Genomic DNA, 57,671 nt, shown 5'->3' on the forward strand with positions numbered 1-57,671 from the left:
CCATTGACGATACACTCGATATTCAGAGCAATATCGGAGCGGCAAACGCTGCGGTGGGCGACTTCAATGGAAACGGGCGTACCAATATGGTAGTGGGTACCCGCTATGGGCACTGGATCATGTACGAAATCTCACCGGGAAAACCCGCTCCTGGGCCCATCTGGAGCTACGCCTCTAACCGCTTTGATGCCGGACGTCGCTTTGGGGCCGGCGACCTGACAGGCGATGGGGTTGATAACTTTGTCACGTTCACGCAGTTCTTCCCGAACACCCTGCCCGACGACACACGCATGCCGCCGCGTAGCACCTACACCGTGTGGCAAGCATCGAACGATGGGTTTGATCCCGTGTACACGCTTCCCATTGCCGGATCCCCCGGTGCAAACGGAGCCATCACCACAGCCAACCTCACCAACGACGATCGGGACGAGGTAGTCATCGCGCATGCTCCGTACCTTATCGTACTGCGCAACGACCCCAGCTTGGGGTGGCACGTAGCCTACCTCGACGATCGTGATGGCATCGAATCGGTGCAAAGTGCGTCGCTGCTAGCCGGCGATGTGACAGGCAGCGGCTACGCCGAAATTTTTGCGAACACACGTAAAGACCATCTCGTCCAGTTTTCGGTGCGCGACCAGGCCGTGGCGCTATCTCCGCCGCAGTGGCGTATCGCGCAGGCCGTATCCGATTCATCCGTTCAACTGAGCTGGCGCGCCCCCGATGTAGACTCGGTTGCCGTCTACCAGCGCACCGCAGATGCGCCCTTCGAGCGTATGACCACACAGCACGACTCTAGCCTGACTGTAGACACGGATGCCGAAGCTACGTATGCGCTACGGGCCTGGCGTGGCAACGACACCTCTCCGCTTAGCGAAGCGCGCACAGTACGACCCCGTGCCCCAGCTACAATTGAAGAGGTGGCCTATCCGGCGCCCTATGAGGTAGACCTACGCTTTACTGAACCGCTTACCGAAGGGTTGCGCCCTGAGCAATTTACATATGAAGGCACGCCCCCCGAACGAGTCGTGGGCACTTCGAATCGGGAAGGACTCCGTGTAACTTTTTCAGATGCGGTTCCACTCACGGGCACGCTCACCTGGACTGGAGTGACTGACCGCGATGGCACGCCTGTTGGGCAAACAAGCGTTGCCTTAGAATTGCTCGCTGCCGATGACGCCCCGTTCTTTGTCGAAGACTGGACACGCACAAGCGATCAGTCGATCGAGTTGCTCTTTAACGCAGCGGTTGACGCGGAACAGGCCGCCGACACCAACACGTACCGCGTTAGCTCGCCGGGCTCGGTGCGCCAGGCCACGGTAACAAGCAACGACCCGAAGCGCGTGCGACTTGACCTGGCAGGCATTGTCGTAGGAGCAAGTGGGCAAATCACCACCCTCCAGATCGACGAGTTAGCTAGTGCAAGCGGTCACCGCTTAGACGACCGCAGCCGCGCCATTCAACTTACCGGCCCCGCCGATGACCTTGACGATGTGTTCGTCTATCCGAATCCGTTTCGGGGGGCTGAGCATAGTCAACACGTCACTGTGGCCGGGCTGCCCACCGAAGCCACAGTCCGTATCGTAAGCGTAGATGGACGCATGGTGCGCACTCTCCGTACCGACCGAGCGTTTGAGGGCGGTCTTGAGTGGGACCTGGAAGACGAAACGGGGCAGCGAGTGCCGTCGGGCGTATATTACCTGCGCGTAGAAGCACCGGGCGAAGACCCAGTCATGGAAAAGGCAGCGGTAATCTGGTAGACTGGAGCGTGGTTGTGTGGCGCGGCTGAAAGTTTGAGGCGTTTAAGATGCTGGAATCTCTCCCCCTAAACCCTCCTCTGAGCTACGGTTTATACACAACGAAGTCGGAGAAGACCCGGAGTGGGTGCCGACGACTCGGTTTGGGGACGCTGGAGCGTCCGACCCCGCGTGGCGACGCGGAGCATCGCCACGAGAGACGAGATGGTGTCGCGTTTCCAGGTCATCCTGACGCCGCCAGGCGGAAGGATCTCAGCGCCATCCCTCCAGGCGTTCGGCACACCCAGTGCGCGCGGAAACTATCCCGTGGGCATTGAGCAGCACGGCGTTGAGATGCTTCACTGCGTTCAGCATGACTTGTTTAGCTGGCTTCACTGACCGCCCGAGATCTCCCCTGCCAACGTAGTGGACTACTGCTCACACAATTCCAGACTTTGACGTGTAACGACACGTAGCAGCACATCTCGTTTTGACAGCCTTACACCATGAATCTGCGCTCCACGGCCCCGTTTGCTTGCACGCTGCTCGTGCTTACTGCAATACCGTGGTTTGCCGCTGATCCGACACGATGGGGCGGAATGATTGTGCTAAGCATCATCGCAACGGCAGGACTCGCGTGGTGCTGGCGTAAGAACCAGCTCACAATGCCTATCGTGCTTGGGGGCGCAGTGCTGCTGCGGCTTGCATACCTCCCGCTGGAGCCCGTGCTGAGCGACGACGTATATCGCTACCTGTGGGATGCGCGCATCTGGCTAGAGGCCGGCGCGAATCCGTATGCGCATCCCCCTGACACAGAATCACTTCGTGCTTGGCGTGAGAACTGGCTCTACCCAAACCTCAACTCGCACGAATACCACAGCGTTTACCCGCCGCTGTCGCAATTCTTTTTTGCTATCGCCTATGCTATCGGAGGCGCATCGGCAACAAGCTACTATGTGCTCAAAGGGCTGTTCGTAGCCGTAGAGTTGGGCGGACTCTGGGCGCTGCGCCATCACGTAGCCCCGCGTCATCTCATGTTGTATGCGTGGCACCCGCTGGCGCTCATCGAGGTCGCCGGTCAGGGACACACCGAAGCCCTGGCGGTAGGAGCCGTGGGCGTGGCCTTCTGGGCTGCATGGACCCACCGCGCGCATCTTTCAGCGGCCACCATTGCATTTGCCGGACTCGCCAAGCTATATCCGTGGATCGCCCTCGCCTGGATCCTGCGCCGCTTTGGATGGAAGCCCCTACTCACCGCACTCGCCATCATCGGATTGGCTTTTGCGCCGTTCTGGTATCCCGCCCTGCTAACCGATGTCTCGCAATCGCTTCGCCTCTACGTCCAACTCTTCGAATTTAACGCCGGCCCCTACTACGCGGTCAAAGAATCGCTCTATGCACTCACCGGCTCCGACTGGAGCAAAATCATTGGGCCGGTCTTTGGAACGCTCACATTGCTGGGACTGGCCGCATGGACCCTCCGTGATTGGTGGCGGCCTGTGTCGCTCCCCGTCTTTTTGGCCGGCGGACTCGCCATCTATCTGGGGCTAGCCACCACCGTCCACCCATGGTACTGGCTGGTTATCGGGCTCGCCGCCGTCCTCCACCCCGTCTCGCGCTGGGCCTGGGTCTGGATTGCCACCTTCAGCTTGGGCACGTACCTGTTCTATATAGACGGCCCCTACTGGATCTGGGTTGCTTTGGGGTGGGGCGGCGCGTTGGTGTTATTGGGAATTGGATGGATCCAGCAGGGAGGTCTTGCTGTGCCACGGGCCCGGCAAAAAGCACGCTGCTTTGCTGATCCGCTCCGTCGTCTGGCCCGCACGGAAAACCCAACCCTGCTTGACATTGGTTGCGCCGAGGGGGCACTGGGCGCGCATATCCAGCGAAAGTACGGCATTCAGGTCACGCTCACCGACCTCTCCGACGCCCGGCATGCCGACATCGATCTTCCGTTTCAGCGCTGCACCTCTCATCGTCTACCCTTCGATGACAATGCATTCGATGCTGCCCTGCTCACCTTCGTCCTGCACCATGCCGACGATCCCGAACGCACCCTGCGTGAAGCCCTCCGCGTGAGCCGTTCCCGTGTGCTGATTCTGGAGTCCGTGGCCTATCACCCGCTGCAGCGACGCCTACTCGGCTGGGCCGACGCCCTCGTGAATGCGCTCCGCTCGGGCGGTAGCATGTCCGCGCCTCATCCCGAAGTGTATCGCTCGACCACCGACTGGGCCGAATGGATCAACGCCCACGGGGGTACGGTGATGAGTGCGAGTACCGTTGATGGAATACTTCATCCGTGGGCGGTGCTGGTGGTTGAGCCGGCCTCCATCCAGCGTGAGAGTGCCGCCTCCGACACCTCCTCTGGATGACGCCACACGTAATCATCGTAGCGCCGAAACCAGGTCAGTTGCCGTTTCGCATACCGCCGCGTATTGCGTTTTATCAGGCGCACCATCTCGTCATAATCGTACGCGTTCTGCAGAAACTGTATCGGTTCGCGGTAGCCAATGGTACTAAGCGGCGGCTCGTCCAGGTTGGCGGGGCCGTCCATGACTGCACGCACTTCGTCGAGCAGCCCTGCATCCAGCATCTGATCGACGCGTCGGTTGATGCGATCGTACAGCCGCTTCCGATCGCGGTTTAACACCAGCGTCTGATAGGTGAACGGCGGCTCCGGCTGGTTCTCGTAGTACGAGGTCAACGTACGACCCGTACCGTGATACACCTCCAGCGCTCGCATCACGCGGTGGGTCTTCGTCGGATCGTTTTTAGCAGCCTGCTTCGGGTCGATCTCTTCCAGCTCGGCATAGAGTGCCTCAGCACCTTCTTCTTCGAGCCGTTCCTCCAGGGTGGCACGTACGGCATCGTCCACATCCGGAATATCGGCCAGCCCTTCTTGCAAGGCGTGGATGTAAAGCGTAGACCCGCCCACAACAATAGGCACGCGACCGCGCGCCAATATCTTGCGGATGCGTGCGTTGGCATCGCTCGCAAACGCGCCCGCCGAGTAGGGGCCGTCCGACAGCGATCGCTCGTCGATGAAGTGATGCGGAATGCCCTGCTGCTCCTCCGGCGTAGGCTTGGCCGTCCCAATCGTCAACTCCCGATAGATCTGCCGGCTATCCGCCGAAATGATTTCGGCTTCCCATTGCTGGGCAAGTGCAAGGCTCAATGCGGTTTTTCCAACTGCTGTGGGGCCGACAATGCAGAGAAATGGACCAGGACGCGGTGCAGACATAAGCACAAAACAACCAGTGAACGTGACAAACGTACCCGCCTGCACGCACAATAGATGGGGGTTGTTCGATCAACCAGAAAACTGTGTCTAATCCAGGCTTATCCTTTAATCAAAAGTGCAACGTCATCGCTTCTGAAACCGTAGAAATCTCGTTAATGTATTTAAAATAGAGCAGTCAGCACTACACGTATGCCCATCAATGCAAACAAACCGCACCTCTGGAAAGATGACATAGCCCGATCGGTAGACTTCTATAATGACTGGTTCATGGAGTTTGCCCCGAAGGCATATCGCGACCAACGAGAAGAGCAAACTGACCTCGTTGAAGAGACGATGTCAGCAACGAATGACTTGCGCGATGTTACGCCTCGTTTTCTAATCGAACAGCCTCTTTCCATTCAGATGCTTCGAATGGCGACGGCCCCTCCGCTCGCACGAGATCGTCTGATTGGTCTGGCTCATGTCAAAAAGAACCTTGTGTACAGCATGGAAGAGACAAAAAAGCATGAACCTCGCGTTCCGCCACGTATGGATGAGGACATGCTCCACGATCAACTCGAACGGATTTGCGAAGTTGTCGAAACCATGATTGACCGTGATATTTGTCCTTGGCTGAACAAAGACAACGAACCTACCCCAAAGGAAAGGCGCCGTGCAGCTAGTGTCTTTGCTGATCGTCTTTGTGGAATGGCTGCAGATCCTATCATCAGAAACGCGCAAGAACGTGAGCAGCAAAACGCAATTCGTGGTTGGCTCCAAAATCAAGAATATGAAGAGGTAAAGTCATCAACATTGGACGATGTCCGCAACATGGAGCGTGGTACATTTACATTCGGATGTACAGTACAAGTCCCCTCGGGCAACGACACGAGAAATCTCCCCATCGACTGCATTATACAACCCCATCACGCAGTGGCAGGGCAACCACCGATTTTTGTTGAGATGAAGTCCGCCGGAGATTACACAAATCCAAACAAGCGTCAAAAAGAGGAAGCCCAAAAAGCGCGTCAGCTTCGAGATGAGTTTGGGGAGGATGTAGACTTCATTCTCTTTCTAAGGGGTTATTTTAACTCGCAATATCTTGGCTATGAAGCTGCAGAAAATATAGACTGGGTATGGGAGCACCGTATCGAAGATTTGTCTCACCTAAAGTTGGACAAACCAGATAACACCGGTTCCTCTGGTGGGCTCGTTCAAGAACCAACGCCGCCTTCATCAGGTGGTAGCGAAGCTTCTTCTCCAATCAGTTCCGGAGAGCAGAAACGACTGACTCTTCAAGATAAGCTGGATGCAGAAAAAAGCAAATCATCGCGGAATAAGTTGGGCCAATTTGCAACGCCCACTGTGCTGGCCCAGAACATTATCCGTCTAGCAAGTCAGCATCTATCCACATCAAGCATTGATATGCTTGATCCAGCCTTTGGAACAGGGGCCTTCTTTACAGCTGCACGAAAAGTGTTGGGACCTGCGGCTATAAACCAGTGCCGGGCTTTTGAAGTCGATCCCCATTATGCAGATCCAACACGCCAGTTGTGGAGCGATACTTGTCTGGCATTAGAAACAGAGGACTTTACAGCACAACAACCGCCGAACCACGAAAGCAAACGGTTTGACTTTGTTGTTGCGAACCCTCCTTATGTACGACACCACCATATCCCGTCGCAGATGAAAAACCGACTTCAAGAGCAAACACTTCATCTGCATGGTATGGAGCCAAGCGGTCTGTCGGGGCTCTACACCTACTTTATCTATTTAGCGCACGGGTGGATGAGGCAGGGCGGTCTGGCTGCATGGCTCATTCCCAGTGAGTTCATGTACGTGAACTATGGCAGGGCGCTACGTCGTTATTTAACCAGGGATGTTACGCTGCTTCGGGTTCACCGATTTGACCCCCAAGAAGTGCAATTTGCGGATGCGCTTGTATCTTCTGCAGTCGTTATTTTTCGCAACAAAAAACCGTCGGATGAGCAAACGGCCTTCTTTTCTTATGGAGGAGATGTGGCTAATCCAGCACGATATCGGGATGTCCCGGTTCAGGAATTAGCCACCCTCTCGAAGTGGAATAACATGTATCGGAAGCCGACGTCAGAAGATAATTCCGAAGATACCGTTCGCGTTGGAGAGTTATTCTCTACCAAGCGAGGCATTGCAACAGGAGCCAACTCCTTCTTTATTATGTCTCCTGAAGAAGCTACCCACCGGGAAATCCCTGCTCAGTTCTTAACTCCCATTCTACCAAGTCCACGCTATCTTGAAGACGACTTGGTGGAATCGAAGGATGGTTATATGCCAGATATTGAAAAGAAGCAACTGCTCTTATCTTGCGACATTGCTGAAAAAAAGGTTCAAGCTGAGTATCCTTCACTTTGGATGTATCTACAGCAAGGTGAAGAGCAGAAGATCCACGAGCGCTATTTGTGCAGTCGGCGTTCGCCCTGGTATAGCCAGGAATCAAGAGATCCAGCTCCAATTCTTGTCTCATACATGGGCCGGTCTTCCAAAGGAGACTCCCCATTCCGATTTATACTCAACCGTTCTCAGGCAATAGCTGCCAATGCATATTTAAATTTGTATCCTTCTCCACCGCTCAACAAAAAGATGAAAGAAGAGTCCGATCTTATCATTGCCATCTGGAAGGCGTTAAACGCTATTTCAGCTTCCGATCTTATCGCTGAGGGACGCACTTACGGTGGTGGACTTCATAAAATGGAGCCCAGCGAACTTGAAAATGCCCGCATTCATATTGATGCATTGACCGATTTGCACCACCTATCGGCCACACAGGCCGAACTGTTTTGATAGTCAACAAAACACGGCTTCCCGTACCGTAATACGTTAAGCCGCCTGTGGATCATCCGTGCGTTTAGGAACCGTGATGTGCGGAGCCGGACCAACAGGCATTGTGTCGCCCGAAGGAGGCAGTCCGCCTCCTTCGCTGTCATCATCGGATGGATCGGTACCCTCGGGATAGCTCCGATGAATCCATAGCATCACCGCAAGCCCTAGGATGCACGAAAGCATGAAGAGCACCTCTAAGAAAAGCATAGCGATGGACAATGAAGGTTTTTAGAACGCGCTGTACTCATTCATAGTCTTTGGAATGAATTCCGTTTCCCGTATGTGCAGGACGATTCCATTTGTAACATTCAGCGGTTATGCTGGCTCATTCAAAGTTACTGGATCGCGGTCAGATAGAAGCTTTGGCGCATCATCCAAAAAGAGGAGGATGCCCTGCACAACCATAATGTTCGTTACCAAAAAGAATGTTGCTTCTTCAACAGGCAACCCAAACGGTTCGATGCCAATGGTGTAGTCGGGGGAGATTGTCCAGATGCCATTATTGATGGCAATAGCATCGGCCACCCAAAGGTAGACGGTTGGAAGCCCAATCGTCCAGGCAAGCGTACGGCGATATTGCCAGAGCTGAGGGCCGTCGTAGAACCATTTAAACGCAACAATGGGGCCGGCCCAGCCCAGAATGAGCCCCATGTAGAGCACCGAGTCGATGCCCGAAAGGATCATCCACCAGCCCGCCAGCGAGATAACCGTCCATAGCACCCCTCCAATCCAGCGAGCATTGGGATTCTGGGGACGCCGCTCCTCGGTGCGATCCAGATAATGGTACAAAAACAGACCTGTAAGAATAGGCTGTAGAATAAAAAAGGCATACTCTTCGATGGGCACATATCCAATTGTGAAGAGCACCCGATCGGGCCCGTACCACCACACCTCGTTTGCCACAAGGTAGTTATCCCAGGGGGTTGTGTATACAAATGCAATTAAACAAAGCAGCGGGATAGCGAGCAAGCCGCGACGTCCCCCAACGCCTCCCAATGGACGGGGGGCCGTAGCTGCCATAAGGAGGATGGGGGGAATCGTAAAGATAAGGTGGAATTGCAGGTACGAAAGTTCCATAGTAGTAGCAGAGGCTGCAGGGAGGGCAAAGCTATATGCGGTGGCGGTCGAGGTCCTTCAGCAAAATGCGGGCAGCATTGCGTCCAGAGGCTCCCATGATACCGCCGCCGGGGTGCGTGCTGGCGCCGGTGAGATACAATCCGTCGAGCGGCGCTTTATATTGCGACCAGCCCATAGCCGGACGATTTCCAAACATCTGGTCAATGCTCATTTCAACATGCATCACATTGCCGCGGTAGAGCCCCAGGTTGCGCTCTAACCACTCTGGATGTTGAAACAGTTGGCCCTCAATTGTATCTCGAATGCCGGGTGCATACGTCTCAAACGTGTCAATGAGCCGGTTGGCGATCGTATCCGCAATATCGTTCCAGGTTTTTCCGTTTGCGAGATCATACGGAAAGTACTGTCCCCAAAGCCAGAGCACCTCATGTCCTTCGGGAGCCAGTGTAGGGTCGGCAGCACTGAACGTCATAGCCACAAGCGGCGGATCGGATGAGGGCGCCCCCCCCAGGTATTCGCCATACGCACGGCTCAACTGTTCGGGCGATCGACACAGGAGCTGCAGCCCGGTGCGGGCTTTGGCGGTGGGATCGGCAGTGTAGGAAACAGGCTCGTTCAGGGCGAGACGCAGCATCGCGCCGAATCCATTTCCTACACGCACCTGCTTGGCAAAGTTGGCGGGTTGGTGTTCGGGGGGGAGGAGCTTGGTGGTCGTTTCCAGAATATGAGCTCCCGATGCCACAGCGCGCGCTGTGGCCGTACCAATAGCTGTTCGGACTCCAACAGCCGCTCCGTTCTCAACAAGAATCTCTTCGACGGGGGCCTCTGTGAATACCGATCCCCCGTGATGTTCAATGTGTGTGCGCAGGGCCTGAGTGAGCATACCCGACCCGCCCCGCGGACGCGCTACCCCGCCTTCGTGATACAACGGATGCCACAATACAAAGGGGCCCGTCATCGGCTCGGTGGGCGGCGGCCCTGACTGGGCGGCCATCCACGATAGCATGGCCTGCAATTCGGGCGTATCGAAATACTCTTGCACCACATGGCCGTACGGACGCATGATGGTACGCAATTCGTCTTGCCACTGTAGCTTCGACGACTCGCCCAGCACCAGGCTTTTGCCCAGTTGAAACGGGCTGGGTGTCCGCAAGAACATATCGCGCATGGTGCGGGCAAACCCCGACCAGTCATCGATGAACCGGCGGTAGTTGTCGCCCTCTCCCGGAAACGTCTGGTTCAGTTCGTGTACGGTCCGCTCCACATCGCGGTAAATGTAGACAGGGGTATCTCCAAACGGCGCAAAGAACAAGGGATCCAGATCAATGTACTCCAGCCCAAACCGATTCAGTTCCAGCTCATCAACAATGGGTGTAAGCCGTATCAATATGTGTGCACTGCCCCCCAGATCAAACTGATAGCCCGGCACAATTTCTTTGGTGGATACAGCACCTCCTACAATATCGCGACGCTCAAATACGCCTACGGTGTATCCGGCCTGTACCAGATACGCACTACAGATGAGGGCATTATGCCCCGCCCCAACCATTACTACATCAAAATCCACGAGTCGCTACGAGATAAGTGCAACGTCTAAACGATCAGTGACTAAAGTATGCAACACATAACGCTAAGATAGAAGGAGAAGATGTTCGTATTTTGACAAACAACGAAACCGAAAGGCAACGTTTCGCGTGATTACTACTCCCTGTCAAGGAGGTGTGAATGGAGTTTCCGTGCCGTCTGTGCCGACCAACCTTGTGTTGATATGAATTGGATCTATCAGGTTCTTGGCTTTTTTGCTGCATTTGGGCCACTTTTGGTTCTCTTTGCGCTGTGGCATCTTATCTGGAACGGCGGCGATGGCTCCGATGGAGGGGGCGGTAACGATCCCGGATGGCGTCCTGGCCCTCCCCCTCCAACCAATGGCCGTGACCGGGTGCCGGTAGAGCGTCAGGAGCCGGCCGATCCGGTTTCGGAAACGTGGAGCCGTTCTGCCTAGTATTCTGCATCCACACGCCACTATTCACCCACCTCGTATCCTTTATAGTATGGGGGCTTGGATTGACATTTCGCGACGCCTTTCCCCTGCCACGCCTCCGTGGCCGGGCGACGTTCCGTTCTCGCAGACCTGGACCCAACGAACAGACCACGGCGATTCGGTAAACTGTTCTGCGTTTCGGCAAAGCGCCCACGTTGGCACCCATGCCGATGCCCCGCACCACATAACAACCAATGGAGCAACCACCGATGCGTGGGGCCTCTCTCCTTTCATGGGCCCTGCCGATGTCGTCGTCGTTCCCCCAGATACCCGGTACGTTACCCCCGAACATTTGCACGAGACAACAACCCCGCGCATCCTCCTAAAAACAGAGTGCAGTAGCCGCCCCTCCGAACAATGGACAGCGTCGTTTCCTGCACTTTCCGTGGACGCTGTGCAGTGGATGCAGAATCACGATGTTGTGTTGATGGGTACGGATGCGCCATCGGTGGATCCTGCTAACAGCACCACGCTCGATGCCCACCACGCCTTGAACAACGCCGGCATTGTTAATCTCGAAAACCTACGCCTCGGATCGGTAGTTGCAGGCACCTACACGCTTATTGCTCTTCCCATGCCGTTGGCCCAGAGCGATGCCGCCCCGGTGCGGGCTGTGTTACATCCTGCTGCCGATCTCCTCAACGCCTCAACTTTATAGCCCTGTGGCTCGACATTCTACCCTCCCAGTACTTAACTTACACATAACGCAAAAACGCAACGCGGTTTGTTGCGTTTAGATATTTGCATTCCGAGTTGAGCGGCTCCAACCCCAACAATAGGCGAGCCGTTCAACCCTCCACTATTTTCCCGGACGTATCACCTAACGACTATGGATACCTTTGATCGTGCAGACCTTCGTGAGTTGGCCGAATACGAAGGCGATGTGTGCATCAGCCTGTTTATGGAAACGATGCGCAATGAATCCGACTGGTCGCAAAACACCATCCGGTACAAAAACCTGCTTCGGGATGCGCGGAATCTGCTGCGGGACCATGGCCATCGCGACGATGCCATTGATCGCATTCTGGAGCCGGCCCAGCAATTAGCCGATGATACCACGTTCTGGCGACAAATCAGTGACGGCGTAGCTCTTTTTCTTACGCCCGATAGCATGCGTGCATATCGTTTGCCGCTTCAATTTGAGGAGCTTGCTACCGCTGGGGCCCACTTTCACCTAAAGCCCCTCTTTCCGCTACTTGCCTCGAACAATCGTTTCTTCGTGTTGGCCCTTAGTCAAAACGAAGTCAAGCTCTTTCAGGGGACCCACCAGTCCATTGGCGAGATGGATGCTCGCGCCCTTCCCGAAAGTCTGCGCGATGCCGCTCCCATTGATGACTCGGAGCGCCAGATCCAAAACCGGACGGCCAACCGCACCCCCGGTGGACGTACCGATCAAATGTATCACGGACATCCTCAAGACAAAGACGACAACAGCCGAACGGTAAAACCTGAGTTGCAACAGTTCTTCCGCTCGATCAATGAGGGTTTGATGGAAGATCTCGCTGATGAGGATGCGCCCCTCGTCATTGCGGGGGTCTCGGAGTACCTTCCGATTTATCGTTCGGTCAACAGCTATCCGCATCTGGTTGACGATGCGCTGGTGGCGGGGAACCCAGAAGCCCTTCGCCCTACCGAACTACACAAAAAGGCATGGGACGTTGTCGCGCCCATTTTTGAGAAAAGCCAGCAGGATGCGCTGGCCTATTTCGATCAGCAGTACCATCAGCATGAAAACATGGCTTCGGGCGACCTGCACGAAATTGTGCCGGCGTGTGCCTATGGTCGTGTCGATACGCTGTTCGTACCGGTTGGCGAACATCAGTGGGGGCAATTCGATCCGGCCACGAATAAGGTGACCACTTTAGACCAGGGTGCGCCGGAAGGGTACGACTTGTTGAATTACGCTGCAGTACGGGCTCACCTTAATGGCGCAACGATTCACGCGCTGCGCCCGGAAAATATGCCGAACGGCCAGTTTGTAGCAGCTACCTTCCGCTACCCGGCTGATGTGTCGGCCACCGAGAAGGACTAACACTTCCTTCACACAAGACAAAACATAGAGAAAGGCGACCCTCCAATTTTGGGAGGGTCGTCTTTTTGAATTCATGAGAGTCCTCTTGATTTTGTTATTCCCGATAAATAGTATTATCAGGAATTGAGATTAGATGTCTTCAGGAGCGCCCTCCTTCACACCAACCACACAGTTTCATGGAGCACTCGACAGATCGGGATAATTCAGCACCTACACCGGAGTCGCCCTCAGATCTGACCCCGTCAGAGACGGCCCAACCGTCCCCTAATACGGAAAGGCCCTCAAAAAAGCCGCCTACGAGCACCGGCTCTGAGCCCAATGCGCTAGTTTCGGTCGATTCGAGCTCTGAAACCGGCGCCCAGGACCCGCTGGTGCACACTTCAGTCGATGAAAGCACGAATCTGCTCGATATGTACTTGCGCCGTTACGAGCGCGATTCCACGCGGCGTGCCTATCGCACCGACCTGAAGCAGTTCTTTGGCACCACCGCAGTCCGGCTCCCCCTGGCACACAAAGCGACGTTCATGCATGTGAACCGACACATCCGTGAACTGGAGTCCAAGAACCGAAAGGCATCTACCATTCAGCGCCGTGTGTCTGCAGTCCGCGGTTTTTTTGACTGGCTGGTGGCGCTGGAGCTCGTCGAACGCAATCCAGCCGACGCCGCCCTGATTCGGAAAACACGTACGGCCAACAACACCGATCGGGCCATTACCTACCTCTCACGGGATCAGGCCAATCAACTGCTTCGCGCCACCGAAGAGGCCGGAGAGGCGGCAAAACGCGATCACGCTTTGATTCTCGTGCTATTGCATTGTGTGCTGCGCCGCTCGGAGGCCGCTGCCATGGATGTTGATCATATTCGTCCCCTGGGTCATTACTGGGTGCTCGACCTTCCCGATACGAAAGGCGGCTCCGATCAGTATGTAAAGATCCCGGCCCACGTGGTACAGGCCGTCGATGAAATGAAAGAGCACTATGGCATTGAAGAGGGTCCACTCTGGCGGTCGTTCAGTAATCGTAACCGTGGGGCACGCATTACTGGCGACGCGATCTATCGCATGGTCAAGCGTACCGCCGCTCGAGCAGACCTCGGCGACATTGGCGCTCATGCCTTACGCCATACAGGGTGTACGCTTGCGCTGGAATCGGGAGCGTCGATTCAGCAGGTGAAGACCCATGCGCGTCACAAAGACATCGATACCACGATGGCCTACATCCATCAGCGTGACAAACTCCGCGACAGCGCTGCCGACCGGATCAATTTGTAAGACTCAATGGATGGTGTGAACAGCGGGGGACGGTTTCGGGACGCTGGAGCATCCCCGCAGGCGTGGCGACGCAGAGGGGCCGTAAGGTCATGCCTGTTGTGCATCGCCACGAGAGTCACTCTGCGTAAAAGACGATAACCAGACGGCATGTTCGCAATGTCATCACTTGGGCTGCTCGCCAATAAGCACGTCAAACTGATTTGCCGTGTATATTAGTCGAGCGTTGTGCACCATCTGATGACGGGCGTCCCACCAGGCATCCAACTGGCTCTGCGACACACAGTCCGCTCCCTGAGCTTCGTCATACATAAATGCCAGAATAGATTCAAGCACGTACTGCTCATCGTTCTTGTATCCTTGTTTTACTGGACTAATAACCCAATCAGATGCTTTCATGGTTGCATTCATGGTCTGGTCGACGGCCCAACTTAGTATTTTATGTGCAGTATAATATGATTTTTTAATGTTTGTTTTTTGTCGTGATACTTGATGATAGCTTTTTGTAATACGGTGCTCTATACCAGACAAGGAATCAGGTAGTGCAGGAGCAAACCGTGTTACAAGTGAAAACGTAAGTGGTGTATATATAAGTGGGAATTCTGATGTGAGTTTAGCAATGGCAGATAGCGCCTTATCCAGGTCCATCAGATCCAGCACAGAGCGTGCCAACACCACATCATACGCCCCAGACGGAGCACGGGCAGCGAAATCAAAGAACGGGACTCCGTGCACAGAAACATCCGCATCGATTTGCCCGTGGTGGGTTGCCTTTTCCTGGATGATCGCACGGTTTTCGGCGTGCGGCTCTATCGCGTGGTACTGTACCGAAATGCCTTGCTCATGCGCAACGTTAAGCACCCACTCCATTTGATCGCCCCGTCCCGCCCCAATTTCAAGCACCTGAAGGGGACGCTTGATCGATGTTGCATGCTTTTCCAGAGCGTCTAAGAACCGTGCTTTAAGTGTCGGATGTTGCGCTCTTGCACTCACCGGCTTCAAGGCCTGCAGGTAACGTGGGTAATCGAACGTATGATCGGCACGCTGAAATGTAGTCATTGTGCATCTAGAGATGTTGTGTACTGAGCGGCCGCTTCGTCATCCTCCCAGATGCGCACTTGCAGCTCATGGCATCGTGTGCAGGTTTCATCGTCAAGAGTGGACTGGATATGCTCTGCAGCAATGCGAGCAAAATGCTCAACACTCGGATTCAGTCCAGTAAACGCATCGAGTTCGTTCAATGTCTGATCGGCAAATCGATCATTGAGACTGGAAAGCGAATCTTTTATGTCTGTAATATCACATACATACCCCCACTTATTAAGGTCATCAGATTTAAGAATAACCTCTATCTCAAACTGATGAGAATGCCATTCATTTTCAGGTCCGCAATTCGGTACGGTAAGATAGTGCTGAGCGATAAATGTATCTTTGACTGTGAGAGTATACATTAATTTCTGTATGTGAATATTTGAGTTTGGTTGTTTTCATTGTTGGCCATCGACGCATAAACTGATGGTGCTTTTCGGAAAGGGGTGTGTTGGGCGTTGGCTGCCGGATCGAGATTGGCAGCCAGCTGCATCGCCGTGCGGAGTTGACGCGATTTCGACCAGCGCGTTTTCCGGCGCGCCGGAAGCGTGCTCACCGGCGTGGAAGCCATCGTAAGGCGCTTGCGGTGAAAGTCGGACCCCAGATCGAGCGATACCGGTTTGCTGCCGTACCAGGAGCCCAGCACTACGCGCGTCTCTGGTCCAGACACATCGAGGGCGCGCTGCAGCATAGCCGGGACGCTGCTTAACTCGATCACTACATCCGGACCGTTGGCCCAGGTATCGGGAAGCGCGCAAGCATCAAACGCGTCGGTTGGGAAGCGGTGTACCGTCTCGGCCAATCGCGTGTGGCTTGAAAGCGTAGATGCCGTATCCACAACCGCAAGATCGAGGGCAGGCACGCGCTGAAGAAGCTGTGCAACCAGCGTGCCTATCCCTCCGACTCCAATGAGGACGACGCGAGAGCCGGGGCCGACCTGTGCATCCCACACGATACTCAGCGCCGTTTCCACATTCGGAATGAACGTAGCATCGTACACATCCAATGTATCCGGCAGCACGTAGAGCGCTTCGGGATTTGTTACGTGGTGGGTGGCATGCGGAAGAAACCCGAACACGCGTTGTCCGCTCAAACCGCCAGACACATCGCCCCCCATCTGCACGACGCGTCCCACACAGCAGTACCCATACGGGCGCGGATAGGTGAAGCCGGCTCCCTCGGCGGTGGTATCGGCAAGCGAGTCATCAACATTGCCATTCAACACAAGCCGCTCTGTGCCACCACTGACAAGCGTAGCGATGGTCTCGACGATTACTTCATCCGGTGAAAGGGCTGGAAGTGGCTCTTCGGTGAGTCTCGTTGTCCCATCACCGTTGAACAGAAGAACGGTTCTATGCATGAGTCCACACCGGATCTGCAAACAGCACAATATCTTCGCCTGCCCACTGATACGTAACGTTCGTCAGTTCGGCTGCATCTAACGACTGATGCAGCGCCTGCGACGGCGATGCATTGGTAGATGGCCCAAATGGCCCGATTCCAGCAATATACATCGGTGCAAGCGTAACGATCAGCTTTTGCACTTGCTGTTCTTGAAGCATGTATCGGATGACCGTGGCTCCGCCTTCGACCATGATAGAGGGAATGCCCTGCTGATACGCATCGCGGCGCACGGCTTCAATTGAAACGCCGCCTGGCCCCGTAGCAATTTGCCGCACGGTGGCTCCCGCTGTTTCGAGCGAGGCGATGCGCTCTGTGTCATCCGACACGGTATAGATAAGAGGATTCGTACCCGAAGTAAGTAGTTGCGCGTCGGGGGGGCACCGCAGATCCGTATCCAAAATGATAGGACGCGGGTTGTCTCCCTGAACGCGGCGCACGGTCAGTCGCGGATCATCGGCCAGCACCGTGCCAATGCCAACGAGAATACCGTCGTGAACGGCCCGGACTTGATGGGTTAGATCCATTGAGGCGGTATCGCTGATGCGCTTTGGTTCGCGAGCGGCTCCAGCAATCGACCCATCCAGACTTTGTGCGTAGCTGAGCGTGATGAAAGCGCGGTCATGTGCTTCGGCGTACTGCCGAGCCCGCTGGCGTAGCCCGTGCAAATCGCTACTATGTGGATTCGCGTAACCATCGCCTCCTACCGGAGCCGTGTCGATACTCAGCATGTGTCGCATCCGCTTTACCTTTGTATGCAGATACGATGAGTTGTGTTGATTTAAGTGGGGCTCAATACCCACCCGAGCAGATACGGTGATGTCTTCTTCACGTAGGCTTTCAATTTTGGCCGGGTTGTTTGTAATAAGCCGCACCGATTGGATGCCCAGATCATCAAGCATGCGTGCCCCCACGGTGTAGTCGCGCTCATCGGGGCCGTGGCCAAGCATCAGATTGGCCTCCACCGTGTCATATCCCTTATCTTGCAGGTTATACGCTTTGAGCTTTTCGTGTAACCCGATTCCGCGACCTTCTTGTCGCAGATACAAGATCACGCCTTGCTCCTCTTCTGCGATCAGCCGCATTGCCGTGTTAAGCTGCTCGCCGCAATCGCAACGAAGCGAACCCAGCACATCGCCGGTAAAGCACTCCGAGTGAATGCGAACGAGCACATCGTCTTGCTCATCCACATCGCCATATACCACGGCTAAGTGGTCTTTATCGTCATAATCATTGGTATAAAGCATGAGCGAGAACGTCCCATCCACGGTGGGAATACGAGCCGTAGTGAGGCGCTCGACCGAGGCAGCGTCCATATTGATGTTCAGTGCAGTTTGCGTCAGGGGGCAATCAGGCAACGGGCCCCGCGAATCAAAGATGCGGGGCATGACTATGAATAGTACATCATAGCTACCCGCCTGTGCCCTTGGATGTTACGTGCGTTGAGGCAGCGTGGGCCAACTATGTTGTAACGCACTGATGGTTTGTTTTTCCTGGCTTTCCCTTGTTACGCTGTGGAACCTATTCCCGAGTCGCCTGATTCGTCGCCCCCTTTCACTCCGCTTCTTCTGAACGCATTATACACCGGTACCGCACGCGGTCTTAATGCAGACATTCGAGCCACGCAGGCCGTGGGAGGCACGCCGCTTCCCGTGTGCACAGCTCACATTGTAGCCAGCCACAACGTGGTGACCGATGTGCTGAACGTGCCCTCCGACAGTGTACATGCCCAAATCGAGCATCTGCTTTCATCGGATACTCCGGAATCGGTCGTGCCGAATGCGGCCAAGATCGGCATTGTTGGCTCCACCCCATCAGTGGGCGCCGTTGACCAACTGCTTGACGCCGATTCGTTTAGCGGTCCGATTATTCTGGATATCACGCTAAGTGGCAACAGCGGTGAAGATGTAGCGGAGCAGTCCACCGTGCAGGCCCTTACCGACCGTATGCCCCGTGTGGATGTGGTCACCGTACGCCTGCGCGACGCCGAGTTGCTTGCTGGCATGGAAATTCCTACGCTCGATGATGCACAAGTTGCCGTGCAGCGTATCAGCCAACAGGGCGCCCAGGCCGTACTCCTACGGTGTGGACGCCTGCCGACGCACTTCTTTGAGCGAGAAGGCGAACCTCCAAACTTCGCGCTCGACCTGCTATGGCACGACGGTGAAATGGCGCTGTTTGAGGCTCCATTTGTATCAACCGAGGCCGCTATACGAGGCCGCTCCAGTGCCTACCTAATCGACCTGCTCCAGCGGCTTCATGAGGCGGTACCGCTCACCGAGGCCATTCAGGCTAGCAAGCGCCGTATGGCCGACACGCTTCACACAGTGCGAAACACCCCGGTCGAGCACGCTTCTCCGCGCTTCTTTGCGACATTTGCCGCGCACCAAGAAGCTCCTGTTGCCTCCCCCTGAACGGATTGAAATGACCTGGCAGGCCACGACCTCATTACGAAACGAAAGCTTTCGAAACGGAATGCCCGGTTGTTAGTTACGAACCTCGATTGCACAAAGGGCAAGCCCGTCGTATGTTGTGTCGTATGTGTGCCCTGAATGATGTCCGGATTTTTTCTATGGTGATGTGTTTCTACGCTCATGGCTTCTTCTGCTGACTCCGAAAAAACCACTATTTACGACGTAGCCGCGAAAGCGGGCGTCGCCATCTCCACCGTATCGCGTGTGCTAAACAACTCGCGAGACGTGTCTGACGCCACTCGTGAGCGTGTTCTGCGGGCGATTGATGAACTGAAGTTTCGCCCAAACCGCACCGCGAAAGCGCTTGCGCAGCAAGGCACCAGCACCATTGCGGTAGCTGTGCCCACGTTTACTACTCCGTTCCACAACGAACTCCTTAAAGGGGTACGCAGTCGCTTAGACATTGGCGAATTCGACTTGCTACTGTGTGATCTCGCCTGGTCGGATCCGCGGGTGACGCTGCGCAACTTTCTGGCGCGCGGAGCCATGGACGGTCTGCTCTTGGCTGGCCTGCGTGTCGATGAGAAAATGGCGCTCGAACTGAAGACGCTTGGGGCTCCCGTTGTTCTCATTGGAAGCCAATGGAAGGATATGGATTCCTTCTATTGGGAAGAGGCGCTCGGCGTAGAGCTTGCAATTGAACACCTGATTGAAAAGGGGCACAAACGCATTGGCGTAGTGACAACCCCGCACGACAATTACGTGCGCAATGCCCGGGTGCAGGGATATAAAAACGTACTGGAGCGCGAAGGTATTCCGTTCGATGAGGATCTGATTGCCTGGGGACACACCTCAAAGCATGACGGCTTTAGCGAGGAGTCGGGCTACGAGGCGATGCAAAAGCTTCTGAAGAATCAGCCTGACATTACTGCTGTGTTTGCCAGCAGCGATGTACAAGCGGTAGGGGCGTGGCAGGCCATCCGCGAATCGGAGCATTCGGTTCCCAACGATTTTGCACTTGTCGGATATGACGACATTAAGATCAGCCGGTTCATTGGACTCTCCAGTGTGGCACAAAACATGCACCAAGTTGGCGAAGACGCAGCGGAGGCGCTCCTTCGTCGTCTGAAAGGCGAAGAATTCCCGTTCATCAGTGAGCGCGTACAACCTGAACTCCATGTTCGTAAGTCCAGCAACTACACTCGCTCAACCGCCTAATGGACCGCTCTACCATTGCCGATCAACTCCCCCATTGCCTCACCCGCACCGACTTTACCAAATGGGGCACCCGCTACGAAGGGAAAGTCCGCGACACCTATCAATGGTCTGACGATACTCTTCTTTTAGTCACGACCGATCGCATTTCGGCCTTTGACCACGTCCTTCCGCAACCTATTCCGTTTAAAGGACAGGTCTTGAACCAGTTGGCGGCGTTTTTCTTTGACGCTACTGCCGATGTGTTTCCCAATCACGTACAGGGAGTGCCTGACCCTAATGTGACGGTAGCTACCGCGTGCACCCCTATTCCCCTCGAAATGGTGGTGCGAGGCTACCTTGCCGGACATGCCGCTCGCGTCTACAAGCAAGGCCAGCGCACGCTGTGTGGAGCCGAACTTCCTGACGGATTGCACGAGGGGGAGCGCCTCCCTGAACCCATTGTAACACCGGCGACCAAAGCCAAAACCGGACACGATGAAGACATTGCACCGCAGGAGGCGATTGCCCGTGGCATTGTAGATCAAGAGTCGTTTGAAATGCTCCGCCAGGCGTCGCTCGCTCTGTTTGAGCGGGGCACTACCATTGCTGCCAAACGCGGACTCCGTCTTGTCGATACCAAGTACGAATTTGGCCGACGTTCTGATGGCTCGCTTTGTCTCATTGACGAGGTGCACACGCCCGATAGCTCGCGCTATTACGAAGACGAGGGCTATGAAAAACGCCTCCGCAATGGCGAATCGCAGGTGCAGCTCTCGAAAGAGTTTGTGCGCGAGTGGCTGATGGATCAGGGCTTTCAAGGACGTGCGGGCGACACCATGCCCGATATGCCCAACGACTTTCGGGTTGACATTGCCTGCCGGTATATCGACCTGTATGAACGCCTCACCGGATCACAGTTCGATGCAGCGGTGCAGCCCGACCCTGCCGCACGCATCGCGGAAAACGTAGCCGCCTATCAGCGGGCAGGTTGAGTGAGGTATGGAAGGATGGAGGTTTCTTCCACCCGTCCACACCTCCACCCCTACACCTAGTCTATGCACACAACCTGAGATGGTGATAATCGCTGATGATCGCTTGCCTGTCCTGAACTTGATTCAGGATCCACTCGCCCGAGCAGACATCCAGGTGGGTTCTTTTTGTGGGGGCCAACAGTCTCTCATTGAACAGACGGTGGAGGAAACCAACGTTAAATAAACAACATAGCAAAGAAAAAGTTATGTGCAAGGACTAGCCCCTACACACGTAAATCAGCGGGTCCAGGCGTCGTAGTCGGCTTCGCTTTCGGGGCCGATGGCTCCTCGCGCAGGAGCAAGCAGCGCCTCGGGGTCGTACAGGCGTCCGTCTTTCATCACGAGTTGAACGTTCCGGGTGTTGGTGATGTCATCCAGCGGATTGCCTTGCACCACAAACAGATCAGCGAAGCGGCCGGGCTCCAGTACGCCCAGACGGTCGCCCATTCCAATGGCCTCGGCCCCGTTTTTGGTGGCGATACGCAGTACGCTGGCTTCCGGGATGCCCGCCATCACCATGGCATGCATCTCACGGTGGACGGAGAAGCCCGGTAAGAAATCGCCCCATGCGGGTTTGTCGGTGCCCAGCACAATTAGATCATCTCCACCTGCATCATAAAATGCTTTGGTAGAGCGCTGCATGGCCGCGTAGAGGCTTTCCATCAGATCGCTTCCTGTCACGTCATCCTGCCGCTCAGCCCAGCGCTCTTGCACGTAGGGCGTAAAAAAGCCCCGTTCATCGGCCCAATCGTCGAATCCTTCTACCCCCTCGGTGCCAGCAAAATAGACCGGGGCCGTCATGGTGGCGCTAAAGTGCACGCGATGGTCCAAGAACATGTCCACGATGGACTGAAACTCGGCTGAGGTCGTATCTACCTCGTTCCAGACGGGATAGGCCGCCTGCTCACGATCGAGTACGTGTCCACCCAGAATGTGCTCAACGCGATCGATGCCCATGCGGATGGCATCCTTCGAGTTGGTACTGCCTCGCCACCCTGAATCCAGATGCCCTGTGACCGTAAGTCCGTGCTGATGGGCACGTTCGATAGCCGGTTCGAGGTGCTCGGGGGAGGCGCCTTTCGCTTTGAACCCGACCACTCCGCGTTCAGCCCACTCATCCACCAGCGCGTAGATATCCTCGGACGTGAAGTCGGCGTCCCAATCGGGATTGGAGCGCCCGATGTATGGACCAGCCGTCAGGATACGCGGGCCAACTTGATCGCCTCGGTTAATGCGATTACGCGCGGCCTCAACCACCTCGGGATCGTACTCGCCTCCCGTGAAGGTGCTAGTGGCTCCATTGGCCAGATAGACCAGCGGATTGTACACGACCTCCTCCACGCGTCCATCGCCGACCAAGTCCATGTTGTAGTGCGCATGTAGATCCACAATACCTGGGAGCACATAGTCATCATCTTCTAACGCAACCACGTGTGCCTCGTCCATCGTGGCATCGTCGAGCGTGGTGTTCACGCGAAGGAGGCGTCCATTCGAAATGAGCGTTGCCTCATGGGACTGTGCTGTTCCGGTTTGTACGTCAATCAATTGACCGCCCGTTAGCACGGTAAGCGATGCATCCGGGTAGCCCGTGTCGATATCGGGCAGGTCGGGATCAACAGGCTGCTGAGCAACGGCCCAGGGCCCTGTCATAAGAACGAGGAGGCCAACAAAAAGGAACGTGCGCATGCGGTTGGGGGAGCGTATGGTATGGGGACAAAGCGTGCTACTCAGTCAAAGTCGGAGCATGACATAAAGTAGAAGCACGAAGGGCACCGGTACTTGCAGCCCTGGTTGTGCAGGCGTGACCCGCAGTTCGGGCAGAAGTCCCAGTAGTTTTGTGGAGACGCGTTGGTCGTCTCGGGAGGTGCGTCAGATGTCGCTGCGTCGGACGCTGTTCGATCAGAAGACGGTGTTGTTGGGGCAGAACGCGGGTCCATGAGACGAGGAGGTTGGCGAGAGGGTATCGTGCAAGCGGTTGTACTCGGGCCAGTCGACACGGTGCAGGCGAAATGTATAATCGCCGGTGTACACATGCAAGCCATCCCGCTGTTGTTGGGCACTGAACAGCGGTTGCCAGTGGAGGGGGCGATCCAGCACCACATCCAGCACAGAGCGTACCGCAATGCGCTGCCCCCGCACGTGTAGTTCGACCAGTGTGTTGCGCAGTTGAAAGTGTGTCCACAGACTCGCTACGGCTAAAGCACCGCCGGCGGCAAAAAACATAGACGGAAAGACCGAATCGCCCAGTAGCACCTGTACCAGCGTGACGATCATAACCGGCAGCATTAGAGCCCCTACCGGACGCGCCAGCGCCCGACTGTAGATTAGTCCCAGTCCTTTGCTGCCGGGATGCGCTACGCTCCGAAAGACAGCCGCATTATCCATCGTAGCCTGATACGTCATTCACGTCAATAGACGGATCCCACGGGGCCGCCAACTGCTTCAGCTCCTCGCCAACGGCAGCATTGTCGGTGCGGTGTGCCCAAACCAACAGATTCCGTACCATACGCAAAAGCACATCGGTGGGGGTAGCTGCATCAAAGTACCCCTGCAGGGGCTGTACTTCAGCACGCAGCAAAAACCGTATGCAGTCGGTGCGGCTCATAGGCTGCCCATCATTGAACATATCAATGAACAGCTCCTCATCGTCTGTCATGTACTTCGCCACAAAATGCTTGGGCATGTTCACCCCATAGAGGGGCAGATCCAACCGGTTTCCCAGCAAGATGTATACGACCGACAGACTGATTGGGATACCGGTGCGACGTTTGAGTACCCGATTCAAGAAGCTGTTGTTGGGATCCTGATAGTCATCGCGATTGCCGGTAAAGTGCAGATCATATACCATGTATTCCGCCAGTTTCAGCGCGGCATCTACACCGGTCACATGCGGATGGCGCTCACGAAACGAACGAGCCATGTCATCCAGCAGCTCTTGCTGAGCCGGAATGTCGAGATCCGGATAGCGGTACCACGCTAGCACAAAAGCACCTTGCTCCAAGTCAGGATTCGGACTGCCCATGATGGCGTGCCAGGCACGCTTCACCATGCGAAAGTGCAGGGGGCGCAAGCGCTTGTACAGACGCTCTTTCTTGGGCGCTGGTAGCGTACGGATGTGCGCCCGCAAGGCATCCAACTCATTAGGGCCATAGGTAGCCAGTTCGTCTTGAACTGCCGACTGCACATCGGCATCAGGATCGTCAAGGAGCGTGACAAGCGCTTCGAGCGTGGCGGCAGAAGGCATGACAACACAACGGAATAAATGATAGAAGCATGTTCTTACACGGTATATCTACGACGGAGATTCAACCCACCAGACGTGTTTTTCGGGTGCGAGCTTGTGTTTCTGTACCATGCTCCCCCATAGCAAACCGCCCCCTGCAACGGTAGCTGCAGAGGGCGGCATCCATTAGGTGGATAGAGGAGGTGGATAGAGCGATATGTTCGTTACGCTTCGTCCGGTTGATGGAATGGATACGCGTAGTGGCTGGGCGGCGTGAACGTCTCTTTAATCGAACGGGGCGAGACCCAGCGCTGCAGGTTCAGGGCCGAACCAGCCTTATCGTTCGTACCGGACTTGCGGGCTCCGCCAAAGGGTTGCTGTCCCACAACGGCTCCGGTGGGCTTGTCGTTGATGTAAAAGTTGCCTGCAGCCTGCTCCAGACGATCCATCATCGACCGGATAGCGGCTCGATCACGCGCAAAAACAGCGCCGGTCAGTCCATACGGCGAGGTTTCATCGACCAAGTCGAGCATCTCGTCGAAATCATCATCGTCGTAGACATAGACCGTGGTGACGGGGCCGAAAATTTCCTCCTCCATCGACTCGTAGTGCGGATCGGTTGCCCGAATCACGGTGGGATCGATAAAGTAGCCTTCGCTATCGTCGTAGGTGCCCCCAAAGAGAATCTCGGCACCATCGCTTGCAGCGGCCCGGTCGATGTACCCTGTAATCTCATCGAACGCGCGCTGATCGATAACCGCATTCACAAAGTTGGTGAGATCCTCGGGCGGCCCCACCTTGAGCTGTCCGATTTGCTCGGCCAGTTCCTCTTGTATGGCTGGCCAGAGCGAGGTCGGAATATAGATACGGGACGAGGCCGAGCATTTTTGTCCCTGATACTCAAAACTGCCCCGTACGATGGCTGTAGCCACCTGGGCCGTGTTCGCACTTGGATGCGCCACAATAAAGTCCTTCCCACCGGTTTCGCCCACAATAACTGGATAGCTGCGATACGTATCCAGGTTGTCGGCAATGGTGCGCCACAGATGGTCGAATGTTGCCTTGGAGCCGGTGAAGTGGAGTCCGGCAAAGTGGGGTGACTCCATTGCTGGCGTGCCCACATCGGCGCCATTGTCTGCAGGCAGCATGTTGATGACGCCGGGAGGCATTCCAGCTTCCTCCAGGATCTGGCGAACAACGTGGGCCGAGTAGATGGAACGAGTGGCGGGCTTCCACAGCACCGTGTTGCCCATGAGGGCCGGGGCTGTGGGTAGGTTGGCCTGAATCGCCGTGAAGTTAAACGGCGTGATGGCCAGCACAAAGCCCTCCTGCGGACGATACTGCATCTGGTTCCACACGCCCGGACTGTTATCAGGCTGTTCCCGATACATTTGATCGGCGAAGTGCACGTTGAAGCGCAAGAAGTCGATCAACTCACAGGCCGAGTCGATTTCGGCTTGATGCACATTTTTGCCTTGTCCGAGCATAGTCGCTGCGTTGATCGTATGCCGCCACGGCCCCGCAATGAGGTCGGCCGCCCGCAGAAAGATCGCCGCTCGGTCGGACCAATCCATGGCCGCCCATTCGGCTTTGGCGGCTTGTGCCGATTCAATCGCGGCAGCCACCTCCTCAGAGCCACATTGGTGCACCGTACCCAGCACATGCTGATGGTCGTGCGGCACACGTACAGGGCTCGTGCGCCCCGTGTAGACCTCTTCGCCGTCGATAAACGCAGGAATGTCGGTGGATGTGGCACGCAGGCGCTTTAGTTCAGCCCGAATGGCCGCCCGCTCGGGCGTTCCGGGGCCATACGATAGAACAGGCTCGTTGCTCGGGGCAGGCGGGGTGCTTTGGGCATTTTGCATGAGGCGAAAGCAGGTTGATTCGTATCCAGACGTACAGTGCGGCCCAGAGCTCTTGAAAGCGCTTCGATGCGCCTATCAACGAACTGGGGCCGGTTGCATGTAACCTACGAGATGACGGGCGCGGTTGCAACGTCTACTCCGTGAACTGTGCGTGGGGCGAACCGTGTCTGATGGCGCGGGTACGGATGCATGCTCGTTTCCCCGATTTGCTTTATCGCCTTGTTCTGCCGCCCTATGAAGCTTGAGTGGTTTATTGCACTGCGCTACTTTCGAAGCGCTGAAGGTCAACGCGAAGGCCGTGGCTTTGTGCGCTTTATCACATATGTGGCCGTGGGAGGCGTAGCGGTGGGCGTAGCGGCTCTTATCCTGGCACTGGGCATTGTGCGCGGCTTCAGCCAGGAAATCGAAGGCAAACTGATGGATGTAGGTGCTCATCTGCAGATCGTAAGCTTTATGGATGAGCCTCTGGAAGAAGCCGAGGAGCTGCGGGCTACGCTGGAAGGCTACGACGAAATTGCCAGCATCCGTGCGGTAGCGGAAAATGTCGTCATCGCACGCGCTGGACCTACTGCAATTGAAGGCCTGGTGCTCATCGGCACAGACACGCTACCGACTGGACTGCTACGCGGCGCCGACCCACCTGCCCTCTCTGATGCAGTGCTGGTAAGCTCTACCATTGCAGACCGGTTTGGAATGTCTGCAGGCGATCGTCTCACGCTCTTCGCGCTCGACCGTACCGAGGGCCAAGGCACCAACCTTCGCCCTCGCGTAAAGCAGTTCGAGGTGGCCGACACGTATGCCACCTCACTCGACTTTGTGGATGACACGTTTCTGTTCATTGGGCTGGATGCTGCCCGGTCGTTTTTTGAGTACGATGCCGATAGCGTGTCCCGCTTCGAAGTAATGCTGCATGACGTATCCGACATCCCACGCATGGCTGAGGAGTTGGACAACGCCCTTTCGTTTCCCGCTGCTGTCCAAACCATTTACCAACAGTATTCAGGGCTTTTTGCATGGATCAACCTGCAACAGAACATTATCCCCCTTGTAATTAGCATTATCGTGATCGTTGCAGCGTTCAACATTGTGGGGACGTTGCTCATGCTCATGCTTGAAAAGACCCGCGAGATTGGGGTGCTTATGAGCCTGGGCCTTTCCGCCAAAAGTGTACGCCAGGTGTTTATGGCACTGGGTGCAGCTATTGGTGGGGTGGGCAGTGCCCTGGGGGCAGCATTGGCGGTCGGGGCAGGATGGGTGCAGCAAACCTATGGAATCATTCCGCTTCCCGCAGAAGCCTACTACATGGATACCGCTCCCATGGCGCTGGCTGCTACCGATGTGGCGCTGGTAATGAGCGTAGCCTTCGGGCTGTGCATCCTCGCTGCGTATGTCCCCGCTCGCGTAGCCTCTGGCATCGATCCTGTTCGCGTGATTCGCTTTAATTAGTCTCCCATTTAAGTTTCTTTCTATGTCCACCCTTGCAATTGGCGATAATGCACCTGACTTCGAGCTTTTCAATCATGATATTGAACCGTTTCAGCTAAGCGATCATCGCGATGCACCGGTTGTTCTCTTTTTCTTTCCTGGGGCGTTTACCAGCGTGTGCACCGATGAAATGAACACGATCAACAATGAATTGAGCGTCTACGGAGTGGAAGACGGGGCAACGGTTGTCGGTATCTCGACCGATTCGCCGTTTGTGTTGGATGAATACCGACGCGTGCATGACCTTTCGTTTCCCCTGCTGAGCGACCATGAGGCCAAGGTCTCTGCCGCCTATGGGGCCAAGTACAACAACGACTTTACGCCCATGCAGCTCGATCGCATCGCCAAACGATCGGCATTTGTGGTAGACACGGAGGGCATCATTCAATACGCCGAGGTACTCGATAATGCGGGCAAGCAACCCGACTTTGAGGCTGTGCAAGCAATGGTGCAATCTCTACTTTAGGCAGCGTGCAGCTTCCCCCAAGTAGAACCTACGGGTTTATACACAACGCTCCGGGTAGTGTGCTGTCACACCTGAATGGTAGGGGCCAGAGACCGTGCCAACCTCTGTGTCCCACCCCTCCAAAAAACCTGTCATGGTGAGCGCAGTTGAACCATCTCCCCGATGCTCAGCAGGCTCTGGCGAGTCAGCGGTCCTGCCCGGTTCGGGGGAGATCTTTCGACTGCGCGTCTCCTAGACGGAGCCGCTCCGCTCAAAATGACAAGCTGTACGTGATGGTTGTGGTGCATGGAGACTAGCGGAGGCCCCCTTCCAAAAAACCCTGTCATGGTGAGCAAGCGAAGGCCCCCCAGGGCCGGAGCGCGCCGAACCATCTCCCTGACGCTCAGCAGGCTCTGATCGTGTCGGGGGAGATCTTTATTCGCTACGCTCATCAGTCGCTACGCTCGTGTCAGGACTCCGCGTCTCCTAGGCGGAGCCGCTCCGCTCAAGATGACAACATTAAAACGGGGCGCCTTGCAACCCAAAGATTGACCTGTGACAGAGCACGATCCGCATCGCCCGCTCTAAAACAATTGGCGCATCTGCTTGCAGCGCTTGAGCCACTTTTTCTTTTTCTGAAGGTGGCGTAGACTCATGTCGGCTTGCTTCATGCCAAATCGTTCTTTAGCCTTTTGGTGTACGTCACGAATATGCACCGATTTGCCACGGTCTTGTAGCGCATACGCGACTGCAGTAGCCAGTTCACTACACTCTTTGCGGAGCTTCTCCTCGCGCGCTTTGATGTCGAGGCCAGCACCCGGAGAAGCGTTCTGGTTGCCCTGAAACTGTTGCCGTTGCACCCGTAGGCGTCCGGACTGCTCCATCTCCACGCGGTGCGTTTGAAAATCACCCTGACTGACCTGTTTCATCGCCCAGCTGCTGCGGTCAGACTCGGTCGTTTTTTCGGGAGGGGTACGGTTGCTTTTCTCTTTCCGGGTTCGGATGCCTTCTTGCACCTCACGTGTCATCCAATCGAGCGTCTCTGAGAGTCCTAGGTCGCCCGAGGTAAACACGTCGCATACGTTGGCGGCGTCGCTCCAAGGTGCAAAGTAACGCATGCCCCGAAAGATTTGCTGGAGGCATTTCGAACGTGCACTAACCAGGTCGAGCTTGGCAATGACGCTGATTGTTTTTATGTCGGTGCCTTCGCCGATCATGTCGACTTGCACCATCACATCAACCTCGCCATTGCGGTAGGCATCGAGGCGTTCTTCGCGTTCGTGTCGAGGCACATCCTGGCCGATGCGCGTCACAGAGAGCCATCCGTAGCGGCGGCGCATGAAGTCGAGCACATCGGCGGCGTGGCGATTGCTCATGCAAATGACGAGCATCTGGTGGTTGCGTACCGCGTTGCCATGTGCCCCGCGATGCTTGGCTCGTTTGGCTTGTAGCCGGGCCACAGCGGGGCCAAGCAAGGTGTCGAGATACACATCATGAAAGCGAAGGTGACGCCGCGCAAAGTATCGATCGAGCGTAGCCGCATCACCAGAAACGGTATCTTTGAGCTCGGCTAGCGTGCATTCAACGGTGCGTCCCGACGTTTCCTCCTGCATTGTGATACTGTAGTCGATCACATGAGCCTCTACGCGTTTCAGGATCTCGCCTTCGGCGTGGGCATCACGAAGAGACACTTCATGCAGCGCGCGGTAAAACGTCGATTCGGTGCCATCGTCGTGCGAGATAGTATCGTGCGGCACGCCAAAGAGCGGCTCGCCGTCGCTTCGAATGGGGGTGCCAGATAGGCCGATAAGTGCTTCGTACGGAATCATACGTACAGCATCCGACCAGGCGCTTTCTTGAGGCAGGTGGTGAATTTCATCCAACACAAAGAGGGTGTCACCGCGTCCGGCATACGTGCGAAGCGCCTCGTTTCCGCTCTGTCCGCATGCGTACTGGTACGTAGCAATGACAATGGGGATGTTTCGGTTTTTGAGAAACACCGCGTCGGAGTCGGCGATGCAGAACGGCAGGCGCGGGCCGCCAATCCAGCTAAGCATTTGTGCAAGCTCTTGCGGGTCGGCGTATTGGTCGCGCAAGTTACCACGGGGCACGAACACAATGAGCCGGTCGCACACGCCCATGGCGCGAGCTACACAAAAAGACGCGAGGGCGATTAGGGTTTTGCCGTAGCCAGGTACAAATACGCCCAGGTGATTGCGCTCGCCCCGTTCATAGGCAGCAGCTAGCTTGCGAAGAAACGTGAACTGGCCATCGCGAAAGGAGAAGTCTGGAGCCGGATGCAGACCGGGGAGATGGGTGGGGGAGCGCATGCACGTAAGGACTGCCAAGAGAGACACAACGTATCATGCTAACGTACGGATGCGTTGTGTCGTGGTAAAGTGATTTGGCTATGGTTTGGCGAAAATACACATGCAGAACTCAGGGATTGGCAAATACCCAGGCGCATCCGTTATAAGAGTGTTCATCGTACTGCAGAACAGCGGTTGCAGGGAAGACATCCCCCTTCATGGTATCGTGACACGGCGTATCGACAATCTCAAGCGTTGCCCGATCGCCGTTTAAGGGAAAAGCATAACGCGTAACGGTGTCTTCGACCTCGGGACGGGGCGTAGTAACGGTGTGTTCGGTCATGCCGTAGTCAAGCACGGCATGTAGCGAGTCGTTGTGCGTGAGTGAGATCGTCCAGCCCGGCTCGTTGCCAAACGCGCGCACATCAACACCTTCTGCTTTCGCATCTGCCCATGGCCCCTCGGGGGTACGCAGGGTGCACGATTCGTACGTTTGATCATCGATCACCAAACGAGCCTCTTCGCCTTTGCTCCAGTATGTTGCCTCATCGCTTTCGTAGCGAGCCCCTGAGGCGCTTTCCACGCGCTGCGCTGCGTAGGTGCGCCCAATGAGGTGGAGTGTCACTTCGCCCTCGCTTTCAGGCACCACTGCAAAAGACATATCCACATTACAGTGGTAAAGCCGGACATCTGGCGCCGACGCTTCAGATGATTCAGAAGAAGTAGACGGGTCGTTGCAGCCCGTCCATCCTGACAAAAGAAGTACAATTGCGAAACAGGCCGCTGTATATCGAATCATAGGACTGCAAAAGGTGGTGTGTATGAACTGGGGGGCGTATTAGTCGGTGAGGTTGCGCTCGATCTTCAATGTGCCATCAGCGTGAAACGTGACTGTGTTTGCATAGACGTCTTCGGCACGATAATCGAAGCGACGTGTGTGGTAGGATAGCGTCCAGATATCTTCGGAATTATGCAGCTCCACGTGCCCGATGGATTCGCAGCGAGGCTCACTTCGTTGCAGGGTGTTTGCGAGCAGAGCCAAATCGCCCTGCTGACTACTCGATAGGCCTCCATCGAATCCTCCCAAAGCCTCGAACACCTCCCAAATCATCTGCTCATCCGATACAATAGTACCGTCGAAGCGTGCGGCGTAGCAATCGGGTTCAGGATGCGACATAATCACCTCTAAAACCCGGAATACCTCAATGCTATCCAGCTGCAATTCCATTGCTTGGATATTAAAGCGCTCGCGTGGAGAGAAGTCATCACCCGTCAAGTAGACCTCAGCACCGTAGTGTTGGTCCATGATCTTTGCTTTCATGGTGGTGTTGAACTGGGTCCGGTCGAATTGCGGTTCATCATTCTGTGTTGATTCCTGGGCAGATGCACATCCGCCGCAGAGAAGCATAAATACACAGGCAATAGTGATAGCTGATTTGAGCATATCCCCCTCTTGCTAATTCGCATCTCGTGAAGGGAGCGTATAGAGAGCCTGCTGTGCCAGTTCCATAGCTTGAATGGTAGCTACTCTTAAGTGCTTGAGGATTTTCGTGTTGTAATTTCTCTTATACACGAAAATCCGCTATAGAAAACGAGCAACTTATCTTGCAATAACGGACTATTGTGTGTCTGTAGAAGCTTGCCAATAGATCGATGCATCTGAAGAAACCGTCATGCGGATCGCTTCAGAGATGGCATCCGGCTTGATACGAAACAAGTGAGTGTTGCACTCACAGTCGGAAGCTCCCAATTCACTCACTCTACCACCGGACGTTGCAGATAACCGCCGTGCCCACTCACATTCGCGACGTACCGTATCGTAAGTCACCCAGGCTCCGCGCATCGTTGCTACCCTCCGCAAATAGTCGATGTGCCAGTGTGGATTTGTTGACCGCCTTGCGTGGCGCTCTACCCGTGCCCTCACACCTCCCGCCCCAAACGCACTACCTACATATGCGTAGTGTCCTCCTTTGAAGTCAACGGGTCCCAGTGCGCCGACTGATATCGTTGTAGACCTTGCCAAGAACAGAGATAAAATGTACGTGCCCGGTTTGCTTTTCAGCATGATGGCTTGTGTTAAGGCCGTGGTTTTGTATTGTCAGGTTCGAGATACGGCGTATACACAACGCAAGTTGTACGTATCTCAACTGGCCTTCTCTCCGGAAAGAAGGAACCTGGGAGTGATGTGTGGTGGGTATTCACAATTTGTATCAAACAGTGCAAACTACCGTCCTACTTCTCTGTCACAGCACTACCCGTCAAATCAGGTCTCTCTTGGCGGGAGAGAGAACAAGGGCGAGGAGAGGTTGAACATCAAAAAAGCAGCGCTATCGAAGAAGGCTTCAGGTGACAGAACACTCACCTAAAGTTTGTTGCACAAGCACTTTTATTGCAATAACGGATTATAAAGCGTCACGAGGTCCGTTTCCGTGCCACGTTTTCTTCATGTGCCATCTCTTCTACAGCACCAGCCACTCGGTTTACCACCTCCTTGTCAAATACACTCGGGACGATATAGTCAGCTGTTAAGCTTCCCTCATCAATTGTCTCGGCAATAGCATGGGCGGCAGCGAGTTTCATGCTGTCCGTGATATCAGTTGCACGACATGCCAACGCCCCTTTGAACAGCCCTGGAAAACACAACACGTTGTTGATCTGATTCGGAAAGTCGCTGCGACCGGTGGCCATCACAGAAACATGGGGATAGGCATCCTCCGGGCGGATTTCAGGCTCCGGATTCGCAAGTGCAAATACAATCGGATCATCGGCCATGCGTTGCACATCCTCGACATCAATAACACCTGGACCTGATACGCCAATAAAAACATCGGCATCGGTCATGACGTCGGAGAGCGACCCGCTGACATTGTGCGGATTGGTTTGTGCTGCGTAGGCCCGCTTTGCCGGATTCAGGTCAGTGCGATCTCGCGTGACAGCCCCCTGGCGGTCTACCCCGATGATATTAGACACGCCCATATCTTGCATAATCTGCGTGACTGCAGTACCGGCCGCGCCGATGCCCACAAGCACCACTTTCAGTGATTCGGGCGCCTTATCAACTATCTTAAGTGCGTTGATGAGCGCAGCCGCAGCAACAACAGCCGTGCCATGCTGATCGTCATGGAAGACGGGAATGTCGAGTCGCTCACACAGTCGCTTCTCAATCTCAAAACATCGGGGGGCTGCGATATCTTCCAGGTTCACCGCTCCAAATACCGGAGCCATACGCACAACCGTTTCTACAATCTCATCTACCTCCCTCGTATCGAGGCAAATCGGAAATCCGCTCACTCCTGCAAACTCTTTCAGGAGCTGTGCTTTTCCTTCCATCACAGGAATGGCCGCCTCAGGTCCAATATCGCCCAATCCAAGCACAGCCGTTCCATCGGATACAACAGCAACGGTATTACTTTTTATGGTAAGCCGATGTGCATCTTTGGGGTCATCGTAAATGGCTTCACACACGCGTGCTACACCAGGCGTATACGCCATAGACAGCTGATCGCGGGTACGCAGTGGCACCTTGCTGTTCACTTCAATCTTACCGCCCAGATGGAGTAAGAACGTACGGTCGGAGACATCCACCACGCGTACGCCCTGAATAGCCTCCATCGCTGTGATAACTTGCCGAGCATGCTCATCACTGCGCGTGTTAATAGTGATGTCTCGAATCAGCACAGTTTTTCGGGCGCGCACAATATCAATCGCGCCGATATTGCCCCCTTGTTGGCCAATTGCTGAGGTTACTTGTGCAAGCATACCTGGCTTGTTTTCAATAGCAACTCGCACAGTAACTGAGTTGCTTGCAGAGGGAGCATATTCGGGAGTATCCATACAGTATGTGTTGCTTTTGGGGGAACGGACCAACACAAAGGGGCAGCCTCCAAAGGAAGCTGCCCCCATGCTGGTATCAGTTATGCAAACGTGCAGATTACGCGTTATCGAGCGCATCCAGTGCATTTTGCAGGTCTTCGGCATACGCCGGACCAATGCCGTCGATCTCTTGCAGATCATCCACGGCTTTCAACGCTTTCACTGAGGTGATGCCTGCATCTTGCAGACGGCTCACGTGCGGAAAGTCGTCCGGAAAGCCAGCATCATCGTCTTCGGCAGGAGCCTCGTCGGCATCTGTATCAGCGTCTGAAGCTTCAACATCGGCATCTGTATCGGCTTCTGTTTCTTCAGCCGTTTCTTCAGCCGCTTCGATGTCTTGCTCTTCATCGATTTCGGCTTCACGGCGGGCGGCCTCTTCAGCAGCTTGCATTTCGCGCTTCAGATCGCCAAGCCCACTGAGTTCGCCCAGCGTAGTTGGGCCCGAAGTCGACTTCGACTCCGAGGGCTTTTTCTGCGTTTTCTCTTTGTATTGGTCTACGGCCTGACGGCGCTCGCGCTTCTCGCGGCGCTCTTCCTGACGCTCGCGGCGCTTCTCGGCTTCGCGCTCTTGGCGCTCCTTAGCCGTTTCGCTGAGCACGATGTCTTTGCGGCTCTTGTCGAAGCGAATGACGCGTAGGTCGAGTTCGTCGCCCTCAAAGTAGTGGTTTTGGAATTCGCGCGGGCCGTTTTTGAGTTCACTACCCGGCACAAAGGCTTCCACGTCAAGCGGTAGCTCCACGACAAGCCCTTTGTCTTCAACACGTACCACTTCGCCTTCGGTGTCGGTACCCTCTTCGTAGGCACTCTCGAACTGATCCCACGGGTTCGTTTTGACCTGCTTGTGGCCAAGCGAGATACGACGGCGATCTTCATCGATATTGAGGATCTGGACATCCATGTCCTGCCCCTTACTGACCATATCGCCTGGATGGCGCACCTTTTTGGTCCACGACAGGTCGCTGATGTGCACCAGCCCGTCGATACCCGGTTCGATTTCGACAAAGACGCCGAAGTTGGTGATGTTGCGCACTGTGCCTGTAAGCACGGTACCTGCTGGATAGCGATCGCTGATGCCGTCCCACGGATCGGGCTCCAGCTGCTTCATACCCAGAGAGATCTTCTTGTCTTCCTCATCGATATTGAGGATTTTGACCTCCACAAGCTGCCCCAGCGAAACCATTTGGCTGGGATGATTGATATGGCGCGTCCACGACATTTCGCTGATATGAACCAGCCCTTCAATACCTTTCTCCAGTTCGACAAACGCTCCGTAATTGGTAATCGAAACGACCTTACCTTCGACCGTTTCGTCTTCATCGTACTTCTCGCCGATGTTGTCCCACGGATGCGGCTGCAACTGCTTGAGGCCAAGCGAGATGCGCTGGCGCTCTTCTTCGTAGTCGAGCACCACGACCTGGATTTCCTGGTCGAGATCGACAACTTCGCTGGGGTGCGATACGCGGCCCCACGACAGATCGGTAATGTGCAGCAGGCCGTCTACACCGCCCAGGTCGATAAAGACCCCAAAGTCGACGATGTTTTTGACCGTTCCCTGCAGCACTTGGCCAACTTCGAGCTGCTCCAGAATCTGCTGGCGCTGCTCTTCGAGCTCCTCCTGGATGAGTTCGCGGTGCGATACCACGATGTTCTCGTTGGAGGGGTTCAGCTTCACAATTCTGAACTCCATGCGCTTCTCCAGATACGCGTCGAAGTCGCGTACCGGGCGCACGTCGATTTGCGAACCTGGCAGGAATGCTTCGAGGCCATCGAAGAGCTCCACGATCATACCGCCTTTGATACGGCGGATGATGGTTCCTTCGATAACTTCTTCTTTCTCGTAGATCTCTTCAATGCGCTGCCAGCGGCGGACTTTATCGGCTTTCTCTTTGGAAAGCACGAGTTGGCCATCGCGATCTTCTTTGCGGTCGAGGTACACCTCTACCGTATCACCACGCTGCAGGGCATCGCCGAATTCGTCGCGCGACACAATCCCGTCGCTCTTGTACCCAATGTCGATTACAACATGGTCTTCGCTGACCTTGAGCACACGCCCTTCTACGATGTCCTGCTCCCGCACATCGATGCTGGTACGATCGACCAGGGCCCGGAATTGGTCGTAGACCGGATCTGCAGTCTGGCTGCGCTCGTATTCGGCCAAGTCGTCTTCACTGACCGTACGCCCCACCACTTTTCCAGTGAAGCCTTGCTCTTCTTCAGTGCGCTGCAAGCTCTCAACCGAGACCGTCAGATCGGGGTCGTCAATCGCAGTGGCATCAAAGTTAAAGTCGTCGCTCGTTGGGATGCCAATATCATCCGATGCCGACGCAACGGCTTCAGCAAGCAGCCGGTCAACATTTTCGGGAGGCGGATCGCGCTCTTCAACAGCAGCTTCAGCGCCTTCATCGGCCTCCGGTGCATCATCGGAGGCTACAGAGGAGGTAGCCTCCTCGTCAGCAGGCGCAGATTCAGCAGGCGCACCCGCATCAGACGCGTCGCTAGCAGACGCCTCGTCGGGTTCTGCACCTGCATCATCAGAAGCCGATGCCTCGGTAGCAGATGCCTTGTCGGCAACTTCCTCGGGCGCGGCTTCTTCATCTGGAGAAGGAGCCTCTGCCGCAACGGCTTCGGGCGTTTCTTCAGAAGAGGTTGGAGCTTCGGTGGTGGTTGCTTGTTTTTCTTGTTCGGCCATATATGTGATGAGCGAGGGGTAGGAGCTCGTCGGTCGTATCTCGCGCGGACAGTGGCTCTGCCTTAAGGCGCGTTTGAGAGATACGAAACGCGAGCACATGTGGGATCGCGGTTGGTCCAGCCCAGCCAACACGATGAACAGTTTATCATGTAAGGTCCCGGGGAGTGGCAAGCGGCTGAAATGCTCACAAATCGGTGAGGCTCTCCACTCGCATCCGGAAAACACTCTAATGGGAAGTGGGGAGGTCCGTTCCCAGCATAGCATCTATTACGAGCTTCTGGATGGCTTCCACCTGTTCTTCGAAAGAAAGGCATGTAGTATCCAACTCTACAGCATCTTCTGGACGCCGAAGCGGGGCAATATCGCGGTTGCGGTCGGCCTGGTCCCGAGTGCGGATTTCTTCGCGGACGTCCTCAAGCGATGGCGGGTTCTCGGCATCCTGCTGGTATTCGGCCCACCGGCGGCGGGCGCGCTCATCGAGACTGGCATGCATGTAAATCTTGAGATCGGCATTGGGAAACACAATCGTTCCCGTATCGCGCCCATCAGCAACCACGCCGCCATCGGTCTGGCTCCACCGGTCGGCCAGTTTGCGCTGCACGGGAAGCAGATACTCCCGCACAGCCGGAAGCGCAGCCACCTGACTGGCCATATCGCCGACATCGGACGTACGTATTGCTTCGGTGATGACACGGCCTTGCGCTGTTACCACAAGCGTGTCGTCCTCGTCAAACGCCAGATCGATGGTCGCGTCGGCCAAAAGCATTCGTGCCTGTTCATCGGTCGGGGCGTCTCCAGCCTCGAGAAGGACCCAGGCGACGGCTCGGTATAAGGCGCCTGTATCCAGATACCGCATATCGAGGCGGTCGGCTACAGCCTGCGCGGTACTGCTCTTTCCGGCCCCAGCAGGGCCATCAATAGTGATAATCATTTATTGCAATAACGGATTCATGGGGGCGGGCTAACATGGGACGCACCTCATAGGTACGATCAAGCACAAAACGCTTTCCTTAGTGCGTTAAACAACGCTTTTGTGTTGGAAATATCGGCAGGTTTTAGCCTTCTCTGCTATTGGGCTTGCGGACTTCTTCATACGAGCGCAGCGACTCACATAGTAAAAGATCACGGCTCGAAGAAGGGGCCCTGACTCCGCCCGCTGGGCCGCTAAAATTGACCAGACTCTGTGCCCCCACAAAAAACCTTGTCATGGTGAGCAAGTGAAGGCCCCCAGGGCTGGAGCGCGCCGAACCATCTCCCCGACGCTCAGCAGGCTCTGATCGAACGGCCCTGCTCATTTCGGGGGAGATCTTTCGACTCCGCGTCTCCTAGGCGGAGCCGCTACGCTCAAGATGACATCATTAAAGTGGAGGTGTTGCAACCCGAAGATTGATCTGTGACAGGGCAGTAGTGCTGTGTCACAGGTCAATGTTCGGGTAATGCATGTGCGCCTAACGTACCGAGAACAACTCACCCCCTTGTCATTGCGAGCGCAGCGACGCAATCTCATTGCTGTCAGACCGGATGCAGCCGCTCAATCAACGGCATGAGATCGCACCCCAGGAGTACTCGTTCGCTAGCGCTCACAGCGCCGCGTCAGTCGCAGGGCTCCCTCCTCGCGATGACAATGTTGGACCCTAACAATCACGTGTGACACAGTAGTAGCACGTTCATAATCAGCTGATCAGTTAACGCGTACCTCCCACATCCCGGTGAACAATCGTGATGGGATCGGGATAGCGAATCGGACCCATGCTCGTCTGAATGGTCGGCTGCGCCTGAAAGCGGATGTTCGATGGATCCCCCTCACCCGCAACGGACAGCGCCAAATTAACGAGGTCGCGGGCCCCATCATCGAAAAACTCAACCAGATTCAACTCAATCGGAAACCGAATGGGCGTAGGCTCACCCGGACGAAACACCGTTTCTTCACCAAACGAACCGGCAATGGTCTGGCGGTCGTTCAGAAAAAGCGTCCAGTCAAGCTCCGTCATCCGCGCGTTTACCGGATTGTCTTCCGGATTCGTGCCTTCAATCACAACAGAAAAAGAAAACGGCAGCTCCCCCCGGTTTACAGCACGTCCGAGCCGCGCAAGGTCGGTCAGTCCCAGATCATCGGGATTCTGAATGCGGCTCAATTCTATATCGGCCAGCCGGGCATCGGCAACGCGGTCAATGCGGAAGTCTACGTTTCGAAGCTGACTAATTTCGCGCAGCGCCTGGCAGCCCGTTAGTGCAGTGGCTGTAAGGATGAGCACCATAACAGGCACCAGCGCGCGCCACAAGGAGCGCGGTGAAGACGTACAGGAGAGCAAAGCGTACATGCGTTTGTAGTTGAGATCGATGCAGTGGAAAGTAAGGCGCACTCACGAATCCGACGCGGCGGAGGCCCTCTGTGTTTACGTTGGTAGAAGATGGCATGCAGCACATCCGCAGGCAACAATCGCGTGGAACCTGCTGCCGTCTGGCACAATCGGAGTACAGACGCATCCTACCGATACAACGCCGCACCGATCCATGTACTGCTCCGTGCGCTCCCCCATGTGCCGTACACATCCAAACCGCGATGCGCTCCCCCTGTAAGAAGATACGACGTTGCAATCTGCTGCTTGCTATTGCTCTGTCACAGGTCCATCTTTGGGTGGACGATGCCCCTTTGTGTTGTCATCTTGAGCGGAGCACCTGCTGAACGTCGGGGAGATGGTTCGACGCGCTCCGGCCCTTGGGGGCCTTCGCTTGCTCACCATGACAAGGTTTTTTGGAGGGGTGTCTCCGCTAGTCTACATGTGCGACAACCACCACGTACAGCTTGTCATCTTGAGCGGAGCGGCTCCGTCTAGGAGACGCGCAGTCGAAAGATCTCCCTCAAGACCAGCAGGACTGTTGATTCGGCAGAGCCTGCAAAACATCGCACGAGATGGTTCCACCGAATGCCATTCGGCGTCTACATGGGCCTCCTCCGTCGGCCTTCGCTCACCATGACAGCTTTTTTGAAGGGGGTTGGAACAGAGAGTTTGGCTCGGTCTCCGTCCCCTAACATTCACGTTTGACACAGTACGATCTGCTTATGCGCAAACTTGCTTGGGATGAAATCGACCGTCCGGCTCCGCACGAGCTCGACGACCTGCCGCGTCATCCTGTTTCGGTTATTGCGCACAACATCCGCTCGATATACAACGTCGGCTCAGTCTTTCGCACAGCCGATGCTGCGCGTGTCGAGCACATCTATCTGACAGGCTATACCGGCACGCCTGATCATAAAGACTTGCACAAAACGGCGCTAGGCGCTCAAGATGTGGTGCCGTGGTCGCATCATGACGCGGTGATGCCGGTGCTGCACCGCCTCCGCGACAACGGATATACGATTGCTGCGCTGGAACTGACCGATGTCTCCCATGCGCCCGATACGCTTGAACCCGCCCACTTTCCGCTTGCGCTGGTGCTTGGCAACGAAGTCCACGGCGTAGACCCCGACATCCTGCAGGTCGCTCACTGCGCGCTGGAGGTGCCACAGTACGGCGCGAAGCAATCGCTGAACGTATCGGTTGCGTTCGGCATTGCTGTGTACGATCTTGTTCGCCGCTATCGCTCTTTTTCTAACGGCCTCGATTCATGAACGACTCTCCTGCGCTGTCTGACGTCTTTCCCCCTGTTCCCGATGAGGACTGGCTCGACCGCCTTCGCCGTGACTTGGGCGATAATTTCGAGGAGCAACTCACGTGGGCGCCCCTGGAGGGGATTGACATCCAGGCGTTTTACCGGCGGGCATCGACCGAATCGCTTCCGCATGTAGCCGAACAGGTGCATAGTCAGGCCCTACGCACCCCTCGCGATGCCCCAAACGACTGGATCGTTGCGCAACGCCTGCCGCTGGATGCAACGTCGCTGAACACCCGCATTGCGTCCGCGTGCAGCGGCGGGGCCAACCGCATTGTGGTGACGGCCACCGGAACCGATGCATCGGCCGATCTCTCCGCCGCCCTTTCGACGGCACAGACGGTAGCCAACGAGCACGATGTGTCGCTTCACCTGGATGGCGGTGCAGATGCACTGGCCGTGCTGCAGCGTACGAACAACCTGGAAGCGCTGCCAACCACGTATGCCGACGCACGCATGATGCACGCATTTGGCTACACGGTGCCTTCCGAGGCCGTCCCCTCGCATCCCCACCCTATCGTAGTGGATATGCGGCGTCCGCACGCGGTGGGCGTACCCATGGCGAAAAGCCTTGCGCTCGGGCTGGCCAGCCTGTCGGAGGCCCTTCACGCACAGAGCCCCGGTGTGCTGGAAGCCGGCGTACCGCACACGCTATTGGTATCGGTGGATACGTCGTATTTCCTGGAGATCGCCAAGCTGCGAGCCCTGCGCCTGCTCGTGCCCCAGGTGATTCAGGCCTATGCCGACACGCATGACGTTGCCACGAGTGTCCGCCCCGCCGATGTGACGCTGTATGCCGAAACGTCGCCTCGCTCGCATACGCTGTTCGACCCGCACGCCAACCTGCTTCGGGCAGCCACCCAGAGCGCCGCCGCCGTCATTGGGGGCGCCGATCAGCTGGTCGTGGCACCGTTCCGCCGCGATGCGCACGACGAACAGGCCAACGCCGATCGGCTGGCGCGCAATACGCAACTCATTCTAAAGCACGAGGCCCATCTGCATCGTGTAGCAGACCCTGCCGCCGGTGCCTACTACATCGAACACGCGACCCACCGCCTGGCTCAGGCCGTATGGACGCAGTTTCAGGCCATTGAGTCCGACGGTGGCTTTAGCGCATGGACCCATGACGCGCTCTTTGCCGAGTTTGTCCAGAATGCGCAAGCCGCTCGTACCCGGCGCATGGCCCAACGCAAGGATGTACTTGTTGGCACGAATCACTACCCCGACCCCGACACGCCGGCTTCCCTTCCGCCAACGGCCGCTGTCTCTCCTGCAGAGCAGGCATTTGATGTGAATCCGCCCGCGTGGGCACAACCGCTTCACCTCTCGACGCCCTATGATGCCCTGCGGCTCCGCATCCAAGCTCTTGATGAGCGCCCCACCGCGCTTCTGGTGCCGGTGGGCATCCCCGCCATTCGCAGTGCACGCGCCACCTTTGCGCGCAACATCATCGGCTGCCTTGGACTGGACTTGGTCGAACCGCTGGGATATGACTCGGTGGAGGCGGCCCTCGACGCCGTCGTCGAGCAGACCCCGGATGTGGTGGTGTGGTGCACCGACGACGACACGCTGCCTACGCTCATCAACCGTGCTTTAACGCGTTCGCTGGACGCCATCACCCTCACTGCTGCCCCACCCGACGCCGTCCCCCACGCCGACGATGTGGACCTGCTCTTGCATCGCGGGGCCTCCATCCGAAAGCGCCTGGAACAGCTCACCGATCTCTTAACGGAGTAGCTCTTAACGGAGTAGCGATGCAACACGACGCTGTGTGGTTGCGGAGTGGCAACCCTTCCAAAAAAAACCTGTCATGGCGAACGGAGCCCCCACAAAAAACCCTAGTCCTTGCACATAACTTTTTCTTCGCTATGTTGTTTATTTAACGTTGGTTGCCTCCACCGCCTGTTCAATGAGAGGCTGTTGGACCCCACAAAAAGAACGCACCTGGACGTCTGCTCGGGCGAGTGGATCCTGAATCAAGTTCAGGATGACGTGTCGGGGGGACGGTGCTGGAGACGAACGCTCCCTTTCAACTCGAACGCCCCCCCTCCCAAAAACCGGTCATGGTGAGCAAGCGAAGGCCCCCAAGGGCCGGAGCGCGTCGAACCATCTCCGCAGCGCTCAGCGGCTACTGCCGAATCGACGGTCCTGCCCGGTTCGGGGGAGAACGATCGATAGGCGCTGCCAACGGCATCAAAAATACGACAGCGTCTCCAGCGATGGATTCGTACGGCGAATGAGGGCCCACTTCTTCACGCGCGTCCACCGCTTGATCTGCTTATCACGGCGCAACGCGTCGTCGACCTGCTCGTAGGGCTCGGCGTAAATCAGATCCGTCACATTGTAGCGCTTCGTGAATGCGCTGCCGGTGACGTCTTTGTGGGCGTGGACGCGGTGGGCCAGATCGCCGGTCACCCCGATGTAGAGCACGGTGCGGTGCCGGTTGCTCATGATGTAGACATGGTACGTGCGGGCCATGACAAGCACGATCAGCCTGGGCTATGGGTGCAGCCTTACGACCCGCTTGTGCTGCGTTTCGTAACGTGTGCGCTTGATCGGACGGGTCTGCTCATCTCGCGGGAGATCTTTCGACTCCGCCCCTGCTAGACGCAGTTGCTCCGCTCAAGATGACAAGTTGTACGTGATGGTTGTGCTGTATGGAGGCGAGCGGAGCACTCCCCCCACAAAAAATCGTGTCATGGTGAGCAAGCGAAGGCCCCAGGGCCGGAGCGCGCCGAACCATCTCCCTGGCGCTCAGCAGGGGCTACCGAATCAACGGCCCTACCCCCACAAAAAACCCTAGTCCTTGCACATAACTTTTTCTTCGCTATGTTGTTTATTTAACGTTGGTTTCCTCCACCGCCTGTTCAATGAGAGACTGTTGGATCCTACAACAAGAACCCACCTGGACGTCTGCTCGAGCGAGTGGATCCTGAATCAAGTTCAGGATGACGTGTCGGGGAGACGGTGCTGGGAGACGAACGCTGCCTTTCAACTCGAACGCCCCCCTCCTCCAAAAAACCCTGTCATGGTGGGTGTGAGGGATGGGCCCTCGCAGTTCTTGGCGGGCGGTTCTTGTCATGTTGGAGCGTGTCAGGTCCAGGACAGCGCGCTGCGGGTGAACCAATAGGTGCTGGGCTCTTCGGTAAGCGTCTGCAGCGCGGCCTTGGCCTCGGCGTCGTAGTCTACGGAAAGGGCGGCTATATTGGACGCAAGATGATCCTTCCGGGCGGCACCGCTGAGCACCACATCTACCCACGATTCGTGAACGACTGCCGCCAGCGCCAGTGCGTCGATGGTCGTATGCAGCCGGGCAGCCTGTTCGTCGAGCACCGTCCGGGCGTCAGCAAACGACTCATTTTCGTTGCGTGGCGTCAGGCGCCCGTTGGCCACCGCTTCTTTGATGATGACGCCCAGGCCGGCCTCGTGTGCTCTCTGTAGCATGGGGCCGGCCGAAGGCTCCAGCACGTTGTACGTGGCCTGCACTGCATCAAACAGCAGCGTGCCGTTGACAGCTACCTGAAGCGCACGTTCAAGCGTTTGCGCCTGCCGGGGGCCGCTTAGCGACAGCCCCAGCGCCACGCCGTGCTCGTGCTTGATGCGATAGAGCGCCTCGTGCACCGCCGCATCGTCTAAAACGCCGGTCTTCAGCGTGGCCGAGTGAATCTGATACAGGTCGAGGTGGGGCCCCAGCCGGGCGTTCGTCTCTTGCCACTGCCGCTCAAACACCTCAACCGAGTGATCTTTGACCTCGTGCACCTCCGCATCGACCGACCAGTCGGCGGTGTAGGTGTAGCCCCACTTCGATCCAATCGTGGCATCGGTGGGAGCGAGGGAGCGAGCATCGAGCCAGCTTCGTAAGAACGACTCGGCCCGCCCGTACGAACGAGCCGCATCAAAATAACGAATGCCGGCCTCCCAGGCGGCGTCGAGCACGGCATGCGTGTGGGCTTCGAGCGCTGCTACGCTGCGGCGGCCCTCCAGATCGTTTCCGTGACCAAGGTTAATGTATCCGGGACGCCCAAGAGCTGCCAGTCCCAGTCCAATGGGCGATACGGTTCGATTTGTAGTTCCCAGTGCACGGTTGAGCATAAGAAAAGTCGGGGGTAAGGGGGCCGTTGGAGGGCAGACGGCGCGGGGGTGGAACGAGGATGGGCGGGTTCCCTCCAGCATATACGACGCAATCAGCTATTGTGCTTCGGGGTTGAGTTGGGCACGTACATCGACCAGGAACGAGCGGAGGGCGCGAAGCTGTTGGGCGGTTTGGCGGCGCCCGTCGTCGCGCTGCAGGGCCTGACGCGCGCCCTCAATGGTGTACTGTTCTTTCTTGAGCAGGTGCTGAATGCGACGAACAATAGCCACATCTTTCGAGGTGTACTGCCGCCGTCCCGACGCGTCTTTGCTGGGCTGCAGCGCCTCAAACTCCGTTTCCCAATAGCGGAGCATGTGGGTTTGCAGATTGAGCATCTGGCTGACTTCGCGAATGGTGTACTGGTTTTCAGATGAATCGCTCATATCGTACCAGGCTGATGCGAACAGGGCGAGAGGCTACGCACCCGGCAGTCCGATAACCAACTGCCAAGTTCTCAACGATTGTTCAAGCCTATGCACCAACGGAATGCATGTTGCAACGTAGAGGGCATTGTTCTTTCTGATCTGCATGTTTCTTATGGCCAACGCCTCTGCTTCGCCCGAATCCGCCTCTCGTTCATGGCTTGCCGATCTGTCGCTCATGAGCGTGGTGGTCATTTGGGGGGCTAACTTTCCGATTCTGAAGGCGGCGCTGGAGGTCATGCATCCGTTTGTGCTCAATATCTTTCGCTTCAGCATTTCGGTGGCCCTGCTCGGAGGCATCTACGCGTACCGGCACTGGGATCGCTCGTTTTGGGATCCGATGCGCACCCATGCCCTGCCCATCATTGCGCTGGGCCTGACGGGGTATTTTGTGTATCAGCTTCTGTTCATTTTAAGTGTGAGCCTGACTACCGCCGGCAGTGCTGCCCTCATTATGGCGGGGGCTCCGTTGTGGACGGCCTTCATTGGGCGGCTGTCGGGCGTTGAGGATTTGCGGCTTCCGGCCTGGCTTGGGCTGCTGATTTCTCTTGCGGGCACAGCACTTGTTATCATTGATGGGGCCAACGGGGCGTCGATTGGGGAGGGATCGCTCTTGGGCAATGTGCTCATGCTCATTGGCGCGGTGGTGTGGGGCGGGTTCACCACGTACAACAAGACGATTGTGCACGAGGTCTCGCCGCTTGGAATTACTTTCTTTGGACTGCTAGCGTCGCTGCCCCTGCTGATTGGCGTGGGCATTCCGTACTGGGACACCGTGGTGTGGAACGAGGTGGATGCGTGGGTCTGGTGGGCTATTGTGTACTCGGGGGCGCTCTCGACGGGTATTGCATTTGTCATTTGGAATCAAGCCGTTAAGACGGTGGGCCCCTCTAACACGGCGGTTTACAACAACCTGGTGCCGTTTGTAGCGGTGATTGGGGGCGCCTGGTTTTTAGGGGAGACCGTAACGTGGCTTCAGATTGCGGGCGGCGTGCTCATCATTGGCGGCGTCGTGTGGATGCGGCAGGTGCGCTAACCCTCTCTTCATAGGTCATTGACAATGGGCCGTCGCTTTGCTATCCTGCCTGCTCATTCGCCCTTTAGTGAATAGGTTCGTTTCGCTGCTGTAAGGGATTCTATTCTACGAACTGACTACCAATCGACCTATGCGAACGCTACTTTACGGGTACATTCCCCCAGTGCTGGCTTTGACCTTGCTCCTTGCGCTGGCCGCCCCATCCGCTGCCGATCTGCCCAATCGCCTTGTATCGGACGACCCGGACCAGCCGATTGAGATTGAAGGTGGCATCGCTGCCGTGCAATCGCACTTCGCATCGCCCGACCTGAATGGCGAGAAAGGACTCGTTGGACGCATGTATCTGACGGTGGCGGTAGACGCTGACGGCACAGTCTCAAACGTGGAGGTGATCCGCCGCCCCAGCACCGACGGTCGCTCCGACGCACTCATTGCCGCCTATGACGAAGCCGCCATCCACGCCGTACAGCAATCGACCTTCCATCCTGCCGAAAAAGAGGGGGAAGCGGTGGCCTCCGAAATCACCCTTTGGATTCAACTGCGGGATGCTGAACCGCCCGCCCCCTCTGATACGCCCGACGATGAAAACGACGCGGCAGTCGATCAGTCTTTCGATATCGAGGGCGGACTGGAGGCCCTGAGTGATAATTTTACGGCGCCTTCCTTTGAAGAGGTTACGCTGGGTGGACGTATCTTTTTGTCGCTCACGGTAGAAGCCGACGGCACTCCGTCTGATGTAGAGATTCTACATCGGGCCATCCCGTCCGATGCCGCCCAAGAGAAGGTAGATGCCCACGACAACGCCGTTCAGGAGGCCGTCGATCGCACTACGTTCATCCCCGCCACCCGCGATGGCGAGTCCGTGTCGCAAACCCAAACGGTGTGGATCTCGATGTGATCGTGATGACTTGTTTCCACCAGTCAGGGATAAGGGAGCGGTCGATCTGCAGTCGGACCCGTACGGGCTTGTATCGCTACAAGCGATGTATCGTACCTTTTGGATCTACTGTTTCGTTTATGCGCTCTCTTACCTTTGCTTGTTCGTCGGCTGTTGCTGCACTGCTCCTGGGCAGCCTCCTCATTCTTGCCGGATGCGGAACGACCGGCTCTAGCACAACCGACGACATTGCCTACCGATCGCTTCCCGATGACGTTGAGGTGTTCTCGCGCGCCGACGTGGATGAAGGGCCCAGCATTGATGGCGGCAGTCAGGCGCTCTTTAACGCCATTGAATATCCCGAAGCCGCGCTGCAAGCCCAGGTGGAGGGGCGCGTGATTGTTAACTTCGTGGTGGGCGATGATGGGTTGATCTACGAGCCAGAAGTGATTGAAGGCGTATCCGTGAACCTGGACGAAGAGGCCATACGTGTCATTCAGGCGGTGGACTGGAACGAGGGCCGCCACGATAGAGAACCGGTGTTCGTGGAAATGGAGTTTCCGATCGACTTCCGGTTGTCTGAGCATGCACCCACGCCCGAACCGCCGCAAGACCCTCAACAGCCGCAGCCTCCTACTCCACCCACGCCTTAAGTACGGATTTCCCCTATTGCGCTGTCATAGGTCAATCTTCGGGTAACGCATGTGTCCCTAACGTACCGAGAATAACGCCTCTCTTGAACCCTCGTCGTGATGTACAACAGGCATGACCTTCGGCCCCTCCGCGTCGCGACGAAGTGCGGACGCTCTGCGTCCTTCTGTTTCTGCGTGTCCTCTTTGAAGGGGAGCGGGTGGTTTCTTGTGCGCAGTGTCAGATGGACTGACGGCGGGCGTTGAGATCCCTCCGCTGGGGGCGTCGGGATGACAGCGAGAGAAGGAAGGCTGCCGACTTGACCCTAAGTAGGCCCACACAAGAATCTTCGAGTATGTCATTGCGAGGAGCGCCAGCGACGCAGAGCCGGGATCTCCGCCGAGCTTGGCAGGACCGTCGATTCGTCAGAGCCTGCTGAACGCCGAGGAGATGGTTCGACGCGCTCCGGCCCTGGGGGGGCTCGCTTGCTCACCATGACAAGGTTTTTTTTGTAGAGGGCTGGGACACAGAGGTTGGCACGGTCCCCGTACTCAAACAGTCACGTGTGACAACCCGGAATCTTTTCGACGCTCCGCACGCACAAGCGAGCCGGGCCCTGTCAAGTCCAAAGAGCTCCTGTAAACAAGGCACGTTACGTTGTGCGCTGTACGGGGTCTATCAGATACGCGGTCCTTTTCCACGGATAGCCGGCGTATCATGGCCTCGTCTTCACCCACCGCTCAGGTATACCTTCTCAACGGATCCGATGCAGCGGTTACCCTTCGCGAACCCGCCGAGACGCTCGCTGAGCGGGTGCCCGAAGCCTTTATCCAGGATCTGTGGGCACAGCAGCAGTTTGATGCCGACGCCTGCACCACCACAACCGGCGAGCCGCTGCATGTGCTTGATCCCGGAACCCTCAACACCGACGCCGGCCCCGACTTCCGGGACGCGCATCTGCGCATCGGCACCATGGAATGGCATGGAGATGTGGAGATCCACAACCAATCGCACACGTGGATTGCCCACGACCACCCCGCCGACACGCGCTACAATAGCGTGGTCTTGCACGTGGTGCTGGCCGCCGATATGTGGACCGGACGCCTCACCCGATCGGATGGATCGCCCCTGCCTGAACTGGTGCTAGGCCCCGTACTCACCGTCCCCCTTCGAAAGGCCCTGCACGAGTTCCTTACACGAGAAGATAACCCCCTGCTGTGCGCTACGCAATGGGCCAACGTACCCGCCTCCACGCGATCCCGCTGGATTCGGCGGCTGGGGCGCTCTCGCTTGCAGTCCAAAGCCGATGCACTGACCGAGCCAACGGCTCAAGTGCTTTTCGAGCGGCTCTGCGCGGCTATGGGATATGCCAAGAACGCCGACCCGATGACCACGCTGGCGCAGCGGTGTCCGCTCTCGTTCCTGCAAACGCTGCCCGACATCCAGACGATCGAAGCTGCGCTGTTTGGATGGGCCGGACTGCTGCCCACTCCCAATGCGTTGGTTGATGCCGATCGCGACACAGCGGACTATGTGATGCGCCTGCGCGATCGATTCCGGCGCCTGCGCACATCCCATTCTGCCGAGCCGCTCCCCCGCGAGCAGTGGACGTACTTCCGGCTCCGCCCAAACAACTTTCCATCGCTGCGTCTTGCACAAATCGCCCAGTGGGTAGCCCCCGATGGCGGCCTGCGAACCGCTCCTTTAGCGTCGGTTCAAGATGCGCTGCACGAAGACAACCCACGAGCGGCGCTACACACGTTCTTAGCCAGCGAGCCCGGACCGTTTTGGCAGACGCACCGCCGCCTGGACCGGGTTAGCAAATCTTATCGTCCCGCCCTGGGTACGCGCCGACGCGACACGCTCATTCTGAACGCCATCGTGCCGCTCCTCCTGCGTCATCCCGATGCCGCCACCGATGCGGTATGGCCGCTGATCGAAGACCTGCCGGTTGCCTCCGACCGCATCACTCGCATATTTAACGACCTGGGCTCGCCCCCCGACACCGCCCTTGCGGCTCAGGGCATGCACCAGCTGTACCGGCAATACTGCACGCAGGGACGCTGTTTGCAATGTGCCATTGGCGATGCCGTCCTCACCGGCAATTCGTAGCAGATGCATCGCGCCCTTTCTATATTTTTGAGGCGCACTCTGTTGCCCGATTTTCCTTCCGTATCATGCTGATTCGCATTGTTCGCCTCACACTGGCGCCCCATCGCGTTGCCGACTTTCGGGACCATTTCCGTAAGGTCGCCCCTGTCATTCGTGAACAGCCTGGCTGTGTGCACCTGGAGTTATGGCGCGATGCGGACTACCCGAACGTGATGATTACGCATAGCCACTGGCAGCACGACGATGATCTGCAGGCATATCGAGAAAGCGATGTGTTTCGTAATGCCTGGCGCACGGTCAAGCCCATGTTTGCTGCCCGCCCACAGGCGTTCAGCGCACAGGCGGTCGCCCCGTCATCGGACTGATGGAGGTGGGCCTGTTGTACCAAACAGTTCTAGTTTTCTGTCACACCTGAAAGTTAGGGAGCGGAGACCGTGCCAACCTCTGGGGCCCCCCCCCCCCCCACAAAAAACCTTGTCATGGTGAGCAAGCGAAGGCCCCCAGGGCCGGAGCGCGTCGAACCATCTTCGCGGCGCTCAGCAGGGGCTACCGAATCAACGGCCCTGCCCCCACAACAAGAACCCACCTGGGCGTCTGCTCGGGGGAATGGATCCTGAATCAAGTTCAGGATGACGTATCGAGGGGCGGTGCCGAAGACGAAGGCCCTCTTTCAACTCCAACGCCCCCCCTCGAATGTCATCCAGATCCTAAATCGAGTTCAGGACAGGCAAGCGATGACCAACGATTATCACCATCTCAGGTTGTGTGCATAGACTAGCCCAAAAAACCTGGGAGGAATTTAGATTCGAAACCCCAAGTTGGCCCCTGATCTTACTTAGTCAGAGACAAACACTTCGACCCGTGAAATCCGGCAGTTCTCCTTGAGATTACATCCACCTCCCCCTACCGTCACCAACATTTCGAGAGGCTGTTCAGACTCGTTCAACACGCGGGTCGGGTGCATTGCGCCTGCCTGAAGGAGGCGGGGCAGTGGAGTCAGACGCGCATGATGACGGTCTACAAGCTCGATCCCTTCGTTGTAGCGAACGATGTACATCCCCTTGTCGAGTTGCCACCACCCATAGCTATCCTCTGGATCGGCCAGCGTGGGGGAGAGACGCTCGCGTGGAGCCGGCGCAAACTCGCTGCCTCCAAAATCCAGTTGGCCAGGTCCTGTTAGTCGAAACACCTGATCCACAGTTAGGTCTGCCCCCTGCAAAGCCTGCTGGGTATCCCAATGCACAAGTCCATTTAGAAAGCGGGAGACATCGGTCACGCGTTCCATAGTTAAGACGCTGTTTGTTTAGAAGCTGATGCAAGGGTTGTACACCGTCCCTGGCGCTGTGTTGACCCGAGCAACGAGGGCTATCTCGTTACATCGAGCGCCCATGCGTGGGCAGATGCATCATTCATCGGCATCAGTAGCAGGATCTGTTGGGGCGGCTTCTTGGGTCCACGGCATAGGTTGGTCGTTCAGAAAGGCTTCGATACCGGCCTGGCAGTCGTTCGTAGAGCGAGCTAACGCATTCATGTGTACGGCATAGTCCAACGCCTCGTGGTAGCCCATACCGGGCACCTCGGCCAGCATTTGTTTGGTAAGCGCCACCGCTGATGCACTTGTAGAGCGACGGATAGAATTGGCCAGTGTGTGAACTGCATCGTCGAGTTCATCAGCGGGCACGCTCTGATGGATCAGTCCGAGTTCGGCGGCTTCCGTAGCAGGTAGCAGACGGCCTTGCAGCATCAGATCGCGCAGGACCGTCTCGCCCAATCGACGGCGCACGTACACCATAACAATGGCCGGTACAAATCCAATGCGAACCTCTGTGAATCCGAGCTTGGCTGGCTCCACTGCAATCGCAAAGTCGCAGACCGCAGCCAACCCGGTGCCGCCAGCAATAGCATGGCCATTGACCTTTGCAATAACGGGCTTCGGGTGCGTGTAAATCGCGTCGAACAGGGCTGCCAGGTGCTTCGAATCCGACCGGTTTTGCATCGGCCCGGCCGTGCGCATCGTACGAAGTGCCGCCAGATCAGCCCCCGATGAGAATGCAGATCCGGCCCCGGTAAGCACAACAATCCGGCTCTCGGTATCCTCTGCATCATTCGCCAAAGCCTCCCGCAGCGCACTAACAAGCTCTGCATTCAACGCATTCCGTTTCTCAGGACGATTCATAGTGAGGGTGCGAATCCCTTGATTAAGCGCGGTTTGGACGAGCGACATAACACTGGAAAAGCAGTTGGGCAATAACGATCGGATGGCCTACAACATACGAATTGAAGGCACCGGTACCAAACCGAACAGACGCTTTTGCGCAATGTCCAAATCTCACACACAGGGTGCGCCAAAAGCGTAATAGGCTTACGAAGAAAACGCAACGCGATGTGCGGTATCGACGCATTCTGTTGCACACGTTCAACGGTATACTTTCGGCGTATTCGGGGGTCCGCAATGTACCCTCCTGTTTTCCCCCCAAACGATGCTGGTACCGTTATGACGATGCGATCTATATTACAATCTCCCCTGTTTGGCGGCGTACTCGTCGCCGTTCTGCTTACCTGTATGCCCTTGTTGGCAGATGCGCAGGTTATTCGCGCACCCAACACCTGGTACGGCCGAGCCGGCCTCGGCGCTTCTGTAAGTGAAACCGACATCTCAACGTATGCGGTGGAACCCTGGAGCCTAAACGCCGAAGTCGGCTACCAGTGGTCGAACCGATTCGGCAGCGGCATTGGCGTGGTGCATGCGAACTATCCGAAAGTCTGGGTCGAGCCGCTTCGACTTACAACGGTGCAGGCCGGCACTCGCATGCTTATGTACCCAAAGGCCGACCTAACACCCTACTTCAACATGGGGGCGCACGCCACATTTGGCGGTGTAAACTTTGGAGGTGGGCCGTATTTCGGGCTCGGACTCGATTACGTGGTCTCGCAGCGTATGTCGGTGTTTGTGGATGCCACTGCGTATGCTACGTTCCCAGACGATGGCATTGACGGGATGCGCGATGGGCGAGCTGCCTTTGATGGCCTCGGTTTCTGGGGCATGGGCGTGCGTGCCACCTTGCGCCCGGCTCCTACACCGATTGATCTGGGCCCCGTAGAGGCTCCTGCTACCACATTCCGGAGTAATGAAACGGTCTTTAGCATCACCCCCACAAACGAGGCTACCAAGCCGATCAAGTACACCTGGCACATGGGTGATGGCACTACTTACACCGGCAAACAAACTGTTTCGCATACCTATCGGATTGAAGGCGATTATTCCGTTCGTGTAGATGCGCAAAACGACGCCGGCACCACCACAAAGCGGCACACCATCACCGTCAACGAGCCGGAAACCCCCGCCCGGGTGCTTGCCCTGCATGCCGACACGCTGCAAGTATCCACCTATGAAATGGTCCGGCTCTACGGTGCCTACGAAGGCACCTCTCCGCTTGACGTGACGTGGGACTTTGGCGATGGCCAGCAACCTGCTCTGGAGCGGGGTATCCATGCGTACGATGCCGACCGGTTTATTGGCGCCTCCAATGTCCAAACAACGCAAGGGTACGTATTTAACACGCCGGGCACCTACACGGTTACCCTCAATGCGTCAAACGCGTTTGGAAGCGATGCGAAAACGGTCACCATCGAGGTGAATGAGGGGCGGCTTATGCGCGCCTCGCTACCGGGTGACCCGTGTGACTCGTGGAGCCTACCTGACCGGCTCTTCTTTGCCTTCGATAGCGCACACCTTGCCCCTCGCACCCAGCAGGTGCTCACCGATCAACTGCCCACGCTTCGGTCTTGCCCCGACCACATGATTCGTCTCGATGGCTTTGCCGACTTCGTCGGACCGGATGCATACAACGAGTCGCTGTCGTTGCGGCGGGCTGAGGCGATCAAGCAGTTCTTTGTGGCCCAGGGAATTGACTCGGCTCGCTTCCTGATCCAAGGCCATGGCCGCATTACCGATGCGTGTCCGCCCTCAGAACGCGATGCAGGCTGCCAGCGCGATCGCCGCGTCGAATCGACCTTGCTGCTTCGTGAACCGCAGATGGCTACAGCACGCACGGAGCCGGTATCGGTTGTCCAATCGGTCCGTGACGACGATGCCCCCGACGCAGCGGCGTCTCCCACAGGCGCTTGGACGGTTGTTGTAGCCTCCGAGGAGAACGAGGCGGATGCGAAAAAGGCGCAGGCCCATTATGCCGAGGCCCTGCCCGATGTCACGTTGCATCTCCTCAACGACTCGACGGAGCGCACACAGAACCGCTACCGCGTCGGTGTGGGCACCTTCACATCGGTGGACGATGCCCGAACGATGCTGACTACGCTAAGCGATCGGGTTCCTCAAGACGCCTGGCTGCTGCGCCTGCCTTAAAAGAAAAAGCAAGTTTAGCCGGGGACGCAAGCGGTCCCCGGCTATGGGTTTCCTCACATCGCAACGTCACTTAGCCCGGGATCAGAAGCGGAGCGCTGGGAGCACCGCGACCGAGTACTCCTGGGGTGCAGATATCCCGGGCGGGTCAGTGAGCCGCGCTAAACACCTACTGCTCTGTCACAGATCAATCTTCGGGTTGCAACGCGCCCCGTTTTAATGTTGTCATCTTGAGCGGAGCAACTGCGTCTAGCAGGTGCGGAGTCTGACACGAGCGCAGCGACTGACGAACGTAGTGAGTAACAATCTCCCTCGAAATGAGCAGGGCCACTCGATCGATCAGAGCCTGCTGAGCGTCGGGGAGATGGTTCGACGTGCTCCGGGCTGGGCCCGTCGCGTGCTCACCATGACAGGTTTTTTGGGAGGGGGCTGGGATACAGAGTTTCGGACGATCTCCGTACCCTAACAATCAGGTGTGACAGAGTACTACGGTCTTCGAGACCTGTCAGGCTTTTTTACGGAACCGTCTCGAACCACCTACCTCTACCAGCAGAGCCAGAAGACTACGGCTGTGTCGCATGCCCCAGTTCAAGCGGACGCAGTTCCTGCGGAGTGGATGGCGTCAGGCGAATAGCTGCCGACGCTGTGCGCGCCATTTCAGTCCACGCATTCGACTGCCAGATGCGGCGGTGGGTACGAATCACCTCTAGCTGAATCTGCCGATAATGAGAGGGGTCCTCCTCGGCAAGCTCTTGGAACGTTTCATACAGTCGCTCCAGGCGATGCTTATTTTCCTGGGTAAACCCAAACTGTCCAATATCATCGACCAAGCGTGCATACGCTCGATCTGCGTCTGTCTGTTCTCCGTTGCGGGGATGTGTGTAGGTAGACCCGTCATACACAAACGTAGCCTCCTCATCCAACTGCACACGACCACTGGCCTCAATCAAGTCGGGGGCTCCCAGCGGCAGAAAGAAGCGAATAGGCTGTCCGCTCACCGTGCTACGCAGCAAGACATTGCCCGCAGCTGGAACATGACCGCTGTACGGATCGGGCAACTTCATATGCGGATTCAGATACCGAAACCGCTCGTACATCGACATAGCATGCGTATCTTCGCCCCAATCGAGACGCTCATCGGCCAGGTCAGCGAGCAAGCTGGCAAGTCGGATCTGCTCGCCTTCTGCTAGCTGCACACGAACCGCCCGCACGGTGTGTGAGGGATCAATCACATTGGGATTATACGCCCGCATGGCCCCCATTACAGCCGGAATGTATCCACGCGAACGGCCCTTAAACGTGGATGACGCGCTCACCGTCTCAAATCCATCGGTAAGCCCCCACATAAAGGCCTCTACCACACTGGGAGCCGTATCCAACTCCGATGCGTTGTCGAGTAAATACGAACGATAGACATGGAAGATGTTTGACGGCCCGGTATGATACGCCGACAAGCCCGGAATTTCGTGCCCCACGGCGTTGATGTATCCCCGCATCAACGTGAAGGCCGGCTCCATCGCCAACAGTGGATGCAACTCTTCTTCGACGCGCACCTGCGCCCCCGACTGTGCAGGAAGCCGGTACGTGTTAATATCGAACTGACGCAAGATATAAGGCATCATCTGGTACCGGCTTCGCGCTCCTGCCGACGACACCAGTTCGTCTTGATTGAATGTTTCGACGACGCCCAGCATGGTAGGCAGCAGGCTCATATCCAGATACTGCGCGAGCCGCATTTCGTATTCTGCAAATGGGAGGTCCCGCTGATACGCCTCATGGATTTGGTTAGCGCGCCCCCACCGTACCGACAACGCACTCCGCGGATACCCTTCCTCTACATACCGATCAACCACGCGACGCGATAACTGCCGACGATGGCGGTCGACTTCACTCCAGTCATACGTGTGTCCATTTTCCCACCGTGTACGCATCTCCTCAAGGCTATACGCCCCCAGATTTTCGTACGTACGGTTGTCAAACACCCGAATGGTGAAGTTGTCATCAACGCCTTGCCGCTTCGTGTACAGATCCAGGATGCGGTGGAACTGCCGCTGTACCGAACTTTTTTCGTGTTCGGAAAGAACGTCAGGGGTTAGATACGAATCGTAACGCGCTTCCGGATGATTGGGGTGCGCTCCCACGGTAAACGCAGCAGGATGCACCACCGTGGTGTCGGGTGCTCCAATTGCACTTTGCAATAACGGCAAATGCTTCGCCATGTATTGGGTAGCATGGCCAAGGTGCCCGGTTAAACTTCCCGTTACCAGGACCAGCAGCACGCCACCAATAAGCAGCGAGGCAAAACGAGTTGCAGTCATTGAGCGAGGTGTGTCAAACAGCATAGCACCAGCACGTAAAGGATAAGGACGTATGGCAAAGCGAATGGAAGAGAGGAGAGCGCCCCCGTCTGCTCCTCAAAACCACACACGAACCAAGAAACAAAAAACCGACTCCGTTAACAACCTGTTCACGCAAAAAACAGACCACATGTCAGCAAACAAGAGATCACGGCGGCCATATCTCTGTCGTTTGAATGCGCTCCGAGGACGCCCCAATGCTCACCCCAAGCGAAAGCAGGAGCGCGCCCGTCTCTCGATGATGGTTCGTCTGGTAATGAGACAAAAACCCATGCTCCAGTTCACGGTAAAGCGCCGTTTTGATAGTACGCTGCCCCGGCATGCCCGAGGTAGAATGTCCATGAATGACTTTAAGCGTGGCCCGTCCCCGTTCTTCCGCTAACTGCAGCGTGTGCCTCGTCACCGAAAGCGCATCATCAACCGTCAGCCCGTGCAAGTCAAGGGTGACTGTTGTGCCATCATCCTCCAAGCGTATCATGTACGTAGCGCGCTATCAACAACGAATAAAGGGGAGCCCAGATGTTTTAGATACAACATGGAGATATAGAGAAGGGTTTCTGGATTGATCAATAAACTGCGCCCAATACACGACGCGGGTCGGGGTAGCGATGACAGGCTTCGTCGCGCTCATGAGGATACACAACCCCCGGATAGTCTGTATTTTCGGGCGGATGCAAAGCCAGTTGGATATGCAGGTGAGGCACCCATCCCCCATTTTCAGCCTCAGTACCCAGTGCGCCGATGCATGTACCAGCCTCTACCACCGTGCCGGCTGTATACCTGTCCACGCTAGACCGACTCAGATGACCATGTAGCACCCAAAACGGCGTATCGCCAGGC

48 protein-coding genes (2 of these 48 only partly in view) are annotated in these 57,671 nt (G+C 56.5%); 20 read left to right on the forward strand and 28 right to left on the reverse strand.

Annotated elements, in window-relative coordinates; genetic code table 11:
* On the forward strand, positions 1-1,757 hold the 3' portion of the coding sequence (locus ACZ5AL_RS07005) for a S8 family serine peptidase (protein ID WP_464513116.1). Its footprint begins 2,572 nt before the window's first position; the window shows 1,757 of its 4,329 coding nt (coding positions 2,573-4,329); the start codon falls outside the window, past its left edge; it ends in the stop codon at positions 1,755-1,757.
* 482 nt (positions 1,758-2,239) lie between these two features.
* Positions 2,240-4,105: a methyltransferase domain-containing protein gene (locus ACZ5AL_RS07010; RefSeq protein WP_464513117.1), complete on the forward strand. Its 1,866-nt coding sequence runs from the start codon at positions 2,240-2,242 to the stop codon at positions 4,103-4,105.
* Here the strand turns inward: ACZ5AL_RS07010 and miaA are convergent.
* On the reverse strand, positions 4,027-4,974 hold the full coding sequence (gene miaA, locus ACZ5AL_RS07015; protein ID WP_464513119.1) for a tRNA (adenosine(37)-N6)-dimethylallyltransferase MiaA: 948 nt from the start codon (positions 4,972-4,974) through the stop codon (positions 4,027-4,029). The two genes, ACZ5AL_RS07010 and miaA, sit on opposite strands and share 79 nt — an antisense overlap.
* Positions 4,975-5,163: 189 nt before the next feature.
* On the opposite strand from miaA, the gene ACZ5AL_RS07020 reads away from it, so the two are divergent.
* On the forward strand, positions 5,164-7,773 hold the full coding sequence (locus ACZ5AL_RS07020; protein ID WP_464513120.1) for a XamI family restriction endonuclease: 2,610 nt from the start codon (positions 5,164-5,166) through the stop codon (positions 7,771-7,773).
* Between the two features lie 36 nt (positions 7,774-7,809).
* Here ACZ5AL_RS07020 and ACZ5AL_RS07025 read toward each other — a convergent pair whose 3' ends face one another.
* The 3 genes from ACZ5AL_RS07025 to ACZ5AL_RS07035 all read right to left on the reverse strand — a co-directional run bounded on the left by ACZ5AL_RS07025 (position 7,810) and on the right by ACZ5AL_RS07035 (position 10,438).
* Positions 7,810-8,019: a hypothetical protein gene (locus ACZ5AL_RS07025; protein WP_464513122.1), complete on the reverse strand. Its 210-nt coding sequence runs from the start codon at positions 8,017-8,019 to the stop codon at positions 7,810-7,812.
* Between the two features lie 108 nt (positions 8,020-8,127).
* Positions 8,128-8,889 carry a lycopene cyclase domain-containing protein gene (locus ACZ5AL_RS07030; protein ID WP_464513123.1) on the reverse strand — a complete coding sequence of 254 codons (762 nt, stop codon included), beginning with the start codon at positions 8,887-8,889 and terminating at the stop codon, positions 8,128-8,130.
* A gap of 31 nt (positions 8,890-8,920) precedes the next feature.
* Positions 8,921-10,438 (reverse strand): phytoene desaturase family protein, encoded by a 1,518-nt coding sequence (locus ACZ5AL_RS07035; RefSeq protein WP_464513281.1) that lies wholly within the window; start codon positions 10,436-10,438, stop codon positions 8,921-8,923.
* Between the two features lie 219 nt (positions 10,439-10,657).
* On the opposite strand from ACZ5AL_RS07035, the gene ACZ5AL_RS07040 reads away from it, so the two are divergent.
* From ACZ5AL_RS07040 to ACZ5AL_RS07055, 4 genes are all read left to right on the forward strand, one after another.
* Complete coding sequence (locus ACZ5AL_RS07040; RefSeq protein WP_464513125.1) at positions 10,658-10,891, forward strand: hypothetical protein; 234 nt, start codon at positions 10,658-10,660, stop codon at positions 10,889-10,891.
* A gap of 49 nt (positions 10,892-10,940) precedes the next feature.
* Positions 10,941-11,588, forward strand: a complete 648-nt coding sequence (locus ACZ5AL_RS07045; RefSeq protein ID WP_464513126.1) for a cyclase family protein — start codon at positions 10,941-10,943, stop codon at positions 11,586-11,588.
* A gap of 171 nt (positions 11,589-11,759) precedes the next feature.
* Entirely contained in the window at positions 11,760-12,962 is a 1,203-nt protein-coding gene (locus ACZ5AL_RS07050) for a baeRF7 domain-containing protein (protein WP_464513127.1), read from the forward strand.
* Positions 12,963-13,138: 176 nt separating this feature from the next.
* A complete protein-coding gene (locus ACZ5AL_RS07055; RefSeq protein ID WP_464513129.1) occupies positions 13,139-14,233 on the forward strand; it encodes a tyrosine-type recombinase/integrase in 1,095 nt (364 codons plus the stop codon).
* Between the two features lie 162 nt (positions 14,234-14,395).
* Here ACZ5AL_RS07055 and ACZ5AL_RS07060 read toward each other — a convergent pair whose 3' ends face one another.
* The 4 genes from ACZ5AL_RS07060 to ribA are packed head-to-tail and all read right to left on the reverse strand — an operon-like array spanning position 14,396 to position 18,036.
* The gene (locus ACZ5AL_RS07060) at positions 14,396-15,289 is read right to left on the reverse strand and encodes a methyltransferase domain-containing protein (protein ID WP_464513130.1); all 894 of its coding nucleotides are present in this window, start codon (positions 15,287-15,289) and stop codon (positions 14,396-14,398) included.
* A complete protein-coding gene (locus tag ACZ5AL_RS07065; protein WP_464513131.1) occupies positions 15,286-15,681 on the reverse strand; it encodes a 6-pyruvoyl trahydropterin synthase family protein in 396 nt (131 codons plus the stop codon). Before ACZ5AL_RS07065 ends, ACZ5AL_RS07060 begins: the two co-directional genes overlap by 4 nt.
* Entirely contained in the window at positions 15,681-16,679 is a 999-nt protein-coding gene (locus ACZ5AL_RS07070; protein ID WP_464513133.1) for a zinc-dependent alcohol dehydrogenase, read from the reverse strand. The genes ACZ5AL_RS07065 and ACZ5AL_RS07070 overlap by 1 nt, the downstream gene beginning before the upstream one ends.
* The gene (ribA, locus tag ACZ5AL_RS07075; RefSeq protein ID WP_464513134.1) at positions 16,672-18,036 is read right to left on the reverse strand and encodes a GTP cyclohydrolase II; all 1,365 of its coding nucleotides are present in this window, start codon (positions 18,034-18,036) and stop codon (positions 16,672-16,674) included. Before ribA ends, ACZ5AL_RS07070 begins: the two co-directional genes overlap by 8 nt.
* Positions 18,037-18,234: 198 nt before the next feature.
* On the opposite strand from ribA, the gene ACZ5AL_RS07080 reads away from it, so the two are divergent.
* The 3 genes from ACZ5AL_RS07080 to ACZ5AL_RS07090 all read left to right on the forward strand — a co-directional run bounded on the left by ACZ5AL_RS07080 (position 18,235) and on the right by ACZ5AL_RS07090 (position 21,323).
* On the forward strand, positions 18,235-19,134 hold the full coding sequence (locus tag ACZ5AL_RS07080; RefSeq protein ID WP_464513135.1) for a bifunctional hydroxymethylpyrimidine kinase/phosphomethylpyrimidine kinase: 900 nt from the start codon (positions 18,235-18,237) through the stop codon (positions 19,132-19,134).
* Between the two features lie 180 nt (positions 19,135-19,314).
* Positions 19,315-20,352, forward strand: coding sequence for a LacI family DNA-binding transcriptional regulator (locus ACZ5AL_RS07085; RefSeq protein ID WP_464513137.1), 1,038 nt, complete (start codon positions 19,315-19,317; stop codon positions 20,350-20,352).
* Entirely contained in the window at positions 20,352-21,323 is a 972-nt protein-coding gene (locus ACZ5AL_RS07090) for a phosphoribosylaminoimidazolesuccinocarboxamide synthase (RefSeq protein ID WP_464513138.1), read from the forward strand. The genes ACZ5AL_RS07085 and ACZ5AL_RS07090 overlap by 1 nt, the downstream gene beginning before the upstream one ends.
* Positions 21,324-21,599: 276 nt before the next feature.
* Here the strand turns inward: ACZ5AL_RS07090 and ACZ5AL_RS07095 are convergent, their stop codons facing one another.
* The 4 genes from ACZ5AL_RS07095 to pruA form a co-directional block, all read right to left on the reverse strand.
* A complete protein-coding gene (locus ACZ5AL_RS07095; protein ID WP_464513139.1) occupies positions 21,600-23,048 on the reverse strand; it encodes an amidohydrolase family protein in 1,449 nt (482 codons plus the stop codon).
* 213 nt (positions 23,049-23,261) lie between these two features.
* Complete coding sequence (locus ACZ5AL_RS07100; protein ID WP_464513141.1) at positions 23,262-23,747, reverse strand: hypothetical protein; 486 nt, start codon at positions 23,745-23,747, stop codon at positions 23,262-23,264.
* Positions 23,740-24,606 carry a transglutaminase family protein gene (locus ACZ5AL_RS07105; RefSeq protein WP_464513142.1) on the reverse strand — a complete coding sequence of 289 codons (867 nt, stop codon included), beginning with the start codon at positions 24,604-24,606 and terminating at the stop codon, positions 23,740-23,742. The genes ACZ5AL_RS07100 and ACZ5AL_RS07105 overlap by 8 nt, the downstream gene beginning before the upstream one ends.
* A gap of 203 nt (positions 24,607-24,809) precedes the next feature.
* The gene (gene pruA / locus ACZ5AL_RS07110; RefSeq protein ID WP_464513143.1) at positions 24,810-26,450 is read right to left on the reverse strand and encodes an L-glutamate gamma-semialdehyde dehydrogenase; all 1,641 of its coding nucleotides are present in this window, start codon (positions 26,448-26,450) and stop codon (positions 24,810-24,812) included.
* A 234-nt stretch (positions 26,451-26,684) separates the two neighbouring features.
* On the opposite strand from pruA, the gene ACZ5AL_RS07115 reads away from it, so the two are divergent.
* The gene (locus tag ACZ5AL_RS07115) at positions 26,685-27,896 is read left to right on the forward strand and encodes an ABC transporter permease (protein ID WP_464513145.1); all 1,212 of its coding nucleotides are present in this window, start codon (positions 26,685-26,687) and stop codon (positions 27,894-27,896) included.
* A gap of 22 nt (positions 27,897-27,918) precedes the next feature.
* The gene (locus ACZ5AL_RS07120) at positions 27,919-28,401 is read left to right on the forward strand and encodes a redoxin domain-containing protein (protein ID WP_464513146.1); all 483 of its coding nucleotides are present in this window, start codon (positions 27,919-27,921) and stop codon (positions 28,399-28,401) included.
* A 563-nt stretch (positions 28,402-28,964) separates the two neighbouring features.
* On the opposite strand, the gene ACZ5AL_RS07125 is transcribed toward ACZ5AL_RS07120, so the two are convergent.
* From ACZ5AL_RS07125 to ACZ5AL_RS07160, 8 genes are all read right to left on the reverse strand, one after another.
* Positions 28,965-30,710, reverse strand: a complete 1,746-nt coding sequence (locus tag ACZ5AL_RS07125) for a DEAD/DEAH box helicase (RefSeq protein ID WP_464513148.1) — start codon at positions 30,708-30,710, stop codon at positions 28,965-28,967.
* 109 nt (positions 30,711-30,819) lie between these two features.
* Positions 30,820-31,488, reverse strand: coding sequence for an MliC family protein (locus tag ACZ5AL_RS07130; protein WP_464513149.1), 669 nt, complete (start codon positions 31,486-31,488; stop codon positions 30,820-30,822).
* A gap of 39 nt (positions 31,489-31,527) precedes the next feature.
* The gene (locus ACZ5AL_RS07135) at positions 31,528-32,133 is read right to left on the reverse strand and encodes a hypothetical protein (RefSeq protein ID WP_464513150.1); all 606 of its coding nucleotides are present in this window, start codon (positions 32,131-32,133) and stop codon (positions 31,528-31,530) included.
* Positions 32,134-32,307: 174 nt separating this feature from the next.
* Positions 32,308-32,754 (reverse strand): GIY-YIG nuclease family protein, encoded by a 447-nt coding sequence (locus ACZ5AL_RS07140; protein ID WP_464513152.1) that lies wholly within the window; start codon positions 32,752-32,754, stop codon positions 32,308-32,310.
* 347 nt (positions 32,755-33,101) lie between these two features.
* Positions 33,102-34,523: a malic enzyme-like NAD(P)-binding protein gene (locus ACZ5AL_RS07145; protein WP_464513153.1), complete on the reverse strand. Its 1,422-nt coding sequence runs from the start codon at positions 34,521-34,523 to the stop codon at positions 33,102-33,104.
* Positions 34,524-34,620: 97 nt separating this feature from the next.
* On the reverse strand, positions 34,621-37,251 hold the full coding sequence (rpsA, locus tag ACZ5AL_RS07150) for a 30S ribosomal protein S1 (RefSeq protein WP_464513154.1): 2,631 nt from the start codon (positions 37,249-37,251) through the stop codon (positions 34,621-34,623).
* A 226-nt stretch (positions 37,252-37,477) separates the two neighbouring features.
* Positions 37,478-38,182, reverse strand: coding sequence for a (d)CMP kinase (gene cmk, locus ACZ5AL_RS07155; protein ID WP_464513156.1), 705 nt, complete (start codon positions 38,180-38,182; stop codon positions 37,478-37,480).
* Between the two features lie 754 nt (positions 38,183-38,936).
* Positions 38,937-39,572, reverse strand: coding sequence for an LEA type 2 family protein (locus tag ACZ5AL_RS07160; protein WP_464513157.1), 636 nt, complete (start codon positions 39,570-39,572; stop codon positions 38,937-38,939).
* 743 nt (positions 39,573-40,315) lie between these two features.
* On the opposite strand from ACZ5AL_RS07160, the gene ACZ5AL_RS07165 reads away from it, so the two are divergent.
* A complete protein-coding gene (locus ACZ5AL_RS07165; protein ID WP_464513159.1) occupies positions 40,316-40,864 on the forward strand; it encodes a TrmH family RNA methyltransferase in 549 nt (182 codons plus the stop codon).
* Complete coding sequence (locus tag ACZ5AL_RS07170) at positions 40,861-42,642, forward strand: methylmalonyl-CoA mutase family protein (RefSeq protein ID WP_464513160.1); 1,782 nt, start codon at positions 40,861-40,863, stop codon at positions 42,640-42,642. The genes ACZ5AL_RS07165 and ACZ5AL_RS07170 overlap by 4 nt, the downstream gene beginning before the upstream one ends.
* A gap of 456 nt (positions 42,643-43,098) precedes the next feature.
* Here ACZ5AL_RS07170 and ACZ5AL_RS07175 read toward each other — a convergent pair whose 3' ends face one another.
* The 3 genes from ACZ5AL_RS07175 to ACZ5AL_RS07185 all read right to left on the reverse strand — a co-directional run bounded on the left by ACZ5AL_RS07175 (position 43,099) and on the right by ACZ5AL_RS07185 (position 45,420).
* The gene (locus ACZ5AL_RS07175) at positions 43,099-43,383 is read right to left on the reverse strand and encodes a GIY-YIG nuclease family protein (protein WP_464513162.1); all 285 of its coding nucleotides are present in this window, start codon (positions 43,381-43,383) and stop codon (positions 43,099-43,101) included.
* 615 nt (positions 43,384-43,998) lie between these two features.
* Positions 43,999-44,997 (reverse strand): aldo/keto reductase, encoded by a 999-nt coding sequence (locus ACZ5AL_RS07180; protein ID WP_464513163.1) that lies wholly within the window; start codon positions 44,995-44,997, stop codon positions 43,999-44,001.
* A 96-nt stretch (positions 44,998-45,093) separates the two neighbouring features.
* Positions 45,094-45,420 carry a MerR family transcriptional regulator gene (locus ACZ5AL_RS07185; RefSeq protein ID WP_464513165.1) on the reverse strand — a complete coding sequence of 109 codons (327 nt, stop codon included), beginning with the start codon at positions 45,418-45,420 and terminating at the stop codon, positions 45,094-45,096.
* Positions 45,421-45,574: 154 nt separating this feature from the next.
* Between ACZ5AL_RS07185 and ACZ5AL_RS07190 the strand changes: the two genes are divergently transcribed.
* From ACZ5AL_RS07190 to ACZ5AL_RS07210, 5 genes are all read left to right on the forward strand, one after another.
* Positions 45,575-46,495 carry a DMT family transporter gene (locus tag ACZ5AL_RS07190; protein ID WP_464513166.1) on the forward strand — a complete coding sequence of 307 codons (921 nt, stop codon included), beginning with the start codon at positions 45,575-45,577 and terminating at the stop codon, positions 46,493-46,495.
* A gap of 130 nt (positions 46,496-46,625) precedes the next feature.
* Complete coding sequence (locus tag ACZ5AL_RS07195) at positions 46,626-47,393, forward strand: energy transducer TonB (RefSeq protein WP_464513168.1); 768 nt, start codon at positions 46,626-46,628, stop codon at positions 47,391-47,393.
* Positions 47,394-47,512: 119 nt separating this feature from the next.
* Entirely contained in the window at positions 47,513-48,025 is a 513-nt protein-coding gene (locus tag ACZ5AL_RS07200) for an energy transducer TonB (protein WP_464513169.1), read from the forward strand.
* Between the two features lie 694 nt (positions 48,026-48,719).
* Positions 48,720-50,114 (forward strand): DUF2851 family protein, encoded by a 1,395-nt coding sequence (locus ACZ5AL_RS07205; protein WP_464513170.1) that lies wholly within the window; start codon positions 48,720-48,722, stop codon positions 50,112-50,114.
* 65 nt (positions 50,115-50,179) lie between these two features.
* Positions 50,180-50,479, forward strand: coding sequence for a putative quinol monooxygenase (locus ACZ5AL_RS07210; RefSeq protein ID WP_464513172.1), 300 nt, complete (start codon positions 50,180-50,182; stop codon positions 50,477-50,479).
* Positions 50,480-50,949: 470 nt separating this feature from the next.
* Here the strand turns inward: ACZ5AL_RS07210 and ACZ5AL_RS07215 are convergent, their stop codons facing one another.
* Both ACZ5AL_RS07215 and ACZ5AL_RS07220 read right to left on the reverse strand, forming a co-directional pair.
* Positions 50,950-51,399: a dCTP deaminase/dUTPase family protein gene (locus ACZ5AL_RS07215; RefSeq protein WP_464513173.1), complete on the reverse strand. Its 450-nt coding sequence runs from the start codon at positions 51,397-51,399 to the stop codon at positions 50,950-50,952.
* A 120-nt stretch (positions 51,400-51,519) separates the two neighbouring features.
* Positions 51,520-52,338 carry an enoyl-CoA hydratase/isomerase family protein gene (locus ACZ5AL_RS07220; protein ID WP_464513174.1) on the reverse strand — a complete coding sequence of 273 codons (819 nt, stop codon included), beginning with the start codon at positions 52,336-52,338 and terminating at the stop codon, positions 51,520-51,522.
* A gap of 339 nt (positions 52,339-52,677) precedes the next feature.
* Between ACZ5AL_RS07220 and ACZ5AL_RS07225 the strand changes: the two genes are divergently transcribed.
* Complete coding sequence (locus ACZ5AL_RS07225) at positions 52,678-54,477, forward strand: PKD domain-containing protein (RefSeq protein WP_464513175.1); 1,800 nt, start codon at positions 52,678-52,680, stop codon at positions 54,475-54,477.
* A 560-nt stretch (positions 54,478-55,037) separates the two neighbouring features.
* Here ACZ5AL_RS07225 and ACZ5AL_RS07230 read toward each other — a convergent pair.
* The 3 genes from ACZ5AL_RS07230 to ACZ5AL_RS07240 form a co-directional block, all read right to left on the reverse strand.
* Positions 55,038-56,792, reverse strand: coding sequence for a hypothetical protein (locus ACZ5AL_RS07230; protein ID WP_464513177.1), 1,755 nt, complete (start codon positions 56,790-56,792; stop codon positions 55,038-55,040).
* Between the two features lie 187 nt (positions 56,793-56,979).
* Positions 56,980-57,309: a Smr/MutS family protein gene (locus ACZ5AL_RS07235; protein WP_464513178.1), complete on the reverse strand. Its 330-nt coding sequence runs from the start codon at positions 57,307-57,309 to the stop codon at positions 56,980-56,982.
* An 88-nt stretch (positions 57,310-57,397) separates the two neighbouring features.
* Positions 57,398-57,671, reverse strand: the 3' portion of a protein-coding gene (locus ACZ5AL_RS07240) for a peptidoglycan DD-metalloendopeptidase family protein (protein WP_464513179.1). Its footprint extends 320 nt past the window's final position; only the last 274 of its 594 coding nucleotides appear in the window; its start codon lies beyond the right edge, outside the window — the gene reads right to left on this strand; it ends in the stop codon at positions 57,398-57,400.

Source organism: Natronotalea proteinilytica, assembly GCF_055379935.1.

Coding starts and splice junctions, on each gene's coding strand:
- ACZ5AL_RS07210 (WP_464513172.1), top strand. CDS start 50,180: ATGCTGATTCGCATTGTTCGCCTCACACTGGCGCCCCATCGCGTTGCC.
- ACZ5AL_RS07175 (WP_464513162.1), bottom strand. CDS start 43,383: ATGGCCCGCACGTACCATGTCTACATCATGAGCAACCGGCACCGCACC.
- ACZ5AL_RS07190 (WP_464513166.1), top strand. CDS start 45,575: ATGGCCAACGCCTCTGCTTCGCCCGAATCCGCCTCTCGTTCATGGCTT.
- ACZ5AL_RS07185 (WP_464513165.1), bottom strand. CDS start 45,420: ATGAGCGATTCATCTGAAAACCAGTACACCATTCGCGAAGTCAGCCAG.
- ACZ5AL_RS07160 (WP_464513157.1), bottom strand. CDS start 39,572: ATGTACGCTTTGCTCTCCTGTACGTCTTCACCGCGCTCCTTGTGGCGC.
- ACZ5AL_RS07170 (WP_464513160.1), top strand. CDS start 40,861: ATGAACGACTCTCCTGCGCTGTCTGACGTCTTTCCCCCTGTTCCCGAT.
- ACZ5AL_RS07145 (WP_464513153.1), bottom strand. CDS start 34,523: ATGGATACTCCCGAATATGCTCCCTCTGCAAGCAACTCAGTTACTGTG.
- ACZ5AL_RS07165 (WP_464513159.1), top strand. CDS start 40,316: ATGCGCAAACTTGCTTGGGATGAAATCGACCGTCCGGCTCCGCACGAG.
- ACZ5AL_RS07140 (WP_464513152.1), bottom strand. CDS start 32,754: ATGCTGAAAAGCAAACCGGGCACGTACATTTTATCTCTGTTCTTGGCA.
- ribA (WP_464513134.1), bottom strand. CDS start 18,036: ATGGACGCTGCCTCGGTCGAGCGCCTCACTACGGCTCGTATTCCCACC.
- pruA (WP_464513143.1), bottom strand. CDS start 26,450: ATGCAAAATGCCCAAAGCACCCCGCCTGCCCCGAGCAACGAGCCTGTT.
- ACZ5AL_RS07115 (WP_464513145.1), top strand. CDS start 26,685: ATGAAGCTTGAGTGGTTTATTGCACTGCGCTACTTTCGAAGCGCTGAA.
- ACZ5AL_RS07230 (WP_464513177.1), bottom strand. CDS start 56,792: ATGACTGCAACTCGTTTTGCCTCGCTGCTTATTGGTGGCGTGCTGCTG.
- cmk (WP_464513156.1), bottom strand. CDS start 38,182: ATGATTATCACTATTGATGGCCCTGCTGGGGCCGGAAAGAGCAGTACC.
- ACZ5AL_RS07065 (WP_464513131.1), bottom strand. CDS start 15,681: ATGTATACTCTCACAGTCAAAGATACATTTATCGCTCAGCACTATCTT.
- ACZ5AL_RS07220 (WP_464513174.1), bottom strand. CDS start 52,338: ATGTCGCTCGTCCAAACCGCGCTTAATCAAGGGATTCGCACCCTCACT.
- ACZ5AL_RS07045 (WP_464513126.1), top strand. CDS start 10,941: ATGGGGGCTTGGATTGACATTTCGCGACGCCTTTCCCCTGCCACGCCT.
- ACZ5AL_RS07135 (WP_464513150.1), bottom strand. CDS start 32,133: ATGCTCAAATCAGCTATCACTATTGCCTGTGTATTTATGCTTCTCTGC.
- ACZ5AL_RS07070 (WP_464513133.1), bottom strand. CDS start 16,679: ATGCATAGAACCGTTCTTCTGTTCAACGGTGATGGGACAACGAGACTC.
- ACZ5AL_RS07030 (WP_464513123.1), bottom strand. CDS start 8,889: ATGGAACTTTCGTACCTGCAATTCCACCTTATCTTTACGATTCCCCCC.
- ACZ5AL_RS07235 (WP_464513178.1), bottom strand. CDS start 57,309: ATGATACGCTTGGAGGATGATGGCACAACAGTCACCCTTGACTTGCAC.
- ACZ5AL_RS07100 (WP_464513141.1), bottom strand. CDS start 23,747: ATGGATAATGCGGCTGTCTTTCGGAGCGTAGCGCATCCCGGCAGCAAA.
- rpsA (WP_464513154.1), bottom strand. CDS start 37,251: ATGGCCGAACAAGAAAAACAAGCAACCACCACCGAAGCTCCAACCTCT.
- ACZ5AL_RS07055 (WP_464513129.1), top strand. CDS start 13,139: ATGGAGCACTCGACAGATCGGGATAATTCAGCACCTACACCGGAGTCG.
- ACZ5AL_RS07195 (WP_464513168.1), top strand. CDS start 46,626: ATGCGAACGCTACTTTACGGGTACATTCCCCCAGTGCTGGCTTTGACC.
- ACZ5AL_RS07130 (WP_464513149.1), bottom strand. CDS start 31,488: ATGATTCGATATACAGCGGCCTGTTTCGCAATTGTACTTCTTTTGTCA.
- ACZ5AL_RS07125 (WP_464513148.1), bottom strand. CDS start 30,710: ATGCGCTCCCCCACCCATCTCCCCGGTCTGCATCCGGCTCCAGACTTC.
- ACZ5AL_RS07105 (WP_464513142.1), bottom strand. CDS start 24,606: ATGCCTTCTGCCGCCACGCTCGAAGCGCTTGTCACGCTCCTTGACGAT.
- miaA (WP_464513119.1), bottom strand. CDS start 4,974: ATGTCTGCACCGCGTCCTGGTCCATTTCTCTGCATTGTCGGCCCCACA.
- ACZ5AL_RS07085 (WP_464513137.1), top strand. CDS start 19,315: ATGGCTTCTTCTGCTGACTCCGAAAAAACCACTATTTACGACGTAGCC.
- ACZ5AL_RS07040 (WP_464513125.1), top strand. CDS start 10,658: ATGAATTGGATCTATCAGGTTCTTGGCTTTTTTGCTGCATTTGGGCCA.
- ACZ5AL_RS07035 (WP_464513281.1), bottom strand. CDS start 10,438: ATGGTTGGGGCGGGGCATAATGCCCTCATCTGTAGTGCGTATCTGGTA.
- ACZ5AL_RS07215 (WP_464513173.1), bottom strand. CDS start 51,399: ATGGAACGCGTGACCGATGTCTCCCGCTTTCTAAATGGACTTGTGCAT.
- ACZ5AL_RS07180 (WP_464513163.1), bottom strand. CDS start 44,997: ATGCTCAACCGTGCACTGGGAACTACAAATCGAACCGTATCGCCCATT.
- ACZ5AL_RS07120 (WP_464513146.1), top strand. CDS start 27,919: ATGTCCACCCTTGCAATTGGCGATAATGCACCTGACTTCGAGCTTTTC.
- ACZ5AL_RS07225 (WP_464513175.1), top strand. CDS start 52,678: ATGCCCTTGTTGGCAGATGCGCAGGTTATTCGCGCACCCAACACCTGG.
- ACZ5AL_RS07025 (WP_464513122.1), bottom strand. CDS start 8,019: ATGCTTTTCTTAGAGGTGCTCTTCATGCTTTCGTGCATCCTAGGGCTT.
- ACZ5AL_RS07200 (WP_464513169.1), top strand. CDS start 47,513: ATGCGCTCTCTTACCTTTGCTTGTTCGTCGGCTGTTGCTGCACTGCTC.
- ACZ5AL_RS07060 (WP_464513130.1), bottom strand. CDS start 15,289: ATGACTACATTTCAGCGTGCCGATCATACGTTCGATTACCCACGTTAC.
- ACZ5AL_RS07095 (WP_464513139.1), bottom strand. CDS start 23,048: ATGCGCACGTTCCTTTTTGTTGGCCTCCTCGTTCTTATGACAGGGCCC.
- ACZ5AL_RS07020 (WP_464513120.1), top strand. CDS start 5,164: ATGCCCATCAATGCAAACAAACCGCACCTCTGGAAAGATGACATAGCC.
- ACZ5AL_RS07050 (WP_464513127.1), top strand. CDS start 11,760: ATGGATACCTTTGATCGTGCAGACCTTCGTGAGTTGGCCGAATACGAA.
- ACZ5AL_RS07205 (WP_464513170.1), top strand. CDS start 48,720: ATGGCCTCGTCTTCACCCACCGCTCAGGTATACCTTCTCAACGGATCC.
- ACZ5AL_RS07010 (WP_464513117.1), top strand. CDS start 2,240: ATGAATCTGCGCTCCACGGCCCCGTTTGCTTGCACGCTGCTCGTGCTT.
- ACZ5AL_RS07090 (WP_464513138.1), top strand. CDS start 20,352: ATGGACCGCTCTACCATTGCCGATCAACTCCCCCATTGCCTCACCCGC.